The sequence below is a fragment of the Thermus sp. KWY1 genome, assembly GCF_057547025.1.
Genome location: NZ_BAAJPG010000023.1, coordinates 1 through 53,349, shown reverse-complemented (window position 1 = coordinate 53,349; position 53,349 = coordinate 1). Strand labels below are relative to the sequence as shown.

Here is a 53,349-nt window from a genome sequence, read left to right as displayed (position 1 = left end):
CGCGTTTCAAAGCGTTACCTTCCTTGCCCTCCATACTACCACATCCCTGGAAGTTCCCTAGGCTACGGGTCTTCTTCCTGTAACGCTTCCGTAACGCTCCTTCCCTTAGGGTGAGGGCGTCCTGAGAGGCCACCACCTCGAGGGGCAGATTCGGAGGGAAATATGCGCAAAGGCATTCTGGCAGCAGTATTGGTTTTGGCACCCCTGGCCCTGGCCCAGGCTCCCACCGTGGCCCCCACCAAGGGTAACGGCCCCGACGCCTACGCCAAGGGCGCCGATTCGGCCGCCGTGAACCAGACCATCGAACTCATCCTCCCCAAGGCCACGGCTTTGCACCTGGACGTGACCACCCTGACCTTTGACCTCACGGGGCTGGACGGAGCGAAGTGGCCCAACTCCAACCCGGACTTCGGCGGGCAGATGGTGTGCGTCTACGGGCTTGCGGACAAGGATGTGCAAACCAAGCTGGGGGACAACTTCTACAACCAGGTGCAGACCCTGCCCCTGGGCACCAGCTACAAACCCGCCACCTGGCCCAATATCGTCATCAATGGTGGCGGGGCGGTGACTGCCTATCCTCCCATTAAGCTGGATAAGGACGGGGAACTGGTGCCGGGGAGCAAGAACTACTTCGTCTGCTACCGCACCTTCGTTCTGCAGAAGTTCTCCAACGGGAAGCAGTGGCACCTGACCGTGAACCGCAACGACCCCGAAGGAACCCAGGGCATCCAGCACCTTTACATCCAGGATAACCCCTGCGACACCTTCGGCGCGGCCACGGGGCTTTACGAACTCCCCAACGGAGCCACCCTGGAACTGGTACCCCGCAATCTGCAGGCCGGCCCCACGGGAACCCGCTCCGGCAACAACCCCGAGCGGTGCGGCTACAAGAGCTGGCTGGATGACCTGGTGGTGGTGGCCGTCAAGGTCAACAGCGACCTCTGGGGCAAGAGCACCGCGAACCTCACCTACACCCTGGCCACGACTGCTTGGTAAGCGACCTTGAAGGCCTGGCCCTAGGGCCAGGCCTTCGCCCTTTCGGTGAACCATGAAACGAATCTTTCCCTTCCTCCTCACCCTGGCCCTCGGCGCCCTGGCCCAAAGCACCCTGGGTGTGGAACCCCCTGTACTCCTCAAGGAGGCCAAGCCGGGGGAAATCCTCACGCAAACCCTCACGGTCTACAACGTGGGCACCCGCCCGGTGCGGGTACGGGCCAGCCTGGGGGACTGGACCTACGATCCCATGGGAAAGATCCAGTTTCTCCCCACGGGCTCGCTAAGGGAAAGCGCAAGCCCCTGGGCCACCTTCTCCCCGGCGGAGTTCCTGCTTGAACCCAAGCAGAGCCGGCCCCTCACCTACACCCTCACCGTGCCCAAGGAAGCCACCCCCGGCACCCACTGGGGCATCCTCTTCCTGGAATCCGAGGATCCCAACCCACCTCCCGGGGTGCCCCTGGCCACCTTCCGGGTGCGCATGGCCCATGTCTTTTACGTGAACATCGCCCCCCTGAGCACCGCCGGGCGCATCACCGGGATCGTGCCCAGCCCCCCCAAGGCCTCCCAGGATCCCTACCGCTTCGCCATCCAGTACCAGAACACCGGCAACACCGCCCAGAAGCTTTCCGGCCGCTTTGAGGTGCGGGATGGCTCGGGGCGCAAGGTGGCGGAGGTGGAGGTGGAGGAGGTGGTGGTCCTGCCGGGCCAGGTGCGCATCCTGCCCATCACCCTGGTGGGTCCCTTGCCCGTGGGCAACTACACCGCCCTGGCCATCCTCAACTACGGCGACGCCACCAAGGACGTGGCCGCAGACCTTCCCTTTACCCTGCGCACCCCCTTGAGCGCCCCTCCTGCGCCCCCTGCGGACGAGGGGGAGAAAGGAAAGACCCCATGAGAAGTTGGCTAACCGCTTTCCTCTTGCTGGTTACCCCAGCCCTGGCCCAGGCCACCTGGATCGTCCAGACCTTGATCCCCGAAACCATCGCCCTCCGCACCCCCACCACCCAGATTGCCTTTGAACTTCAGGACTACCCCCCCAAGGCCTTCCCCGCCACCTACCCCGCCAGCAACCTGGAAGGGGGCATCCTGCCCGTCCAGGTCTTCTCCAACGCCCCCGGGGTGTGGAGCCTCCTCCTGCAGATTCCGGATCTCAAGGATCAAAACGGGGTTTTGCTTCTGCCTGCCAGGCAGGTCCTCTACCGGGTGAATGGGGGGCTTTGGCTTAGGGCCGACGGCACCCCGCAGATCATCTACACCCAGGCGGGCCCCACGGGGGACTGGCTGGAAATCCACCTGGAGTTTGCCCTCGAGCTTCTCGGCAACGAGCGCGCCGGTAGCTACGTGGTCCAGGCCCTGGTCACCGCCTTGAGGCAACCTTGAGATGAGGCGTTTCCTGGCTCTTTTCCCCCTTCTTTTGGGCCTGGCCTGGGCCCAGGTGCGCTTCCTCCCCACCCCTGGCCTCGCCGGGGTCCCGGGGGACTACCTCACCTTAAGCCTAAGGGTGGAGGGAACAGGGTCGGTGCGCTTCCGCCTCTTTCCCCCGGAGGGCTGGCAGGCTCTTTCCCAGGAAAGGCAGGCGGTGCTGGAGGGAAAGGAGGAAACCCTGAGCTTCACCCTAAGGGTGCCGCCTCTGGCTGCAGGCACCCAGGGGAAGGCCTTGGTGGTGGCCTACGAGGGGGAAAAGGAAGTGGCCAGGGCCGAGGTGGCGTTAAAGGTATTGCCCTTGATCCAGGTGGCCCTATCCGCTCCCGCCACCCTCGAGGCCAGCTTGGGAGGACCCTTTGAGTTTCCGGTCTACGTCAGCAACCGCTCCAACCAAAAGGAGGAGTTCCTTCTGCAGGCGGAGGCCGCCATGTTCCAGGTGTTTTTAAACCCGGCTGGCCTGAGCCTGGCTCCCGGGGAAACTGGGGTGGTGCGGGTGCTGGTGAACCCACAGGGGGAAATCTCCGCCGGATACCGCTTCTACATGAAGCTTCGGGTCACCCCCAGGACCCAGCCCGAGGCCCGCAAGGAAGCCGGGATCATCGTGCTTTTCAAGGACCCCTTGCTGGCAAGGGGCCAAAAGGGCCGGGACCCTGAGCTCACCCTGGGCCTAGGCGTGGCCTTGAGCCTGGGGGCTACCTTGGAACGAGGCCAGCTCCAGGGGCAGGTGGGCTACCTTCTGGCCCCGAGCCTCAGCGGAGCCCTCTCGGACTACGTGACCGCCACTGCCGCCCCAAGCCCCCTCACGGGGGATTTGCAGAATCCCTTGCGCCTGCCCCAAACCCTTGCCTTAAGCCTCAAGGGGGAGGGCTGGGAGGCCCGGGCCCAAGGGGGGCAGGGAAGCTTCGGCCTGGCCACCACCTTCCGCCTGGATCCCGTGCGGCTTAGCCTCGAGGGCACCTACCGCCCGGAGGCCCTGGCCCTTAGGGCCGGCGCGGTAAGCCTGGACAAGAACCTGGACCTTCAGGGGGCCCTCTCCACCCAGACTGCCCCCACGGGCCGCCAGGACAACCTTAGCCTGCGCTACCGGCTTCCCCTGGAGGGGGGCTTCAACCTGGGCCTCGGCACCGACCTCAGCGGCCAGACCGGGGAGGGCTACCGCCTTTCCCTGGGCTTGAGCCAAAGCCTCACCTGGCAGACCCAGGACCTGGAGCTGGTGCAAAGCTACGGCGGCATACCCCTGGCCGGCCTTCACACCCTGGGCCTGGCGGGAGGCACCCGAAACCTCTACCCCTTGGGCCTTCGTGGAAGCACCAGCTGGCAGCTTGGCCCCAGCCAGGGCCTTTGGCAAAACCAGCTCACCCTGTATGCCCAACCCGTGGCCGGAGCCTTCCTGAGCCTTGCGGGAAGCTACCGCCAGCAGGGGGAAAACCGGAGCTTCGGCCTGGCCCCAAGCCTTAGCACCACCTTTGGCGAACCCGGGGTGTACGCCGGAAGCCTCAGCCTGGGCTACGGCTTGAACCGCAGGCTTTCCGGGGAGGCCCCGGAGAACCAGAGCTACCAGGCCAGCCTCACCCTGGGTACCCGCAACCTCAGCCTCTCCGGCTACCTGCGCTACCTCCTCCAGGAGAACCCCTTGTGGGAAGGAAGTCTTTTGCTCCGGATGGCCCTGGAGGGAGGGAGCCTCGAGGGGCAGTACCTGATCAAGCGGGGAACGGAAAAGGACCTCACCCTCTACGGGGCTGCCTGGAACCAGCTTTGGCCCGGAAGCCTGCAAAGCCGCCTTTTCTACGAGTACCGCCTGGAGGAGGCCACCAGCCAGCGCCTGGGCCTTGCCCTAGCCCAGCGCAACTTCCTGGAAGCCGGCCTCTCCTTGGGAGCCTCCTATACCCTTCTCCTGCAGTCCGGGGAAGCCCGCCACGCCTTTGGCCTCAGCCTGGCCTACACCCAAACCTTTACCTTCACCACCCCGAAGGAGATGGTGGACCTCTTTGGCGGCCGCAAGGGTGGTGAGGTGGTGGGCCAGGCCTTCCGCGACGAAAACCTGAATGGACGCCTGGATCCCGGAGAGGCGCCTTTGGCGGACGTCCGGATCTGCCTGGGAAAGACCTGCGAGACCACGGACGCCCAGGGCCGCTACCGCCTCTTCGTGGCCCCAGGCGAAGGTGCCCTCGCCTTCCCCAACCTTCCCGCCACCCTGGCCCTTCTGGGGGAGGAACGGGTACAGGTCACCTTAAACGCCAGCCTGGAGAAGAACCTCCCCTTCGCCCCCGCCACCACCCTGGTCGTTCAGGTGCTGGACGGCGGAAACGAGCAGGGTCTGGCCTTCGCCGGCGTCTGCGCCGAAGGGCTGGTGAAGCGCTGCACCCGGGCGGATGCCAACGGCCGCGCCCTCATCGGGGGGCTTTTCCGGGGGGAGTACCGGGTCTACGCCGACCCCCGCTACCTGCCCGAGGGCTACCGGCAGGAAGGCGGGGTCCAGGCCCAGGTGGATCCCAGCGCACTCCCCAAGGCCATCCAGGTGGTGGCCCTCCCCCCCAAGCGGGAGGTGGAGGTGACCTATACTGCAGGCCGCCTCAGCCTGGTGGCCACCGCCGATCCCACCACCCCCATCGCCGGAGCGGAGGTGGAGGTCAAGGCTTTGGTCCAGGGAGAAGCAGAGGAGGTCTTTCTGGACCTACCTTCGGGACCGGTGCCCCTGAGCCGCCAGGAAGGAAACTACTACACCGCCCGGATCCGCCTGACCCTGCCCCCGGGGTTCCACACCCTTTCCGTCAAGGCCAGGGGTCAGGGGGAAGCGGAGGCTCCCCTCTTCCTTCAGGTGGTTTCCGGCTCCCTTTATAGCCCCAGTTCCCTGGAAGGACCCAAGGTGAAGATCGCCCTGCGCTTCCGGGCCACCCAGGTGGCCCTCACGGAAAAAGGCCAAAGCTTCGCCCTAAAGAGCGAAGACGGCTACACCTGGACCGGGGAGGTGCCCTTGAGCCCCGGTCGCTACACCCTTTTGGTGCTGGCCGACGGGGAAAGGCTAGGACAGCTGGACCTGGCCATCCCCTCGGAGAGCGCAAATCATTGAGGTAAAGGATTCAGGAAAGGAGAGGATGGGTATGCGGTATTGGTACGGGATTCTTTTAGCGGTGGGGCTCCTTGGAGCCTGCTCCCAGGCTCCCCAAGGCGTGAAGCCCCAGGTGGCGGTAGGCGCCTCGGTGACGGTGGAAAAGACGGCGGTGCCCAAGTTCAAGCGCACTTACCGCTGGACCATTGAGAAGAAGGTGACGGACCCGGCAAGCGGAACCCTTACCCTGGCCCCAGGGCAGTCCTACCTGGTCAAGTATGCGGTATACCTGGTGGGCACGCCCACGGATTCGGACTTCCAAGTGGAGGGCACGGTCACCATCAAGAACACAGGCGGCGTGGATGTCCTCCTGGAAGCTCCCAGCGATACCCTCTCCTCAGGGGAGACCGTGACCCTTAACTGTGGTGTAAGCTTCCCCTACACCCTGCCCGCAGGGCAAGCCCTTAGCTGCACCTACAGCCAAGCCCTGCCCAACGGGCAAAGCCGGACCAACACCGCCACGGTGAACTGGACCAGCAACGGGGAAAGCGGCACTGCCTCGGGCCAGGCCAGCTTCGCCTTCACCACGCCCACCCAGGTGGTGGACGGCAGCGTGCAGGTAAGCGACCCCTCGGCCACCCCGGTCAGCGCCATCAGCGGCATCACCCCCGAGGGCGTGATCTCCCAGACCTACTTCTTTGAGCGCTGGGTCAGCTTTGATAAATGCGGGGAGTACCAGGTGGACAACACCGCCACCTTCACCACCTCCACCACCCAGACCCAGGGTTCCGCCTCGGCCACGGTAAAGGTTTCCGTACCCTGTGCGGGTGGGTGCACCTTAACCCAGGGCTACTGGAAGACCCATTCCCGCTATGGCCCCGCTCCCTACGACGACACCTGGGCAAAGATAGGCGAGGATACTCCCTTCTTCATTTCTAGCCAGAGCTATCACCAGGTTCTCTGGACCTCACCCAGGGGGAATGCCTACTACATCCTGGCCCATCAGTACATCGCCGCCAAACTGAACACCCTGAACGGAGCCTCCACCACCCCTGAGGTGGATGCGGCCCTGGCCTGGGCGGAAGGCTTCTTCGGCACCTATAAGCCCACCGACTCCCTGAGCAAGACCTTGGCCAACCAGGCCAAGGGGTACGCCGCCACCTTGGACAGCTACAACAACGGCCTCATCGGCCCCGGTCATTGCTCAGAGTAAAACCCTGGAGGAAGCATGAAAAAGATCGGCTGGCTCTTGCTCCTCGCCCTTGCGGCCTGCTCGGCCCCTCAGGGCATCAAGACCACGGGGAAGCTGCGCATCCAAAGCGTCCAGCCCGATGTGGTCTCCGGGTGCACCGTGCGGGCCGGGGATTGGATGGCCCTTAAGGGCAACACCTTTGGCACGCAGGAGGAATGGGATGCCGGCATCAACCGCGCCCTGTTTCCCCCGGATCCAGGCCTGCCCGCGGAAAACCCCGAGATCACCCAGGCTGAGAATCCCGCCACCTTGATGTTCCGCGTGCCCATGGGAGCAGAAAGCGGCATTCTGAGGATCCACGTGGAAGGCGTGGGGGATGCGGAAATCCCCATTGCGGTGGAAGGCATCTCCCCTGAAATGGCGGTGCCGGGATGCGAACTGCCTGCACCCCCGCAAAACCCTGACTAGAAGCACCGGACCAAGCCCCCCTGCCTGAGCAGGGGGGTTCACTTTAGGTGGCTCAGGAACTCCTCCCGGGTCTTCTGGCTTTCCCGGAAGACTCCCAGCATGGCGCTGGTGGTGGTGCGGGAGTGCTGCTTCTCCACCCCCCGCATCATCATGCAGAGGTGGACCCCTTCCACCACCACCCCCACCCCCTGGGGCTCGAGGATCTCCTGGATGGCCTCGGCGATCTGCACCGCCAGGCGCTCCTGCACCTGAAGCCTTCTTGCAAACATGTCCACGATGCGGGCGAACTTGGAAAGGCCCAGGATCTTCTCGCCCGGGATATAGCCGATGTGCACCTGGCCGAAGAAGGGCAGGAGGTGGTGCTCGCACATGGAGTAGAACTCTATGCCCTTCACCACCACCATCTCGCTCCCCTCGGCGGGGAAGAGGGCCCCGTTGACGATGGCCTTCAGGTCCTGGCGGTAGCCCCGGGTGAGGAAGGCCCAAGCCTTGGCCACCCGCTCGGGGGTTTTCACGAGGCCTTCCCGGCTGGGATCCTCCCCGATGACCTCCAGCCACTCCGCCGCAAGGCGCTTCAGGCGCCCCAGGTCCACGTGGGTTTCAAAGGTAAGGCCCGTATCCTCGAGCTCCACCATCTTGCGCTCCATCTTGCCACCTCCGTTCCTCCCCCTGTGTGGCCTCGGGCTCACTCCGGGGCGAGGAAACCCTCCTCTACCAGGGGCAGGGCCTCTTCCAGGGCCAGGGGAAACCCCTGGGAAGCCCGCCTCAAGGCTTCCAGGGCTTCCTTCCGGGTGCGCTTCAGGTGGAGGTGAAGCTCGCTAAAGGGGTTTAGGGCATCCTGGCCTCGCAGGGTAAGGCGGTAGCGCCTGGGAAGGTCCATGGCCAAAAGCCCCTTTCGGTACCGCTCCGCCAGGGCCCGGTACCGGGGAGCATTGCCCGGGGGCTCGGCGGGACCCTTGACCCGGGCTGGAACCCCCAGGGCCAGGGCGCCCTCGGGGATCTCCATCCCCGGGGGAACCACCGCCCCTGCCCCCACCACCGCATTCCTGCCCACCCGGGCCCCGTTCAGCACCACCGCCCCCATGCCGATCAGGGCTCCTTCCTCCACCACCGCCCCGTGGACCACCGCCCGGTGCCCCACGGTAACCCCAGCACCCAAAAGGCAGGGAAAACCCGGGTCCGCGTGGAGAACGGCGCCATCCTGGACGTTGCTTCCCGGGCCGATCACCACCCGCTCCAGATCCCCCCGCACCACGGCGGCAAACCAGATGGAGGCTCCCTCCCCCACCTCCACCTCCCCCACCACGTAGGCCCCGGGGGCGATGAAGGCGCTGGGGTGCACCCTGGGAAGCTTGTCCTCAAAGCGGTAGACGCTCAAGGGCCACCTCCAGAAGGCGCAGGTCCTCGGGGAAGGAAAGGAGCAAGCGGGCCTCCTCCAGGCTGAACCACCCCAGGCCCGTCATCCCCTTTTCCAGGCGGGGCTCGCCGGTGCCCCGCATGAGGAACCAGTGCACCTCCCGCTCCACTCCCTTGGCGTTCACGTAGCGGGTGGGGAAAAGGGGAGCCAGGACCTCCGCCTTTACCCCGGTTTCCTCCAGGACCTCCCGCACCGCGGCCGCCTCGAGGGTCTCCCCCAGCTCCGGGTGCCCCTTGGGGAAAACCCAGAAGCCCATGCGATCGCGGAGGAGGAGCACCTCCCCCTTCTCGTTGAAGACCACACCTCCCGCCCCTAGCTCCATGGATACCTCCTCTTGAGGTAGCTCAGGGTGGCCTCGTCCACCTCCGGGCCTCCCTGGTAGCGCTCCTCCAGGTTCTCCATGCCGATCAGGGCAAGAAAAGCGCGCTCCGTGGCCTCGTCAAACTCCCCATGCACTTCCCCTGCGTAAAGCCCAAGGCTCCGGAGCACCCCCTGCAACCACCGCACCTCCTCCGGGGCCAAGGGGCGGCGCTCCTTGGGCCTTTCAAAGAGGAGGCGGTGGAGGGAAAGCAGGCGGAAAAGCTCCTCCACCGGCTCCGGGTGGTCGTCGGCCCGGAGGTCGATGTACCGGTCCCAAAGCCCTCCGTACCCCTTGCCCTCCCCCACCACCAGAAGCGCCGCGGACTGCTTGCCCCTTTTATCCCCTCCCGCTTCCTCCCCCGCCTTTAAGGCCAGAAGGAGCCTTTCGGGAAAAGGAACCCGTTCCTCCTGCAGGAAGGTTTCCACCATGGCCTCCACCACCTGGGGACCCGCCAGAAGGTTGCCCTGGGCGGCGAATCCCTTCCCCGCCCTCCCCCCGGCCCAGGGATGGCACTCCCCTCCGGTAAAGGTGAGGGCCTCGCCGCGGGCGCTCACCAGGCCGAACTGGCGCCTTTCCAACCCGGGATCGGTGCGCCGGAAGGCCTCTAGGACCCCTTCTGGGCTTGCCCCTTGCTCCAAAAGGGCAAGCCCCTGCGGCCCAAAGCGGGGGTTGGCGTAGGACTGGGTGGCGATCGCCCCCACCCCCGCCCGGGCAAAGGGTACCACCGAGCCCACCGCCAGAAACTTGCTGGCCACGGCCACGCCCAGGTCCCCGGTTTCCGGGTCCTGGGCCACCAGGGAAAAGGTGGCCACCACCATGCCCCTATCCTACGCGCCCCCACGTGGTAGAGTGGGAGGATTGGGTGCGCCCATGGAGATTAGAAACATTGCCATCATTGCCCACGTGGATCACGGGAAAACCACCCTGGTGGACGCCATGCTCCGCCAGGCCAAGGCCCTGGCCAAGGAAGAGGGGGAGCGGATCCTGGACTCGGGCGACCTGGAGAAGGAGCGGGGGATCACCATCCTGGCCAAGAACACCGCCGTGGTCTGGGGTGGGGTGAAGATCAACATCGTGGACACCCCCGGCCATGCGGACTTCGGTGGGGAGGTGGAGCGGGCCCTTTCCCTGGTGGACGGGGTGCTCCTTCTGGTGGATGCCGCCGAGGGCCCCATGCCCCAGACCCGGTTCGTTCTGCGGAAGGCCCTCCAGGCTGGGCTCAAGCCCATCGTGGTCCTCAACAAGGTGGACAAGAAGGAGGCCCGCCCCGACGAGGTGCTCAACCTCACCTTTGACCTCATGGTGGAGCTGGGGGCCACGGAGGAGCAGCTGGACTTCCCCTACCTCTACGCCATCGGCCGGGATGGCCGGGCCTGGCGGGAAGTACCCAAAGAAGATCTCTCAGAGCTTTTCCAAACCATCCTCGAGCACATCCCCTCACCCAGGTGGGAGGAAGGGCCGTTCCAGCTTCTGGTGGCCAACCTGGACCACTCCCCCTACCTGGGGCGGATCGCCATCGGCAAGGTGGCCCGGGGCCGGGTGCGCAAGGGGGAAAGCGTGGCCATCTTGAAGGAGAGCGAGGTCCTTTCCGCCAGGGTGGTAGCGGTCTACACCCACCAGGGCCTGGAGCGGGTGGAGGTGGAGGAAAGCCTCCCCGGGGACATCGTGGCCCTGGCGGGAGTGGAGGGCGTGGGAATCGGGGACACCCTGGCCGCCAGAGAAACCCCCGAGGCCCTTCCCCGCCTTAAGGTGGACGAGCCCACCGTGGCCCTCACCCTCACCGCCAACACCTCCCCCTTCGCCGGACGGGAGGGAGCGTACGTGACGGGTCAGAAGCTGAAGGAGCGCCTCCTTAAGGAGCTTCGCACCAACGTGGCCCTCCAGGTGGAGGAGGTGGGCCCCGAGGTCTTTGAGCTGAGGGGCCGGGGGGAGCTCCATCTGGCCATCCTCCTGGAAACCATGCGCCGGGAGGGCTACGAGTTCAGCGTGGGCCAGCCCCGGGTGCTCACCAAGGATGGCCTCGAGCCCTACGAGCTTCTGGTGGTGGAGGTGCCCCAGGACCGCTTCGGAAGCGTCATGGAGGCTTTGGGAGCCCGCCGGGCGGAGATGGTGCACATGGAGGTGGGGGAAAGGGTGCGGGCGGAGTTCGTGGTCCCGGCCCGGGCCCTTTTCGGCTTCCGTAGTCTTTTCCTTTCCCTTACGGGAGGAGAGGGGCTTCTAAGCCACACCTTCCACGGCTTCGGCCCCGAGGCCGGCCCCATCCCCACCCGCACCACGGGAAGCGCCGTGGCCATGGAGGCCGGGGTGGCCACCGCCTACAGCCTGAACCGCCTGCAGGAGCGGGTCCAGTTTTTCATCGAGCCGGGCACCGAGGTCTACGTGGGCATGATCGTGGGGGAGCACGTGCGGGAAAACGACCTGGATGTGAACGTCACCCTCGCCAAGAAGCTCACCAACATCCGGGCGGCGGGCTCCGATGAGAACATCCGCCTGGTACCCCCAAGGCGGCTTTCCCTGGAAGAGGCCCTGGAGTTCCTGGCCGAGGATGAGCTTCTGGAGGTAACCCCCAAAAGCCTTCGCCTGCGCAAGAAGGTGCTGGACCCTTCCCAGCGCAAACGCCTGGTGGGGAAGTAAACCCCCCTTGCCCCCGGGTCCAAGCGGTGTAGAATCGGCCCGTGAAGCGTTTCATGCTTTTCCTTTTGGCCCTCCTGGGCCTTGGCCTGGGTCTTGCCCAGGCCCCGGTAAAGGTGCGCATCGGCTTTAATCCCACCCAGAACTCCGACCAGCTCAAGGCGGCCGCCCAGGCCATCGCGGATTACATCGAGAAGGAGTTCAGGGGGACGGTGGAGGTGGAGATCTTCGTCCCCACCGAGTACCGCGGCCTCATCGAGGCCATGAGGGCGGGGAAGCTGGAGTTCGCCTTCTTCCCCCCCGACGGCTACGTGCTGGCCCACCGGGAAGCGGGGGCGGAGGTCCTCCTCAAGTCGGTGCGGAACGGCAGCCCCTACTACTGGTCGGCCATCATCGTGCGCAAGGACTCGGGGATCAAGAAGATCGAGGACCTCGAGGGCAAGACCATCGCCTGGGTAGACCCCCTCTCCGCCGCCGGCTACGTCTTCCCCCGGGCGGCCCTGGTGAGCCGGGGCATCAACCCCGACACCTTCTTCGCCAAGCAGGTCTTCGCCGGCAAGCACGACGCTGCCGTGCTGGCGGTCCTCAACAAGTCCGTGGACGCCGCCGCCACCTTCGCCAACGACGACAAGAACAAGTCCGGGGCCTGGACCCAGTTCCTAAAACCCGAGGAGGCACGGCAGATCACCGCCATCTTCTACTCCAAGCCCATCCCCGGCGACACCTTCTCCGTGGCCAAGGACTTCCTCAGCAAGTACCCCAACCTGGCCAAGGGAATCGCCGCCGCCATCCAGCGTTGCCAGGCGCCCAAATGCACCCTGCTCCAAAACCTCTACCGCATCGACTACATGGTCCCGGCCAAGGATAGCGATTACGACGTGGTGCGTGAGGCCCGGCGCATCTCCGGCCAGGATAAGTGAAGCCTTGACCCTCCGGGCCCCCAGGACCCCCTGGGGGCCTTTTTGGGGAAGCCGAGGAAACATGATCGCGGTCAAGAACCTGAGCAAGGTCTTTCCCGACGGGACCCGGGCGCTTTCGGAGGTGAACGTCTCCATACCCCAGGGCGACTTCGTGGCCATCATCGGCCTCTCGGGTGCGGGGAAGAGCACTTTTTTGCGCACCTTAAACCGCCTGGTAGAGCCCACCACCGGCGAGGTGTGGGTGGGAGGGGTGGAGGTGACCAGGCTTTCCCGCAAGGAGCTCCAGGCCTTCCGCCGGAAGGTGGGCTTCATCTTCCAGCAGTTCAACCTGGTGCAGCGCCTCACCGTCCTGGAAAACGTGCTTCACGGGCGCCTGGGCTACCTGCCCACGTGGAAGGGGCTTCTTGGGCTCTACCGGGAGGAGGATACCGCCATCGCCCTCGAGCAGATCCGTCGGGTGGGGCTTCAGGGAAAGGAGCAGGCCCGGGCCGACCAGCTTTCCGGGGGCCAGCAACAGCGGGTGGCCATCGCCCGCGCCTTGGCCCAGGAACCCCAGCTGATCCTGGCGGACGAACCCATGGCCAGCCTGGACCCCAGGCTTTCCGATGTGATCCTGGGCATTCTCAAGGAGTACAACCAGGAAAAAGGGGTGACGGTCCTGGTGAACATCCACGTGCTGGAACTGGCCCGGCGCTACGCCCGGCGCATTCTGGCCTTCAACCGGGGAAGGCTGGTCTTTGACGGTCCGGTGGAGGCCCTGACCCTCGAGGTGGAACGGATGGTCTACGCAGGCAACCTGGAGGCTCTATGAACGTGGCGGTTTTCCTGCTGGGTCTGGCACTGGCGGGTCTCCTCGGCCTGGGCCGGGGCTCCATGCGCCGCTACCTGGTGGCTGCGGCCTTGGGTCTCCTGGTGGCCACCCCCACCTTCCCGGTGGTGGAGGCTGTGGGGTACCTTTCCCGGGAAACCCTGGGGCCCACCCTCCTGGCCCTCCTCCCCATGGCCCCCCACCTGGCCCTGGTTCCCTTAGGAGCCCTTTTGGCCTTGCTCCTGGCCCACTTCGGCGGGCGGGCCGCAGGTGTCGGAGGCGTGCTGGGTGGGGGCTTGGCTCTTGCAAGCCTTCTGGTCTTCCTCCAGGGCCCTGCCCACCTGGTGCGGCTTAAACCCCTCCCGGGGCTTATGGAGGGAGTGGTGGCCCTAAGCCTCCTGGTTCCCTTCGTGCTCCTGGCCGTCTGGCGCAGGAAACAGGCTGGGCTTTGGCTACCCTTGGGGGTGGCCCTGGCCCTTTCCACCTTCGCCTGGCTCAACTCCCCCCAGGCCCACACCTACTTTCCCCGGATGGAGGGCTACTACAAGCTCATCCTTCCCGCCGAGCCCGGGACCGAAGAAAAGCTGGTGGCGGCATACAACCAGGGCCTGGAGGAGCTAAACCGGGTGCGGGAAGAAATCGGGCTTCCCCCCTTAAAGCCCATCCGGGACCTCACGGGCCTCAACGAGGGGCGCCTGCCCCAGGAGGTGGCCCAGGCAGGCTACCGGCTCCTGCAACCCCAGTCCACCGCCTACGGGAACGTGGCCCTTCTCCTCTTCCTGGGGGTGATGATGGGCTCGGGGATCTGGCTTCTTTTCCGACCTAAGCTGGCGCAACCCGATGACCTCCGCACGGGCCTGGTCCTGGCCCTGGTGGCCGCCAGCGTCTTTCCCGCCTTTGACGCCACCGAGTTTGACCTGGGCAAACTGGTCAAAGGCTGGCCCTTCCTGGTGAACTTCCTGGACCGGGCCTGGCCCCCCAATCTGGCCCAACCCCAAAGCGGCATCTACCCGCTCCAGAGCGTGGCCAGCGAGATGCTCCTGACCCTGGAAATCGCCCTGGTGGGCACCCTGCTGGCCGCCTTATTCGCACTGCCCACCAGCTTCCTCGCCGCCCGCAACCTCACCTTCCAGAACCCCCTGCTCCGCGTTCTCTTTTATCTGATGCGGGGCTTTTACAACGTGGACCGGGGGGTGGACACCTTGATCCTGGCCCTGATCCTGGTGGCGGCAGTGGGCCTGGGCCCCTTCGCCGGGGTGCTGGCCATGGCCATCCACTCCATCGCCGATCTGGGCAAGCTTTACTCCGAAGCCATAGAGAACGTGGATAAAGGACCCATCGAGGCTTTGGAGAGCGTGGGGGCCAGCGGGAGCAATGTGCTCCGCTGGGCTATTCTGCCCCAGGTGCTTCCCCTTTTCGTGTCCTATACCCTGTACCGCTTTGAGATCAACTTCCGGGTATCCATCGTCCTAGGCTTGGTGGGGGCTGGAGGGATTGGCTTTTTCATCAAGGGTGCCATGGATGCGGGCCACTACGACCAGATGGTGATCGGCATCATCGCCATCGTCATCGTGGTGAACCTGATCGACTTTGCCTCCAGCTGGCTGCGAAGCCGCCTGGTGTAGAAAAAACCGGGCCCCACGGGGCCCGGTTTGGGCTTTCTTCCCGTCTACTCCTCTTCCCGCTCCCCGTAGGTTTCCAGGGCTTCCTGCCACGCCTGGCTGATCTCCTTGGCCTGCTCCATCTTGACCTCCCTGAGCCTAAGGGTAAGGGGCGGGAGGGGCAGGCGCATCAAGGTAAAGAAAAAACCCGTACACCCTGGGGTCGGTGTAGCCTCTACTACCTACACCAAAACGCTCAGGACTGGAGAAGGGCCTCCGCCTCGAGGCGGGCCAGCACGCTTTCCAGGCTCCCCCCTTGCCAGCGCTCCACGGCGTAGGCGGAAAGGGGAAACCGCTCCTTAAGCCTTCGCACCAGTCCTGCCGCATCCTCAGGCCGGCTTCCCTGGAGGACCAGAAGATACCCTCCCGCCAGGCGGAAGGCCAAGTCCCCCCGGCGAAGCTCCGCCTGAAGCCGCTCGGGAGGGGCGGAGGTGGAAAGGTACACCAGCACCAGAGGGCGCCTAAGGGCCAGCCCCTCCAAGGCCCCGGCCAGGCGCAGGAGGTCCTCCCGGGTCCCCACCCCCTCGAGGGCCGGCAAAAGGGGAGCCTCCCTGCCAGTGCCCAGGAAGAAGGCCAGGCCCAAGGCCAAGGCCCCCAGAATCCCCCCAAGGGCCGTGTAACCCGAACCCGCCAACCCCGCGAAGGCCAGGGTGCTTTCCAAGGCCAGCTGGAACGCCAGGAGGCCAAGGCCCAGCACCAGGAAGAACTGCACGGAAAAGGCCACGGGGAACCGGGAGTACAGGCTTCCCGCCGCCGCCAGCAAAAGGGCGGCAAGGAGAAGGCCAAGCCCCCGCTCCACCTGGCCCAGGGGTTCGGCCAAGGCCAGGGGTGCAAGCCCCAAAAGGAAGAGGCCCCAGGGCAGGAGGAAAAGCCAGCGCATGTTCCTTCCAAGCCTACCATGCCTCCCCTTACCCTGGCCTTAGCATGAGGGGGATGGAGCCCCTAGCCGAGCGCCTCAGGCCCCGTTCCCTGGACGAGGTCCTGGGCCAGCCCCACCTCACGGGGCCCCAAGGGCTTTTAAGGCGGATGCTGGAGGCGAAAAGGCTTTCCTCCATGGTCCTCTTCGGCCCCCCGGGCACGGGCAAGACCACCCTGGCCCAGATCCTGGCGGAAGGGGTGGGCAAGCCCTTCCTAAGGCTTTCCGCGGTGGAGGCCGGGGTTAAGGAGGTAAGGGCGGTGGTGGAAAGAGCCCGGAGGGAAGGGGGCCTGGTCCTCTTCCTGGACGAGGTGCACCGCTTCAACCGCACCCAGCAGGACGCCCTCCTGCCCCACCTGGAGTCCGGCCTCCTCACCCTGATCGGGGCCACCGCGGAAAACCCCGCCTTTGAGCTCACCCCCGCCCTCCGCTCCCGCCTCCGCTTCTTTCCCCTAAGGCCCCTTTCCGAGGAGGACCTCCTCGCCCTCCTCAAGAAGGCCCTCACGGACCCCAGGGGCCTCCCGGGGACCCCTTTTGAGGAGGAAGCCCTCCGCCTCCTGGCCCAGGCTGCCGGAGGCGATGCCCGCTTTGCCCTCAACACCCTGGAACTGGCCGCCTCCTTGGGCCGGGTGGACGCCAGCAGCGTGAAGGAGGCCCTGGGAGCGGAACGCTTCGCCATGGACCGGGAAGGAGACCAGTTTTACGACCTGGTCTCCGCCCTTCACAAAAGCCTCAGGGGAAGCCACGTGGACGCAAGCCTCTACTATCTGGCCAGGCTTCTTAAGGCCGGGGCCGACCCCCTTTACCTGGCCCGGCGCCTCATCCGGGTGGCGGTGGAGGATGTGGGCCTCGCCGATCCCCTGGCCCTGCGCCTGGCGGTGGCGGCCAAGGAGGCCTACGAGGCCCTGGGAAGCCCCGAAGGAGAGCTGGCCCTGGTGGAGGCCACGGTCTACCTGGCCTTGGCCCCCAAGTCCAACAGCCTTTACACCGCCTGGAAGAAGGCGGAAGAGGCCGCAGGGGCCCACCCCCACGCCCCCGTCCCCCTGAACCTCAGGAACGCCCCCACCGGCCTGCAACGGGCCCTGGGCCACGGCAAGGGGTATGCCTACTACCACGAGGACAAGGAGGGCAGCTTCGCCCAACGATACCTGCCGGAGGGACTAGAAGACCTCCTCCTCTTTGAGGCCACGGGGGAAGGCTGGGAAGAACGGGTGCGGGAAAGGCTCAAAGCCCTTAGGGAGCGGTTCCGAAGGTGAGGCCCAAGGCCAGGTAGGGGCCTGGGTAGCCCGCCTCCAGGACCCAACCCTCTCCCCAGTAACCCAGGCTCACCTGGAAAGCCAGGTCGGAGCGATCCCCATACGCCAGCGCATGAAGGCGAGGGGAAACGTAGAAACGATCCACGCCCATAATCAAGCCCACGTCCAGATCGCGAAACGCTACAGACCCCCGAGATGTTAGCAGAAGGCTGAGGCCGCCATCCAGGCTAAGCCCCGGGGCCAGCTTAAGCTTTCCCCCCACCCTTGGGCTCCCTTGAACGGAGAGGTTATACTCCCAAAAGCCATTCCCTCCCGCATAGCCCAAGTACGGCACGGCCCAGACCGGGTACTGGCCCTGGGAGCTTGGGAAAACACTGCCTCCCACGGTGAAGACATGCCCCTGCACCGGCTCCGGCGAACGAAGCACAGCGATGGGCGCGCACCCTGCCAAAAGAAGGGCCAGAACCACCAGGGCCCGCATCCTTTAACCTCCTAGAAACGCGCTGCTGCGGAAACAACCAGCATCAACCCTCCTTGCTGGCCGCTGAAGAGGATGCTTCCCTCCCCTAAAAACCCCTCCCCGGCGTAGCCCAGGGTGGCCTGGTAGAGCAACCCCGCCACGCTGGTATTCTGGGACTGGAATCCTATCCAGTGTACCCGGGGAGAGAGGTAGACGTCCCCCAGGCCCACGAGGAGCCCGGCATCCAGGGCCAAGGGCACTCCACCCCCTCCCAGCAGGAGAGGCAGGGTCAGGCCCATATCCAGGGAGAACCCCGGAGCCAGGGCGTGCTTGATCCCCGCCCTGAAGCCCATCTGGACGGAAAAGTTGTACTCGGTCTGGCCATCCCCCTGGGCGTACGCGGCATAGGGGATGAACCCCACCCCTCCCTCCACCCCCACCGCGCTCAGGCCAAAGGCCAGGCTCCTCCCGGAAACAGGCTCCGGGGTGCGCAACACCGCCACCGGCAGACAACCGGCCAACACCAAGGCCATGGCCGCCAAGAAAACCCGCATGGCTTCACCCCCTTAGCCTTGAATATAACACTCGGGGGCCCCGTGCACAGATCTTTCAAGCCCCGCAGCGAAGCCCAGTCGGGACGGAAAAGAACCCGGCAGGAAGCCTTCCTCAGGGGAAGCCGGGAGGAGTTCTCCACCCCACCAGAGCCTTGCTCACCCCTTAAGCCCTTCCTCAAAGGTGGCCACCACCCGCCTCTCAAAGACAAGGTAGAGCAAGGCGATGGGAAGGACGGAGAAAAGGGCGGCGGCGGAAAGGAGGCCCCAGTCGGTGGGGTACTTGCGTTGCAGGTCCGTAAGCCAGGTCTGCAAGGTCCAGAACCTGGGGTCGGAAACCATCACCCTGGGGTAGAGCACCAGGTTCCAGTGGGCGGCGAAGGCCAGCACCCCAGCCGCCACCAGGGTGGGGCGCACCAAGGGGAAAAGGATGCCGAAAAGCAGCACCCGGTGCCCCGCTCCATCGAGTCTGGCGGCTTCCAAAAGCTCCTCCGGCACCGCCCGCATGGCCTGGTAGACCAGGTAGATGACGAAGGGGCTTGCGGCGAAGGGCAAGGCCAAGGCCAAGGCGGTATCCAGGAGGGAAAGCCCTTTGAGGATGCCGTACAGGGGCACCAGGAGGAGTTCTGCGGGTATGGCCATAAGCACCAGGTAAAAGGGTAGAAGCCCAAGCCCCGCCCTTAAGGCGTAGGCGGCCAAAAGGGCGGTGAAGAGCTGAAGGAGCACCACCCCCGAGGAAAGCCCCAGGGAGAAGAAGAGCCGGCCCCAAAACCCCTCCTTGGCCAGGCCCTGGACGTTTTCCAGGCTAAAGCCCACCTTGGAGAAGAGCTCCCCCGAGTACACCGCCTCCTTGGGCATGAAGGCGGCGTAGGCCATCCAGAGAAAGGGAAGGAGGACGAAAAACAAGGCCAAAAAGACCAGAAGATGCCCCAAAGCCCGGCCCACGTGCCCAATATACCCCACAGGGGCCTGGGCCTTAAGATGCTCCCATGCAACCTCTTTCCGGCATCCAGGTGCTGGACCTCTCCCGGGTGCTGGCGGGGCCCCTTTGCACCATGATCCTGGCCGACCTGGGGGCGGAGGTGATCAAGGTGGAGCCCCCTTGGGGGGATGAGACCCGGGGCTGGGGACCCCCTTTCGTGAAGGGGGAAAGCGCCTATTTCCTCTCCGTGAACCGGGGTAAGAAGAGCCTGGCCTTGGACCTCAAGACCCTCGAGGGCCAGGAGGTGGTGCGCAGGCTAGCCCAAAGGGCCGATGTCCTGGTGGAAAACTTCAAAACCGGGGACCTGAGGCGCTACGGCCTGGACTATGAAAGCCTGAGGGAGCTTAACCCCCGCCTGGTCTACCTCTCCATCACCGGCTTCGGCCACACGGGACCCAGGGCCCAGGAACCCGGGTACGATGCCGCCTTGCAGGGCTACACCGGCATCATGTCCGTCACCGGGGAGCCGGAAGGCCCTCCCATGAAGGTGGGGGTGGCCTGGATCGACGTGATGACGGGGATGATGGGGGCGGTGGCGGTGCTTTCCGCCCTCTACGAGCGGGAAAAAAGCGGCCTGGGCCAGCACATCGACCTTTCCCTCTTTGACGTGGGCCTCTTCGCCCTGGCCAACCTGGGGGAAAGCTACCTCCTCACGGGCAAACCCCCCAAACGCCTGGGCAACGCCCACGCCCAGATCGTGCCCTACGGGGCCTTTCCCGCGGCAGACGGCTGGCTGGTTTTGGCGGTAGGGAACGACGAGCAGTTCGCCAGGCTCTGCCAGGTCCTGGACCTGCCGGACCTCCTGGCGCGGTTTCCCACCAACGCAGAAAGGGTGGAGGCAAGAAAGGAGGTGGTGGAGGCGATTTCCCAGGTGCTCAAGACCCAACCCCGGGCCCACTGGTTGGAAAGGTTTCGGGAGAAGGGCATCCCTGCCGCCCCGGTGAACGACCTGGCCGAAGCCTTCCAAGACCCCCAGGCCCAGGCCCGGGGGGCCATCTGGACCCTTCCCCACCCCCTTTTGGAAGCCCTGCCTACCCTGGCGAACCCCTTGCGCTTCCTGTCCCGCACCCCGGCAAGCCCCTCCCTGCCCCCGCCCCTCCTCGGGGAGCATACGGAGGCGGTGCTGAGGGAAGCAGGCTATACGCCGGAGGAGGTGGCCCGGCTTGTGGAAAAGGGGGTGGTCCGCATCCAGGCCAAGGAAAGGCGGTGAGGAAAATCCCCGTTCCCAAGGCTCTTTTTGCCTCCGGGTCCGCTATTCATGGGTTCTTTTGGCCTGTGGATAACCTTGTGGATAACTGCCCCCGGCGCCCCAGCGGCACCCGACCCGTGGCGCTTAGGGCTGCTTCCTTCCGGACCTGACCCGGTTCACGCCCGGACCGTCGCGCTGGACCGGGGGCTTGGGTAGTATAGCACCCATGGAAGCCCTAAGGCTAGAGGGCCTGGGCAAGCGCTACGGGCGCAAACCCATCCTGGAGAAGATAAACCTCTCCGTGCACCCCGGGGAGGTCTACGCCCTGGCGGGACCCAACGGCTCGGGGAAGACCACCCTTATCCGCCTGGTCACCGGCCTGGCCTTTCCCAGCGAGGGAAGGGCCCTCCTCCTGGGGGAGGACGTGCACCAAAACCCCCAAGCCCGGCGCCACCTGGGGGCGGTGGTGGAGGCTCCGGCCGCCTTCTATCCCTACCTCACGGGCCGGGAGAACCTCAGGATGCGGGCCTACCTGGCTGGGGTGAAGGAGGAAGACCGAATCACGGAGGTGCTGGCTCGCTTAAGGCTCCTCGCCGTGGCCGACCAGAAGGTGGGAAGCTACTCCCTGGGGCAACGCCAGCGCCTGGGCCTGGCGGCAGCCATCCTGCACCGGCCCAGGGTCCTGGTCCTGGACGAACCCACCAGCGGACTGGACCCCGAGGGGGTGGAGCTGGTCCATAGCCTCTTGCAGGAGGTGGCTCGGGAGGGAGTGGCTGTGCTCCTTTCCACCCACCACCTCGAGGAGGTGAGCCAGTACGCCCACAAGGTGGGCATCCTGGGAGGAGGGAGGCTTCTGGACGAGGTGGTCCTCGAGGGGCGGAAGGCCTACCGCCTCGAGGCCGAGCCCCTGGAAGGCGCCCTGGCCCTCCTCAAGACCCTGCCCCAGGTGGCCTCGGCCAGGATCCAAGGGCAGGCCATCCTCTTTGAGGGCGAGGCGGAGGCGGCCTTAGGAGCCCTCCTCAGGGAAGGGTACCGGGTGAAGGCCCTCCATCCCCAAGGCTTTGATCTGAGGCTCTACTACCAGGAAAGGGTGAAGCATGCTTAGGCTTCTGGTCTTTGAGCTTTACAAGCTCTTCCGCCTGCGCTCGGTGCAGCTTGGGCTTCTGGCCGCCTTCCTTCTTCCCTTCCTGTGGGCCTTGGCCCCGGGGCTTAAGGAAGTGTACGGCCTGGTCCTGGCCTCGGGCTGGCAGGTGGTTTCCCTAAGCCTCATGGCGGGGATGGAGTTCCTCTTTCCCTTTCTGGTGGTCATGGCGGCCAGCGAGTCCCTGGGAAGCGAGGTGGCCCAAGGCACCTTGAAAAGCCTCCTCCTCCACCCCCTCCCCCGGACCCGGCTGATCCTGGCCAAGCTCCTCTCTGCCCTCCTCTATCCCTTTGTCCTTTTGGGGGCGAGCTTCCTGGGAAGCCTCCTGGCGGGCCTGCCCCACGGGCTAGGAGGGTTCTACGGGGGCACGGGGCTTGGGGCAGGCGGGTTCGCCGGGGTAGGTTTCCTGAGCGCCCAAGAAGCCCTTGGCCAGCTCCTTTCCGCCCACCTCCTGGCGGGGATCGTCCTCTTACCCCTCGCCGCCTTGGCCCTCCTCTACGCCACGGTCTTCCTCTCCACCACGGCAAGCGCCCTGGCGGCGGTGGCCACCCTGCTTCTCATGCGCCTTCTGGTGGCCTTCCCCGCCCTTACCCCCTTCCTCCTCACCACCTACCTGGACCTCCACTTAAGGCCCAGCGCGGCGGGGCTTGGCCTGCCCCTCCTCCTCATCTACACCCTGGGCTTCACCTTCCTGGCGGCCTTGGTTTTTGAACGCAAAGACCTCTAGAAGGGATGGGGTTCAGAAACGCCCACGAAGCGCCCTTGCTCCACCAGGGGTTCGCCGTCCAAAAGAAGGCTTCCTTCCCTTAGGGAAAGCACCAGGTCCCAGTGCAGGGCGCTTGGGTTCTTCCCGCCGGTTTCCGGGTAGCTCCGGCCTAGGGCCAGGTGCACGGTGCCCCCCATCTTCTCGTCCAGGAGGATGAGGCCGGTGGGCCGGGTGAGGCCAAAGTTGGTGCCGATCCCCACCTCGCCAAGCCGCCTGGCTCCCTCATCCGTGGCCAAGGCCGCAAGCAGGTACTCCTCCCCCACCTCCGCCCGGGCCTCCACCACCTCGCCCCCTTTAAAGCGCAGGTAAACCCCCTCCACCCGCCTGCCCCCCACGAAGGCGGGAAGGTTGAAGCGCACCTCCCCCTCGGCGGAATCCTCGAGGGGCCCGGTGAACACCTCCCCCGAGGGCATGTTGCGCCGGCCGTCGGAGTTGATCCACCTCCTCCCCGCCACAGAAAGCCTGAGGTCCGTGCCCGGGGCCTGGATGCGAAGCTCCCTGCCCTGGGAAAGCCTCCCGATCAGGGCCTCCTGGAAGCGGGAAAGGGCCCGCCAGGCGCCCACCGGGTCCTCCCGGTCCAGGAATAACGCCCCCTTAAGGTACTCCCGGAACTCCTCCGTCCCCATCCCCGCCCCCACCGCATACCCCACCGTGGGGTAGAGGGTGAGGGTCCAGCGCTTTTTCAAGCGGAGCTCGGCCAGGGGCCGCCAGGCCCGCTGGTGCTTTAGGGAAAGGCCGGGGTCCAGGGAGGCTCCCTCCAGGGGGTTTTCCGCGGAAAGGATGCGCAGGAACTTGTCCGCTTTCTCGTAAAGGGCGCGCTCCACCTCCGGTATCCTCTCCAGCCAAGCCCCCCCGTAGAGGAGGAAGTCCCGCCCCTCCCCGGGGTAGCCTATGCGGAAAACAGGGTAGGCCCCCCGTTTCAGGAAGGCCCTTTTCAAGTGGGGCAGGAGGGGCAAAGCCGGGGCCTCCGCCTCCACCAAAATGGTCTCCCCTTCCTGGGCCTCGAGGCAGTACTCCACCAGGAGTTGAGCGAAAGCGGCTTCCACTTTGTTATCATAGGGCCAAGATGGCCGAACCCAAGATCACGCCCTTGGCCCGGCGTCTTGCCGAGGAAAACGGCATAGACTGGCGCAGGCTCCAGGGCACCGGCCCCGATGGCACCATCGTGGAGCGGGACATCCTCGCCTTCCTGGCCAAGGTGATGGCCGGGGAGGTGGACCTGCCCCCCATGCCCGAGGAAGCCCCACCCCTTCCCCCGGAAGAGGAACTGAAACGGGTACAGGAGGTCCTGAGCCGGGAGGGCGTGGATCTGGAAGACGTCCTCCCCGAAACCCCCAAGGCCCCCACCCTGGCGGTGGAAGAGGTGGCGGAAGAGGAGCTGGACCTCGAGCCCGCCCTCCTGGAGGACCTGGACCTAGACCTGGAAGAGGACCTCCTCCTGGCCGAGGAACCGACCCGGGAAGACCAAGCCCCTTCCCTCCCCGGGCTGGAGGAAGAGGAAACCCTCCTCCCCGAGCCCGTGGAGGAGGAACTTGAGGAGCTCCTCCTCCCCGCCGAGGAGGAAACGCTTTCCCCCGAACCGGAGGAGCTGGAGCTGGAGGAAGACCTTCTCCTCGGCGAAACCCAGGAAGCTCCTTCTCCCGAACCTCTAGAGGCCCTGGAGGAAGCGCTCCCTGCCCCAGAACCTCCGGCCCCGGCTACCCCCGTCCCTCCGCCCAGCCCGGCCCCGGGCCTCACCACCGCCCCAGCTCCTGCTCCTTTCCTCTTGCGGGTGCAGCGCCTGCGGTTTGACCCCGGGAGGCTGGAAGCAGCCCTGGAAGCCTTCCACCGGGTCCACGGGGTGCCCCATAACCCCCTTCCCTTCTTGCTGAAGGCGGCGGAGAAGGCCCTGGCGGAGCTGGAGCTTCCCCTAAGGCCCCTCCTGGGCCAGGTGGCAGGGGAGGAGGTGCGGGGCGTAAGGCCCATGGGCGGCTTCCTCGCCCTCTTCCGCCAGCAGGAGGGGGAGGAAGGGGAGGGGCTTCTTTGCTTCGCGGGGGAGGAGGAAGTGCACTCCGGCCGCCCGAGCCTTTTCCTCTCCCAGGAGGGGGTGCTTGCCGCCTCGGGCCTCGAGGCTCCCATCGCCCAAAAGCTCTTAAAACGGGTGGCCCTTTACCTGGAAAACCCCGTGCTGCTTCTGGCCTAGCGCCGCCTGCGCCGCTTCCGGCCTCCCGGCAGGGTTTCCGGGGGCGTGAGGCCTTGCAGGCGGGCCTCGAGGGCCCGTAGCTCATCCCTTAGCCTCGCCGCCCGCTCGAAGTCCAAAGCCTCCGCCGCCTGCCACATGGCTAGCTCCAGCTCGGCGATCCGCTCCTTCAGGTCCTCCCCCTCCCAGGCTTCCCCAGGAACCTCCTCCCCGTACTCCTCGGGGCGGATGATGGCCCTAACCTCCTTGCGCACGGTCTCTGGGACGATGCCGTGCTCCCGGTTGTAGGCTTCCTGGAGGGCCCTTCTCCGGTTAGTCTCCCGGATGGCCCTCTCCATGGCCTCGGAGATGGTATCGGCGTAAAGCCACACCTCCCCCTTGGCGTTCCTGGCCGCCCGGCCAATGGTCTGGATGAGGCTTCGCTCGCTTCTCAGGAAGCCCGTCTTGTCGGCGTCCAGGATGGCCACCAGGGAAACCTCGGGGATGTCCAGGCCCTCCCTCAGGAGGTTGATCCCCACCAAAGCGTCAAAGTGCCCGAGGCGCAGGTCCCGGATCAGGGCCTGGCGCTCAAAGGCATCCAGCTCGTGGTGCATGTAGCGGGCCCGTATCCCGTGCTCCTGCAAGAAGGCGGTAAGCTCCTCCGCCATGCGCACGGTTAAGACGGTGACCAGGGTCCTTTCCCCCCTATTCGCCCGCTCCCGGATCCCCTCCATGAGGTCCAGGATCTGGTTCTCCGTGGGCTTCACCACCACCAGGGGATCCAGAAGCCCCGTGGGGCGGATGATCTGCTCCACGATGCGCCCCGAGTGCTGAAGCTCAAAGGGCCCCGGGGTGGCGGAAACGAAGACCACCTGGGACACCCTCTCCAAGAACTCCTCAAAGCGAAGGGGGCGGTTGTCCAAGGCGCTCGGCAGGCGGAAGCCATAGTCCACCAGGGTCTTCTTGCGCACATAGTCCCCCCGGTACATCCCCTGAAGCTGGGGCACGGTCACGTGGGACTCATCCAGGAAGACCAGGAAGTCCTCGGGGAAGTAGTCGAGAAGGGTATAGGGAGGCTCCCCCGGGGCCTTGCCGGTGAAGTAGCGGGCGTAGTTCTCCACCCCCGGGCAGGTGCCCATGACCCGGAGCATCTCCAGGTCGTAGAGGGTGCGCTCCTTAAGGCGCTGGGCGTAGAGGACCTCCCCCCTTTCCTCAAAGTAGCGGACCCTTTCCCACAGCTCCTTCTCAATCTCCTTCAGAATCTCCTCCAGCCCTTCTGGGGAAAGGTAGTGGGTGGCGGGAAAGAGCACGAAGCCGGGGAGCTCCCTAAGCCTCTCCCCGGTGATGGGGTGCACCTGGAGGATCCGCTCCACCTCGTCCCCGAAGAGCTCCACCCGGAGAGGCTCGGTCTCGTAGGCGGGGAAGATCTCCAGCACCTCCCCCCTGGCCCGGAACCGGCCCGGGGAGAGGTCGATGTCGTTCCGCTGGTACCCAAGCTCCAGAAGCCTTTCCAAAAGGGCTTCCCGTGGGTAGACCGCCCCCCGCTCCACCACCAGGTTCCGCTCCCTATACTCCCAGGGGTCGCCGAGGCCGTAGATGGCGGAGACCGAGGCCACCACCACCACGTCCCTGCGGGTGAGGAGGCTGCGGGTGGTGGAGTGCCTCAGGCGCTCGATCTCGGGGTTGATGCTGGCGTCCTTCTCGATGTAGAGGTCCTTCCCCGGCACATAGGCCTCGGGCTGGTAGTAGTCGTAGTAGCTGATGAAGTACTCCACGGCGTTTTCCGGGAAGAGCTCCCGGAACTCCGCCGCCAGCTGGGCGGCCAGGATCTTGTTGGGGGCCAGGACCAAAGCAGGCCGCCCCAGGGCCTCTATCACCTTGGCCATGGTCACCGTCTTCCCCGTGCCCGTGGCCCCCAGGAGGGTGACGAACCTTTCCCCATCCCCAAGGGCCTCCACCAGCTCCCCTATGGCCTTGGGCTGGTCCCCTTTGGGGCTTGGGCCTTGGTAACGGAAGGGCATACCTCCACCATAGCAAAGGCCCCCGCCCGAAGGGCGGGGGCCCAGGAAGACCAGTCCGGTTAGAAGTCCACGCTGTAAGAGATCTTGAAGCCGCGGCCGTAGTCGGTGAAGGAACCGAGAGGGCCAAGAGCAAACTCACCGTAAGCCACGGTCAGGTTGTAGTACTTGGCCTCCACGTAGAAGCCCTCCAGCTGTCCAGACTGGGTGCCCGGCGTAGCCAGCCACGGAGCCCCAATGGGGTCAGGGCTCCGGTAAACCCGGTCACGGTTGAAGCTGAAGGCCTGGTTGCCGCTACCCACCACGGGAAGTCCAGTGCCAGCCAGCTTATCCCCTTCGTAGTGGGCGTAGGCCACGCTGAAGTTGAGCTTGGGCGCCAGGAAGTCGTTGATCTTCACCCCAGCCCGCCAGTAGAGCTCCTTGGCCTGGGTGGGAGTGTTAACCACAGACCCGTTACCCACGTAGTCGGTCTGACGGTACGAGGCAGCTCCCTCCAGGGCCAGACCAAAGAGGAGGGGATCGGTGCTGACCTGGATGCCTCCCTTCAAGGTGGTGTAATCACCCGTATTGGCTGCCGCACCGCCGGTAAAGCTGTGGTAGCGGAAGCCTGGGTTCAGGCTGAGGAAGGCCAGCTTGAAGGGCTGGCTCAGGTTGGCGTAGACCTGGATATCGCTGTAGCCGGAAACATAGAAGTTGGCGTACTGGGCGGTGAGGTTGAGAGAGGGAATGAGGGCATCCTTGGCCTTGCCATCGTGGCTTACCCGCACGCCCCAGCTGGAGGAGTACTTGTTGTTCTCAATGGTGTAGTAGTAGTTGACACCGGGGTTAATGGCATCGCTTGCGGTGGTAAAGCTCAGGTAGCCCGTGCCGCCGGTATACGCAGCGTTGTAGAAGCCCGTGAGGCTGAAGCCCCGGAAGCTCCCGAGGGTGGCGGCCAGACCCCAGGCATCGTAGACACTCCCGGAGGCCAAGGCGTAGTCACCCTCGGACTCGATGTACCCCTTGAGGGCTACAGGCCCCAGGCTGGCCGAAGCCCCAATCCCGAAACCCCGGGTATCAGCGCCATACGGCGCTCCGGCCTTGACCCCACCGTAGTAGTCGGTGTCCTCGTTCTCCGACATCCCGGCCTGACCATCGCTGTACGCGGGATCCACCGCATGGTAGTTGGCGGAAAGGCTCACCGGCCCAAGCTTGCCCTCTCCCTGGACATAGTACGCCCAGTTGGAAAGGGTGTTGTCAAAAAAGTTGGCCACCGGTGCACCAGGGGCCTGGGAGGAAACCCACAGGGCAGAAAGATTCACCGGACCCAACGCAAGCCCACCATCCACGCCAATGGCGGACCTATTGCCCAGGTTGGTGGCGTAGTTTAGGGCCAGGTTAAGCCCGGAGACAGGCTCCAAGGCCGTGCGCACGCCGAAGTAGTTGCCTGCCAGGGCCGGGGAACTATCACCGCCCGACGAACCTGCAACCCCAGTCACGATGGTGACCTCCGGCGCCAGGGGGAACTTGCTGGCGCTGAAGGTGGCCACCATGCCCTGGCGGGGGTTAACGGCCTCGGTGTCGTTATCGTTGGCGAAGAGGTAGTCGTTGAACTTGAAGGTGCTGTTTTTGCGGCTATAGGCCACGCTAAAGGGTTGCCCATCCACGCTGCCCTTCACGCTGGCGGCGTTGAAGTAGATGGTGGGGGTACCAGAGAAGGAAGAGGTAAACGCGTCAATCCCAAAGCTGGCGCTGGCCTCGGAAACCGCCAGGCCCTGGGCGCTGGGAGCAGTGTTCTTGATGCCAAAGGAAAGGCTGGCTCCACCGTAGGAAATGTTGCCCTGCTGGCTATCCCCCTTCTGCACGTTGGAAGTGGCAGAACCGAACACCCCGGTAGAGAAGGCGTTGGGGAAGAGACGGTCGATGTCAAAGTTGGTCCCGGTGTTGGTCACCACCGTGCCGTAGGTGGCCGATAGGGAGCCCTTGATGGAGTACTGCACCTTGGAGAGCTCCGCCACCTGGCCCTCCAGCTTGCTCACCTTCTCGGAGAGGCCCACCAGGTCGGAGCGCAAAGCGGCGGCGAACTCCTGGACGGCGGCCACGTCCTCCTTGGTGGCGAACTGCTCAAAGTCCACCCCCTGGAGGTCGGCGAGGCCCTTCTCTAGGGCGGTCACCCGGTCCTGGAGGGAGAGGACGTCCTGGTTGAGGAGGACGGCCAGCTCGTTCAGGGCCTGGATGGCTTGGGCGTTAGCCTCCACCTGGGTCTGGAGGGAAGCCAGGTCGCCCTTCACCCCTTCCACATCCTGGGCCAAGGCATCCAGCTGCTCGGCCAGCTGCTGGGCTTGGGCCAGGGCGGTGTCGGCGGCGATGGAGGCAGCCTCCACCCGGTCAGCCAAGTCCTGAAGGGCTGCCTGGTCCATGCCGGGCTCAGGGGCAGGCTGGGCCTTGAGCTCCTGGATCATGGCCTCGAGGCGGGCGATGTCCTCCTTGGTGGCAGCGCTGTCCTCGAGGGCCGATACCCGCACGCCCAGGGCAGCCAGCTCAGCGGCCAGCTCCTGGACGGCGTTCTTCAGGGCCTCGATGTCCTCGGAGGACATGGCCTCCATGGTGGGGGACTCACCCTTGGCCTTCATCTCCTCCTCGATCTGCTGCAGGAGGCGGTAGATGAGGAGGGCCGCCTGGTAGCGGGTGAGGGTCTCGTTGCCCCGGTAGGTGCCGTCGGGGAAGCCTACAATAATTCCCTTAGCCGCCAGGGCCTCCACCGCCTCCTTGGCCCAGTGCCCTGCGGGCACGTCGGAGAACTGGGCCAGACCGAAGCCCATGGAGAGCACGGTCAAAAGCCCCGCCAGTAGCATGACTAGCCTTTTCTTCATACTTCCTTACACCCCCTTTAGGGTTTCGGAAGCTCCGCTTTGGGCGAGTTGCCGCGTTTCCTCCCCAAAGGGTGCCTTCCGGGACGCAAGACCTGGCTTCCAAGAAAGAACTTTCGCCTTGCGTCCGCTGGTATCATAAAAGCCTCACCCGAGCCTTGTCAAGCCTTTTGGCCTTAAGGTTTTGCTATACTCCGCCGAAGGAGGGGGGTGGGAGGAAGCAGAAAACCGGCAAGCCAAAGGCAGGAGGAAGGCGGGAAGCGCAGGGGGCCGAAAAGGCCTGACGAGGTGGCGGACCCCGAGAATGGGGATAACCGGCCAAGGCCGGGAAAGGTCGAGGAATCCGCGGATGCCGCCCGGGGTGTGCCCGCCCCGCCCGCCTGAGAAAAGCCCCAAGGGAAAGCCCTCTTTAGGGACAACCGCGGGGCAGGGCGAAAGGATGGGAGGTTCTGGGTGGCCAAAGGCCTGGCCACCCCCAAGGACGGTATATGTGTGGGATCGTAGGCTATATCGGTTTTCGGAACGCCACGGATGTGCTCATAGATGGCCTTAGGAGGCTGGAGTACCGGGGATACGACTCCGCCGGGGTGGCGGTGAGGACGCCGGAAGGGCTTAGGGTGGTGAAGCGCTCGGGGAAGCTTTCCGCCCTGGAAAGCGCCCTGAAGGAGGAGCACTTGGAGGGGCCTTTGGGCATCGGCCATACCCGCTGGGCCACCCATGGAGCCCCCACCGACCCCAACGCCCATCCCCACACCACGGAGGACGGCAGGATCGCCGTCATCCACAACGGGATCATCGAGAACTACCTGGAGCTTAAAGAGGCCCTAAGGGCGCGGGGGCACCGCTTCGCCTCGGAAACCGACAGCGAGGTCCTGGCGCACCTCATAGAGGAGAAGTACCAGGGGGACCTTTTCCAGGCCCTGAGGGAAGCCTTGAAGGAGGTGCGGGGAGCCTATGCGGTGGTGGTGGCGCACGAGGACCACCAGGAGATTGTGGCCGCCCGCACGGTAAGCCCTCTGGTGATCGGCCTGGGGGAGGGGGAGAACTTTCTGGCCTCGGACGTGCCCGCCCTCCTTCCCTACACCCGCCGGGTCATCTTCCTGCACGACGGGGACCTGGCCCGCATCACCCGGGAGGAGGTGGTGGTCACGGACCTCGAGGGCCACCCCCTGCCCCGGGAGGTGGTGGAGATTGACTGGACCCTCGAGGCCGCCGAGAAGGGGGGCTTCCCCCACTACATGCTCAAGGAGATCTACGAGCAACCCTGGGTACTGGAAAACACCCTGGGGGGACGGCTTAAGGAGGAGGAAGGGGATGTGGAGCTCGGCCTTGGCCTGGACCCTCTGGCCATAGACCGCATCCACGTGATCGCCTGCGGCACCGCCGCCTACGCTGGCTGGTACGGCAAGTACCTCCTGGAAGCCCTGGCCCGCATCCCCACGGAGTGGGATGTGGCCAGCGAGTACCGCTACCGGGACCCCGTGGTGGACGAAAGGACCCTGGCCATCGCCATCAGCCAGTCGGGGGAAACCATAGATACCCTGGAGGGCATCCGGGAGGCCAAGGCCAAGGGGGCTAGGACCCTGGGGGTCATCAACGCCAAGGGCTCCAGCATCACCCGGGAGGTGGAGGACGTGCTCTACATCCATGCGGGCCCCGAGATCGGGGTGGCCTCCACCAAGGCCTACATCGCCATGCTTTCCGCCATGGCCATGCTGGCCATCCACTTTGGCCGAAGGAGGAGAATCCTCGGCAAGGAAGAAGCCCAGGGCCTTCTAAAGGAGATGCGCAAGCTTCCCCGGTTGGTGGAGGAAGTCCTGGAAAAACGCCCCCTCATCGCCCACCTGGCGGAGAAGTACCACCAGGCCCAGGACTTCCTCTTCCTGGGCCGGCACGTGCAGGCCCCCACCGCCTATGAGGGAGCCTTAAAGCTCAAGGAGATCAGCTACATCCACGCGGAGGCCTACCCCGCCGGGGAGATGAAGCACGGGCCCATCGCCCTGATCGACGAGCACCTGCCGGTGGTGGTCCTGGCCACCCGGGGGCCCCTTTACGAGAAGACCCTGTCCAACATCCAGGAGGTGCGGGCCCGGGGCGGCAAGGTGATCGCCATCGCCACCGAGGGGGATGGGGAGATCGGGAAACTGGCCCAGGATGTGTTCCCCGTGCCGGAGGTCCACCCCCTTCTGGCCCCCATCGTGAGCGTGGTACCCCTGCAGCTTCTGGCCTACGAGATCGCCGTCCTCCTGGGGCGGGACGTGGACCAGCCCCGGAACCTGGCCAAGAGCGTCACCGTGGAGTAACCTAGCGGACCAGCTCCAAAAACACCGCCACCAGCTTGGGGTCCAGGCTCCTTCCAGCCTGGGCTCCAAGTTCCTTCTGGGCTTCCTCGGGGGTCCAGGACCGCTTGTAGGGCCGCTCGGAAAGGAGGGCGTCGTACACATCCGCCACCGCGAAGATGCGGGCCTCGAGAGGGATTTCCTCCCCCTTTAGCCCCTTCGGGTATCCCGAACCGTCCCAGTGCTCATGGTGGTAGAGGACCACGTTTAAGGCAGTTTTTGAGAGAAACGGCAGGTTCTTGAGGATGTCCAGGCCCACCTCGGGATGGGTCCTCACCACCCGCCACTCCTCGGCCTGCAAGATTGCGGGCTTGCGGAGGATCCTGTCGGGCAGGGCCAGCTTGCCCAGATCGTGGAAGTAGGCCCCCAAGCGAAGGCCCTCGAGGTCGGGAAACCCCACGGCCCTTCCCAGCCGCAAGGAGAGTTCCGCCACCCGCTCCGTGTGCCCCTTGGTTTCCAGGTCCCGGTACTCGAGGGCCCGGGCCAAGGCCCTTAGGGCAGCTTCCCGGGTCCGGCTCAGGGTGTCCAGGTGGGAAAGGCGCTCTAAGGCTTCCTCCAGCCTGCCCGCCACCATCCGCAACACCCCCTCGTCCTCAAGGCGGTAGGGAACCGGCTTCCCAAAGGAACCCAGGGCCAAAACCCCATACCGCCTGCCCTCGGGCTTAAGGGGCACCAGGAGGGCGGAGCGAAGCCCGCTTTCCGCATAGGGCCTCAGGGCCTTGGGAAAGCGGGCGTAGTCCTCCACATACACTGGCCCCTCCCACAACCTGGGGTGGCCTAGAAGCCCCTCGCCAAAATGAATGGGATGCTCCTGGTAAAGCCGGGGAAAGCCCTCAGGGTACCGCCCCGCTATCACCGCAGGCCGCACCGTTCCCTCCTGGAACAGGTAAAGGGCCCCCGCGTGGTAAGGGGTGAGGCGAAGAAGGGTTTCCAGGGCTTCCTTGGCCATGGCCAGGGGATCGCGGGCTGCCTCCAGGGCCAACGAAAGCTCAAGAAGCGCCTGGGCCCGGGAGGCCTCGGCCTTAGCCCGCTCCAAGGCCTCTATGCGGCCCAAGACCAAACCCGCCGCCTCCGCCAGGGCCTGGATCCAGAACTCCTCCTCGGGGAGGATCTCCCCGGCTCCCCCGGCGGTGTCCATGGAGAGCACGCCAAACGGCTCTCCCGCAGCATTCCGCAAGGGTACGCCCAAATAGACCCCGGGCTGGGGCCTGCCGGAAAGAAAGATGACCCGAGGATCCTGGGTCACATCCGCCAGGTAGAGGGGCTCCCCCTTCTCCAGCACCACCCAAGAGACGCCCTTTCCCCGGGGAAGCCTGAGGCCCACCTTGTCCTGGCTTAGGCCGGCGGCCGCCACCAGCTCGAGGGCATCCTCCTTTGGGCGATGGAGGAAGAGGAGAACGGAAACCGCCCGGGTAGCCCTCTTGGCGGTTTCCACCACGGTCCGGTACACCTCCTCCGGCCGCTCCAGGGGAGCCAAAAGACGCCAGGCCTCAGCCAAGGCCTGGAGGCGCCTTAGCTCCCGCACCTGGAGGCTTGCGCCATCGAGCCCTTCGGGCTGGCCAGGGGTCATAACACCCCTTCACTCTACCAGGTGGGCCCGGCCCTACCCCCAAACCCAAGGGAAAGGGCAACCAAACCCAAACGGGGCTCGGCCTCAAAGGACCGATCCCAGGGGAAGCGCAGGCCCTCGAGGTCCACCCGGTACCCTTCCAGCTCCAGGTACGGCCAAAGGGCCGCCACCTCCTGGGCCTCCACGGGCAAGGGCTCGGGGAAACGGGCCCGCACCCAAGGGCGGCCCACCTCCCCCCACCAGTAGGCGAAGTAGGCCTCGGCCAGGCGCCTAAGCCGCCCCTCCTGGTCCCTCAGGAAGAGCCCTCCCCGGGCTAGGGCGCTTCCCAGGTTGTTGGCCGGGGTACCCCAGGAGGCGTAGGAGGCAAGGCGAGGGTAAAGCCCGAGGCCCACCAGGTAGGCCATGAGGCCAGGATCCCCCCGGTTCACCCGGGAAAGATCCGCCAGGGCCACGGGGAAGCGGGGCATAAGGCCAAGGAGGTGGCGGACAACCCTCCTGGGATTCCCACCCCCGTAGACGTAAAGGACCAGGTCCGGCCTCCCTGCCAGGGAAACCTCCGTGGCCAGAGCACTCTGCAACATCCCCCTCACCGTGTCCCGCAGGGGAACCCCCTCATAAGGGGTGATGCGCTCCGCCAGGGCCTCCTCCTCGTAGACCACGGTCACCTTCAAACCTGGCCTGAAGGCCCTTAGGAGAAGCACCTGCCCTGCCTCGTCCGCCCCGGGCCGGCTGGGATAGGTTAGGGTCCGGGCCTCTCTGGGGGCGGGGGAGTTGCGCAGGGCATCGTCCCAAACTGCCTCCAGATAAACCCCGGAAAGCCCCGGCCAGGAGGCCAAGGCCTCGAGGACCGCCAGGTTTCTCTGCCGCTGGGTGGCGTCCCAACGGGGCACCACCCCGAAAAGGAGAAGCTCCCCCCCGTAACGAACCTTCCAGGCCAGCAGGGGTGCAAACCGGGCCAGGGCATCCTCCGCCGGCAGGGCCAGGTGACGGCTTTGGAGAAGCCCGCCGTAGGCCAGGGCATCCAGGCTGGCCACCAGCTTTTCCCCTGGGCTCGCCAAAAGCCAGGCCCTTAAGGCGGCAAGATCGGCCCCCTCAGGCCCCCGGTAGACCTCCCGGGGAGGGCAGGCCACCCGCTCCCAGGCGCATGGGCCCCAGTTGGGAGGGCGGTCGTCCAGGGGCAGGTAAAGGATGGGGGCCTGGGCCAGGCCCAAACCCCAAAGAAAAAGCCCCAAAAGCCCCAGGCCCCGCACCCCAAGCCCTAACTCACCTTCTCGTGGGCCTCCGCCAGGTAGCGCTCCGCCATCATGGCCGCCCGGGTACCTGCCCCCACGCTGGTGGTGAGCTGGCGGTAGATGGGGTCGGCCACATCCCCGGCGGCGAAGATGCCGGGCACCGAGGTGAACACCTCATCCCGCACCGCCACGTAGCCATCGGGCCTGAGCTCCACAACCCCCTTGAGGAAGGCGGTGTTGGGCTCGTGGCCGATGAAGACGAAGACCCCATCCGTGGGGTAGACGTATTCCTCCCCCGTCTTCAGGTTCTTAAGCCGCACCCCCGTGACCTGGTCCTCCCCCAGGACCTCGGTGACGATATGGGAGAAGAGGAAGTGCATCTTGGGGTTCTGGAAGGCCCGGGCCTGGGCCACCTTGTTGGCCCTCAGCTCGTCCCGGCGGTGGACAAGGGTTACCTTGCGGGCGAACTTGGTGAGGAAAAGCCCTTCCTCCACCGCCGCATCCCCACCCCCCACCACCACCACCTCCTTGTCGCGGTAGAAGAAGCCGTCGCAGGTGGCGCAGGTGGATACCCCCCGGCCATAGAACCTCTCCTCCCCGGGCACCCCGAGTTTCCTGGGATTGGCCCCGGTGGCGATGATGACCGCGCGCCCGAAGTAGGAGCGCTCAAACCCCCGCACCAGGAAACCCCCGTCCTGGGCCTCGAGGCCCAGCACCTCGTCCATGACGATCCTGGCCCCGAACTTCTCCGCCTGCTGGACCATGCGGCTGGCCAGCTCCGGCCCGGAGATGCCCTCGGGGAAACCCGGGTAGTTCTCCACCTCGTCGGTCTGGGCGATCTGCCCTCCGGGCAGGCCCTTTTCCAGGATGACGGTCTTCAGCTGGGCCCGTCCGGCGTAAATCCCCGCGGTGAGGCCCGCAGGCCCGCCGCCGATGATGACCACATCGTACCGCTCCTCCTTTTCCCCGCTTCCCGCAAGCCCCGTGAGGGTGAACTCCATGGATCCCTCCTCCTTCGTCCAGGTTACACCCCTCACATACCTAGTGGGGGTATAGCCCACCCAGTTTCCCCCAGGCCCGGGGCATCCGTCAAGGGAAATCTGGACCGGGCATAAAGGCAATCCGAGCCGCATCTGGTGACCCCAGGGGGATTCGAACCCCCGTCTCGGCCTTGAGAGGGCCGTGTCCTAGGCCTCTAGACGATGGGGCCGCGCGCGGCTCGGACTGCTTCTGGTGACCCCAGGGGGACTCGAACCCCCGCCGCCGCCTTGAAAGGGCGGTGACCTAACCACTAGTCGATGGGGCCAGGTTTTGGCTGGGGTGCGTGGACTCGAACCACGACCGGCGGATCCAGAGTCCGCTGTCCTGCCGTTAGACGACACCCCAGCGGCTTTTGCCCGATCCCTCGGGCAGAGGTTATGGTACACTCTGAAGGGCAGATTGGCAAGCCCCAGGGTGCCCTCTATGGCGGTGAACGAGGAAAGCCTTTTGGAAGTTCTGAGCCGGTATGTTTCCCCCCGGGCTGCGGAAAACCTGCTGAGGCGGGCCTTGGCCCAGAGGAGGCCCACCTCGCCAGGGGAGTGGGCGCACCTTCTAGAGGAAACCCTCTGGCCTGAGCTCCGCCGCCTCCTGCCCTTCCGGGAAATGCCCCCCGAGCTTAAGGCCCTGGCCCGGGAATGGAGGGAGCTCGCCGCTTCCCAGGTGGCGGAAGCCGAGGCCACCGAAACCGGGGAAGAAGAGCTACCCGTGGAGGCCGTGGACCTCGAGGATCCCTTGGCCCGCCAGCACCTGGCCAAAAGGCTTGCCCGCCTGGAGGGGGTGACGGGGGTGGTGGTGGCGGGTAAAAACGGCAAGGAGGAGCTTTTTTCCGGGGAGCCCGTCCCCTTGGACCTGGCCTACCCCCTTCTCAGGCGCCAGGGATATGGGGTCTTCTACGCCATTTTGGAGAGGGAAATCGTGGCCTTAAGACCCCTGGCCCAGGGATACATCGGCCTTCTCGCCAGAAAGGAAGCCAACATCGGCCGCCTCCTTCACGCCTTGAGGCGGCTCATATCCCTAGCGGAGGTCAGCGGATGAAACGATGGTTAGCCCTAGCCTGGTTCCTCAGCCTTCTGGCCTTGGCCGCCCCCCTGCCCCAGGTTTACGACCGCCTGGAGGAAGCCCTAAGGCAGGTGCGTCTGGAGAGCCCCACCCAGGCTCTTGCCGCCCTGGACCGGGCGCAAAGCCTTCTGCGCCAGGAAAGCGAGGGGCTTCCCCCCGTGTTGCGCGACGCCACCCTCTTGCACCTGCAGGATGCCCGGCAGGCGGTGCTTAGGCAAAGCCGGGTGGACCTCGAGGCTCGCCTCCTCCTGGTGCGCCACCTGCTGGGTAAGGCCCTTTACGATGGTTTCTTCCAGGCTCCCGCTGGCCAAAAAGCCCCTTACCTCACCCGCCTGGTCCGGGCCACCGGTTTATCCCAGTCCCTGGCCCAGGGAGCGGAAAACCTGGCGCCCGAAGAAGCCCGGCGCAGGCTGGAAGCCAGCTACCTGCAACTCCTGACCGAGGACCTGGGCCAGGCTCTTTCCGCCGGCTCCCGACCCCAGGCCTACCTGGCCTTGGCCCGGGCCTACGCCCGCTTTTTGGTGATCCAGGATAGCCCCCAAAGCACCCTTAAAGCCCAGGACTTCATCCAGGCGCTGGGCAAGGTCTCCAGCGGGGAGGACTTCCGACCCTCGGTAAGGGATTTGCAGGAAAAGACCCTGGCCTGGCGGAAGCATCTGCAAACCCTGGTGGCGCCTTCCCCTATGGCTACGTCCGCACCTCCACCCGCACCAGCCCAATCCCCCACGGGTTCCCCTGCAGGGAAACCCTCCACCACGCCTCCAGCGGCTTCCTCCCCCTCTCCCCCTGCCCCTTCGCCTTCCGCTCCCACTTCCCCCGCCCCCCAGGCCTCCCCTGCACCTTCCTCCTCTCCGGATGCGGTGGCCACGGTGGAAACCTTCCGCACGCCCCCTTGGATGGACCCCGAAACCGCCAGACGGTTCCGCCAGCAAGCCCACAACCTGGGATACAACTACAACTTTGAGCTCCTGGACGCCGTAGACCAGGTCTTGTTGGAGGTGGGGCTTGCCGCCAACGCCCTGGGTAGGGCCAATCCCGACCTGGCCAGGGAGCACTTGCAAAGGACGCTCTGGCGGTTTCAGGTGCAGCTGGAACCCCTGTTCTCCTTGATCAATCCCGAGCTCACCCAGCAGGTAAGCTCCAGCCTAATCCACCTCTCCACGGCAACGGGCCTTCGCACCCTGGATGTGTTCGCCGTATACGAAGGCCTCGAGGAACTAAAGAGGCAGTTCGCCCAAGGTCCCGCCTCCACCCCCTGGCTTTCCTTCAAGCTCTGGCTCACCCTTAGCGCAGGTATCCCCCGGGCTGTCCTCTTTCTCCTGGCCGCGGCTTTAAGCTTGTTTCCCCTCTACCTGATCCGCCTCACCTTCGGGGGGCGAAACGTCTACTGGAACCTGCTGGCCCTGGCCTTTCTCTTCCTCTTCCTGCCCATCGTGGTGGAGGGGCTCTCCTACTTCGGCGCCATCATGGCCGACTACGGGGGTGCGCCCTTCCTGGCCTTCCTGAGCAACCTCTCCATCGGCCAGGGCCTGGTGCCTTACCTGGCCTGGGGGAACGCCATCTTCCTGGTGGTGGCCTTCAGCGCGGCCGGCCTCAGGGGCATCGCCGCCCAGTTCGGGCTTCTTAAGGAGCGGGGGCGGGAGGTAATCGCCACCCAAGACCAAAGGCCATCCGCCACCACCCTCACCAGCGAAACCATCGTGGAGTGGGACGAGGAGTTTTAAGGCCCCAACCCGGCTAAACCAGGTTGGGGAGTTCCCTCATTCCAAGCGGGTACCCGGCCCCACCCCATACCCCCGCGCCCAGTCAGCGGCGGGCATGGGGCGTTTTCCCTCGGGCTGGACCTCCAAAAGCCGGATGGCTCCCTCCCCGGTACCCACCAAGACCCCTTCCCGGTCCACTCCCAGCACCACCCCAGGCTCCCCCACCCCCAGCTCGGGGCGCATCCTCAGGACCTTCACCCGCTTGCCCCCGTGGAAGAAGTAGCTTCCCGGCCAGGGCTGCACCCCCCGGTGGCGGTTGTAGATGGCCTGGGCGCTATCCGCAAAGCGGATACGCCCTTCCTCCTTGGTGAGGAGGGGGGCATAGGAAGCCTCGCCCTCCTGGGGCGTGGGGGTGAGGTGGGGAAGGTTTTCCAAAACCCAAAGGAGAAGCTCAATGCCCTTGTCCCTGAGGCGCTCGGAAAGGGCCACCGCATCCTCCTCCGGGCCTATCTCCGTGCGCCAGAGGGCGTAAAGAGGGCCGGTGTCCAGGCCCTCCTCGGTCTTCATGATGGCCACCCCGGTTTCCCTTTCCCCACGGATGAGGGCCCAGGGCACCGGGGCCGGGCCGCGGTATTTGGGAAGAAGGGAGGGATGGAGGTTCAAAAATCCCAAGGGGGGAACCTCGAGGACCTCCTTGGGAAGGATCTTGCCATAAGCGGCGGTGACCGCCACCTCCGGGGCCACGGCCTTAAAGGCCTCCAGAAACTCCCGATTCCCCTTAAGGCGTTCGGGCTTCAAAAGGGGAAGCCCGTGGGCCAAGGCGTACTCCGCCACCGGACTGGGAGCGGGCTTGAGGCCCCGGCCCTTGGGCTTATCCGGCTGGGTAACCACCAGGACCACCTGGTGGTGGCGGTTTAGGGCATCCAAAACCGGCACCGCCCAGGCAGGCGTGCCGAAGAAGGCTACCCTCATCCCTGGGAAAGCTCCTTCAAAAGCGCCCTGGCCTCCTTCTGCATCCGGGCCAGCTCCGCCCGGTTTTCCTCCAGGAAGGCCTCCCGCTTGGCCTTGGGCAGGCGTTCGAAGAAGAGGATACCGTCCAGGTGGTCAATCTCGTGCTGGAAGACCCTGGCCATATACCCCTCCAGCTCCAGGGCGCGGGGCCTTCCCTCCTCGTCCTGGTATTCCACCCGGATGCGCTCCGCCCGGGGTACCTCCTCGGCGTAGAGGCCAGGGAGGGAGAGGCACCCTTCCAGCCCCTCCACCTCCCCCTCCCGGTGGGTGATCACCGGGTTGGCCACCACGTAAATCCGGCGCGCCAGGTCGCGGAGGGGCCTCTCCTCCCCCTCGGGCTCATCGGCGTACTCCACCGCCACAAAGAAGCGCTGGGAAAGCCCAATCTGGGGTGCGGCCAGGCCCACTCCCCGGGCCTCAAACATGGTCTCCAGCATATCCTCGGCAAGCTTCTTGAGGCCCTGAAAATCCTGGACGGGCCGGGCTTTTTTGCGCAACACCGGGTCCCCGTAAAGGCGGATGGGGTAGATCATCCCACCTATTCTAGCGCAAGCCGCACCCTACCCAAAACCTCCCCCAAGACCCTCACCCCCGGAGGCAGGTTAAGGATCAAGGGGGCCGAAACCTCTCCCGGGCGGAAGCCTCCTTCCAGCCTCGCCTCCACCTGGGTCAAGCCGGCCAAAGCCTCCTTGGGTCCCACCACCTCCACGGCCCTGGGAGCATAGTCCACCACCTTTAAACCTGCCGGGGGCTTCAGAACCAGGGGAACCTGCTTGCGAAAAAGGGGGGCCTCCCGGGCCACCACCTGCACCTGGGCGGGAAGAAGCTCCACCCCGGGAAGGGGCCCCTGGGGGCCAAAGGCGGTAAGGGCCACCGTATCCCCTCCAAGGTCCAGGCCCAAGGCCACCACCGCCTCCTCCACCCGGCTTCTCGGCCCCTTGGCCTCCACAAAGGCGGGCTGGGTTTCCACCCATGCCCCCTGGGAAAGGACCTCCACCGGCAGGGTGCGGGTGAGGAGGGCCTCCACCCGGCCCTCCACCCGGGCGGGGCGGATCTCCAAAACCTCCACCCCCTGGGGCACGGCCACCCGCACCTCCCGGGAAAAGGCCCCCTCGGCCCCGGAGAGGTCCAGGTAGGCGGACACGGGAAGCCTGGCCCCCTCCACCAGGGGAGCTGGCCCCCTCAGGCGTAGCATGACCTCCTTGGGCACTCCCTCCGCCGTGCGCTCCCTCCCCAGGCCCACCACCTGGAGGGGCACGCTCACCGCCCGCTCCACCACCGGGGCCCTTTCCCTTAAGGAGTACCAGACGGCAAAAGCCGCCAAAAGGGCGATGAGGAAGCTCCCCCAGTCACGCACGGAGCACCTCCTTCAGCTTCTCCCGCAGGGCCTCGAGGCTCATGGGCGGGGAAAGCCTTCCCCCCTCCGCCAGCCTTATGGCCCCTGTTTCCTCGCTCACCACGATCACCAGGGCATCGGAAACCTCGGAAAGCCCCAAGGCCGCCCGGTGCCGGGTGCCCAGGCCCATGCGGGCCTCGGAGAGGGGAAAGACGCACCCCGCGGCGAAAAGCCGATCCCCCCTCAGGATGGCCCCGCCGTCGTGCAAGGGCGTGCCGGGGTAGAACACCGTCTGGAGTAGCCGGGCGGAAAGCCTGGCCTCGAGGATCTCCCCCGTGGCCGCATACTCCCCCAGGGGGGTGCGCCTTTCCAGGGCCAGGATGGCCCCGTAGCGCCTCTCGGAAAGCCGGGCTAGGCCCAAGAGGAGCTCCTCCAGGGCCAAAGAAGGAGCCCTCGGCCCCTGAGGTCGGCCGATGCGCTCCAAAAGCCCCCTGAGTTCCGGCTGGAAGACCACGATCAGGGCGAAGGCCCCTAGGGTGGCGGCGTTCCCCAAAAGCCAGGAAAGGGTGGAAAGCCCAAGAAGGCTGGCCAGAAACCAGACCGCCAGGTAGACCAAGACCCCCCGCACCAGGTTCAGGGCCCGGGTTCCCGCCATGAGGCGCCAGAGGTAGTAAAAGAGGATGCCGACGAGAAGGATATCCAGGACGTCGCGCCAGGTGAGGGGCATGGCCTACACCAAGCTTTTCCCAGGGCCCTCCCAGGTGAGGCCAAACAGCCTGGCCCAGGTGGCCCCCAGATCCGCAAAGCTCTCCCGGGTACCCAGGTCCCCCTTCACCCCCGGGCCCACCCAGAGGAGCATCCCGTACTCCCGGGTGTGGTCGGTGCCGAAGAAGGTGGGGTCGTTGCCGTGATCGGAGACCAGAAAGAGATGGTCCTCCGGGCCCAGGGCCTCCATAAGCCTGGGAAGGAAATCGTCCACCTCCTTAAGGGCCCGGGCGTACCCTTCCGGGTTCCTCCGGTGCCCGTACTTGGCGTCAAAGTCCACCAGGTTGGCGAAGAGGAGGCCGGAAAAAGGCTCTTGCATGAGGGCCAGGGTCTTCTCCAGGCCGTCGGCATTGTCCTTGGTCTTCACCTCCCGGGTGAAGCCCCTATGGGCGTAGATGTCGGGGATCTTCCCCACCCCCACCACCTCGAGGCCCCCCTCCTTCAGGAGGTCCAGAACGTTCCTGGGAGGCTCTAAGGCGAAGTCCTTCCGCAAATCCTCCCGCCGGTAGAAGTTCCCGGGTTCCCCGGCGAAGGGCCGGGCGATGACCCGGGCCACCTGGTGCTCGCCCACCAGCATCTCCCGGGCCACCTGGCAATAGCGGTAAAGCTCCTCCAGGGGCACCACCTCCAGGTGGGCGGCCACCTGGAAGACGCTATCCGCGGAGGTATAGACGATGGGGAAACCCGTCTTCAGGTGGGCCTCGCCGTAGTCCCGTATGGCCTCGGTGCCCGAATAGGGCCGGTTCAAAAGCCATCCCTTCACCCCGATGGCCTCGGCCCAGGCCCTAAGGAGTTCCTCGGGGAAGCCCTCCGGGTAGGTGCGGAAGGGCTTTTCCAGGTACACCCCCACGAACTCCCAGTGCCCGGTGGTGGTGTCCTTGCCGGGGTTCACCTCCCGCATGCGGCCAAAGGCCCCTTGGGGCTCAGGCCGGGGAAGGGTGTGGACCCCGGGAACCCACCCCAGGCCCAAGGCGGCCAGGTGGGGAAGCTCCACCCCGGTCTTCAGCACCGTGTGGTCCAGGGTGTCCGCCCCCTCGTCCCCGAACAAGGGGGCATCCGGCAGATACCCCAGGCCCACCGAGTCCAGGACGATGGCCGTGACCTTCATTAAGACCTCAAGCCCCCTTCTTCTTCCTCCTCTTCCTCCTCGGCCAGGGCCATGAGCTCCTCTGGGGTCATCTCGGAAAGGGCCCGGACCGCCTGGAACTCCTCCACCAGGCCCTGGATCTCCTCCATGGCCTCTTCCAGGGAGAGTTCCCCGTCCTGGTAATCGTCCAAGACCTCCTCTATGGCCTCGAGGATCCCCACCGCGGCGCTGGCCTGGGATAGGGCCTGGGCCAGTTCTGAAAGCCTTTCTGCCAGCTCCATGCCCCCATGCTACCCCAAAAGCTCCGCCAACCGGGAAAGGGCCCGGCCGTACTTCTTGGCAAAGGCCCCGTGCCGGTAGATCTCGGGAAACACCTCCTTGAGGGGTACCCCGGAGGCCCGGAGGTCCACCCCCAGGTTGTACACCTGGTCCACGAAGTGCACGAAGCGGAGGGCGTCGTTCTGGTCGGGGATGGCCTCGAGGCCCTTAAGGTAGACGGCCTCCACCCCATCCAGCAGGTAGCGGTAGCGGATGGGGTGTAAGGCGCGCAGGTGGGCGAGAACCTCAAGAAAGGCGTCCAGGGTCTTCCGGCGGGGGTCCTCCCGGTAGAGGGCAAGGAGCCTGCAATCGGAAAGGGGTTCGGGAAACCGGTCCGGGTCGCGGTGGCGGAAATCCTCCCCCTCGATGCGTTCCACGGCGAAGCGCCGGGCGAGGCTTTGGATCTGGTGCTTGAACTGCTCGGCGTTAAACCGCCCTTCCCCCAAGGCCCCGGGCGGGGTGTTGGAGGTGGTGGCCACCCGCAGGCCCCTATCCATGGTGAGGGCCAGGAAGTGGGTGATCATCTGGGCGTTGCCGGGGTCGTCCAGCTCAAACTCGTCCAGGAAAAGGTAGCGCAAGGCGGCAAAGCGCCTAGCCCCTTCCCTTAGCCCCATGAGGCCCAGGGTGTAGGTGAGCTCCTCAAAGGTGAGGAAGGCCTTAGGGCCCGGAGCCTCCCAGTAGGCAGCCACCAGGAGGTGGGTCTTCCCCACGCCAAAGCCCCCGTCCAGGTAGAGCCCTTGGGGGCCGGGAAGCCGGGGCCGGAGGAAGCCCCGGGGGCGGTCCTTGATCCATCGTCGCAGGCGCTCCTTGGCCAGGGTCTGGGAAGGATAGCGGGGATCGGGCCGATAGGTGGCGAAGGTGGCGGATCGGAAGCGGGGTGGGGGCACAAAGCTTTGCAGAAGTCTTTCCAGATCCACCTCGGGGTGGCGGTCCACCAGGCGCATGGCCTACATTCTAGCCGGCTAGCGCACCACCTCCACGGCCACCCCCAGGGAAAGGGCACCCCAGGAAGCGTCGGCGGTAAGGGCCGGCAGGCTCAGGCGCTGGGCCAAGGCCAAGCAGGCCCTATCCCCCAGGGAAAGCCCCAAGGAGCGGGTGAGGGGGCGAAGGCGGGCCACCCCAAGGGCATCCTCCTCGGTAAAAGGGAAGACCACCAGGACCTCGCCCAGAATCCCTTCCCGCTTCAACCGATCCCGAACCCCCTTGGGATCCCCTCCCCGTTCGGCAAGTTTGAAAAGCGCCTCCGCCAGGTTGACAGCGCTTATCGCCGCTCCCTCGGCTAGGGCCTCCTCCACCCGCTGGGCTCCAGGTTCATCCAAAAGCAGGGCCAACAAGGCCGAGGCGTCCAGCACCGCCCTCACTCCAGGTCCTCCTTCCGGGCCTCCTCCCGCCGGTCCCGGATGAGTTCGTCCACCAGGCTCACCCCTGGCGCCAGGCCTTTGAGAAGGCCCCTGGCCCGATGGGCCACCTCGCGGAAGCTCACCAGCTCGAGGGTGCCCTCCTCCCGCCAGCGCAAGAGGAGGCGATCCCCCTCCCTAAGCCCCAGGGCTTCCCGCACCTCCGCCGGGAGGACCACTCGACCCTTAGATCCCACCTGCACCACATAGTGGGTCTTATCCGAAACCTCCCCCATGCTTTTATTGTACCTCCCTGGAAGGAGCCCTTGTGGTACCATGGTGGGGTATGGTGCGGCTTTACGGCATCCCCGGCTGCGGTCCTTGCGAGATCGTGAAGATGTTCCTGGCGCAAAAGGGCGTGCCCTTTGAGTTCGTCAACGCCCGGCAGGACCCGGAAGCGGCCAGGAAGATCAGCGAGCTGGTGGGAAGCCCCACCGCCGGGGTGGTCCTGGAGTGGAACGGCAAGGTGGAGGCCATCCGCGGGGTTTCCCCGGCCACCCTCAACGCTTGGCTGGCCAGGTACCAGGCCGAGCAAACCCCGGCCTCCAGTTGAAACCGGGGCCGTCGGCCTATCCCAAAATTGCCGAGCTCCAGCCTTCGGTTTACCGAAAGTAAGGAAACCAAATTTCAGGGAAATCGGGTAAGCTAAAGGCATGGAGCTCGCCAAGCTCAGCCGCAAGGGACAGGTTTCCATTCCCAAGCGCCTCCTCAAGGCCTTGGGCCTCGAGGGGGAAGCCTACTTCCTGGTGGAGCTTTCCCCTGAGGGAGCCATCGTGCTTCGGCCCGCCGGGGTCTATCCCGTGGAGATCTATTCCCAGGCCCGCATCCGAGAGTTTCTGGAGGAGGACCAGCTTACTCAGGAGGAAAGGGAACGCTTGGCCAAAGTCCTGGGCGAGCGCTGATGCGCCTCTTTTTGGATGCCAATGTCCTCTTCGCCGCAGCCTGGCAGGAGGGAAGGGCCAGAAGCCTCTTCCTCCTGGCGCAAAGGGCAGGAGTCCATCTCCTAACCTCCTCACACGCCCTGGAGGAAGCCCGAAGAAACCTAAGCCTAAAGCGGCCGGAAACCCTCAAGGCCCTTGAGGAACTATCCCTCAGGGTAGAACGGGTTCCCGAGGCACCCATCCGCCTGGTACGCCAGGCCCTGAAGGAGGGGTTGCCCCCGAAGGACGCTCCCATTCTGGCGGCCGCCTGGGCAGCCAAGGCGGACCTTCTCGTCACCGGTGACCGCAAGCATTTCGGTTCCCTCATGGGGCGGAAGATACGGGGGGTATGGGTCCTGTCCCTGAAGGAAGCCTGGTCTCTTCTTCTGGAAAACGTGGAACAACAAAGCTCCCCTTCACCCTAAGCAGGGTCCCTTAACCCTTGGGTATAATCCCCCCATGCTCACCCTGGACCTTTCCGGCAAAAAAGCCCTCATCATGGGCGTCACCAACCAGCGGAGCCTGGGTTACGCCATCGCCGAGAAGCTCCACCAGGCAGGGGCGGAGCTGGCCTTTAGCTACCAGGGGGAAAGGCTCAAGGAGGAGGTGGAGAAGCTGGCCGCTCCCCTTAAGGCCCTCACCTTCCAGGCGGACGTCACCAAGGACGAGGAGCTGGACCGGCTTTTCGCCGGGATCAAGGAGGCCTGGGGGGAGCTGGACTACCTGGTCCACGCCATCGCCTTCGCCCCCCGGGAGGCCATGGAGGGGCGGTACCTGGACACGAAACGCCAGGACTGGCTTCTGGCCCTCGAGGTCTCCGCCTACTCCCTGGTGGCCGTGGCCCAGCGGGCAGAACCCCTCCTCCGGGAAGGGGGAAGCCTCGTCACCCTCACCTACTACGCCAGCGAGAAGGTGGTGCCAAGGTACAACGTGATGGCCATCGCCAAGGCGGCCCTCGAGGCCAGCGTCCGCTATCTGGCCTACGAGCTTGGCCCCAGGGGGGTGCGGGTGAACGCCATCTCCGCAGGCCCCGTGCGCACCGTGGCCGCCAGGAGCATCCCGGGCTTCATGAAGATGTACGACCAGGTGGCCCAGGTGGCCCCCCTCAAGCGCAACATCACCCAGGAGGAGGTGGGGAACCTGGGGCTTTTCCTCCTCTCACCCCTGGCCAGCGGCATCACCGGGGAAGTGGTCTACGTGGACGCCGGGTACCACATCATGGGGATGGAGCTGGAATGAAGCCCCCGTCGCCAGGGCTTAGCCCGTAGGCTTCCCTTCCGCTACCATAGGAAGGATGAGGCGACCTACCCCTACGGTCTGGGTGGGACGCGTTCCCTTAGGGGGCGCCCACCCCGTGGCCGTGCAGTCCATGACCAACACTCCCACCCAGGATGTGGAGGCCACCACGGCGCAGATCCTGGCCCTCTACCGGGCGGGAAGCGAGATCGTGCGCCTCACGGTGAACGACGAGGAGGCGGCCCGGGCCGTCCCGGAGATCAGGAAAAGGCTCCTCGTGGAGGGGGTGGAGGTGCCCCTGGTGGGGGATTTCCACTTCAACGGCCACCTGCTCCTCAGGAAGTACCCTAAAATGGCCGAGGCCCTGGACAAGTTCCGCATCAACCCGGGCACCTTGGGCCGGGGGCGGCATAAGGACGAGAACTTCGCCGAGATGGTAAAGATCGCCCTGGACCTGGGCAAGCCCGTGCGCATCGGGGCCAACTGGGGAAGCCTGGACCCTGCCCTCCTCACCGAGCTCATGGAGGCAAACGCCCGCCGCCCTGAGCCCAAAAGCTCCCACGAGGTCCTCCTGGAAGCCCTGGTGGAAAGCGCCGTGCGGGCCTATGAGGCTGCCCGGGAGCTGGGTCTAGGGGAGGATAAGATCGTCCTTTCCGCCAAGGTGTCCAAGGCCCCGGACCTGGTATGGGTCTACCGGGAGCTGGCCCGCCGCACCCCAGCCCCCCTTCACCTGGGCCTTACCGAGGCGGGAATGGGGGTGAAGGGGATCGTGGCCAGCACCGCAGCCCTTGCTCCCCTGCTTCTGGAAGGCATCGGGGACACCATCCGCATCTCCCTCACCCCGGCCCCCGGGGAGCCCCGCACCAAGGAGGTGGAGGTGGCCCAGGAGATCCTCCAGGCCCTGGGCCTTAGAAGCTTCGCCCCGGAGGTCACCAGCTGCCCGGGGTGCGGCCGCACCACCAGCACCTTCTTCCAGGAACTGGCGGAAACCGTAAACGCCCACCTGAGGGCCAGGCTCCCCGAATGGCGGGCGAAGTACCCGGGGGTGGAGGAGCTCAAGGTGGCGGTGATGGGGTGCGTGGTGAACGGCCCCGGGGAGAGCCGCCACGCCCATATCGGCATCTCCTTGCCGGGAAGCGGGGAAGAGCCCAAGGCCCCGGTTTACGCGGATGGGAAGCTCCTCACCATCCTCAAGGGGGAGAACCTGGCCCAGGACTTCCTGGCCCTTTTGGAAGACTACGTGGAGCGGCGCTTTTCCAAAGCCTGATGGATCCCTTTTGCTTCGCCATCCAAGCCCGCTCTGGCCGGGCCCGGGTAGGCCTTCTCACCACCCCCCACGGAAGGGTGGAAACCCCTCTTTTCATGCCCGTGGGCACCCAGGGCTCGGTGAAGGGGCTTTTGCCCAAGGACCTGAAGGCCATCGGCAGCCAGGTGCTCCTGGCCAACACCTACCACCTCCTCCTCCGTCCGGGGCCCGAGCGGGTGAGGGCCCTGGGAGGACTGCACCGCTTTGCCGGCTGGGATGGCCCTTGGCTTACGGACTCCGGGGGGTTCCAGGTGATGAGCCTGGGGCACCTGCGGCGCATTGACGAGGAAGGGGTGGTCTTCCAAAGCCACCTGGATGGAAGCCTGATCCGTCTCACCCCGGAACGAAGCATCGCTATCCAGGAAGCCCTGGGGGCAGACTTCATCATGGCCTTTGACGAGTGTCCTCCTTACCCGTCCTCCCCCGAATACCTGAAGGCTTCCCTAGAGCGCACCCTGCGCTGGCTGGAGCGGAGCCTGAAGGCCAAAACCCGGCCCGACCAGGCCCTCTTCGGCATCGCCCAGGGAGGGACGGATGCCGGGCTTAGGGCCCTTGCCACCCGGGAAACCCTGCGCTTTGATCTTCCCGGCTACGCCATCGGGGGCCTAGCCGTGGGGGAGACCAAGGAGGAGATGTTCCCTATGGTGGCCCTCTCCACGGAGATCCTTCCCGAGGCAAAGCCCCGCTACCTCATGGGGGTGGGGCACCCCGAGGACCTGGTGGCGGCCATGGGCCTAGGGGTAGACCTCTTTGACAGCGTCTACCCCACCCGCACGGGCCGCTTCGGCTCGGCCTTGGTCCCGGAAGGGCGAATAAACCTGAAAAACGCCCAGTACCTGGAGGACAAACGGCCTCTGGAAGAGGGCTGCGATTGCTACGCCTGCCAAACCTTCAGCCGGGCCTACATCGCCCACCTGGTGCGCGCCGGGGAGATGCTTGGAGGCATCCTCCTTTCCCTGCACAACCTCCGCTTCCTGCACCGCCTCACGGAAAGGGCCCGGGAGGCCATCCGCCAAGGAAGCTACGGGGCCTTTGCCCGGGAGTTTGCCGAAAGGCGTTTTGGCAAGGAGATACCCCCCTGGTTCCGGGAGGCCATGGCGGCGGGGGGGCACTGGTAAAGCCACCCCGCCCTGGCTTGCGCCAGGGCGGGGACCCCGGTGAGGCCACCCCACCTTGGCTTCGCCAAGGCGGGGACCCCGGCTATAACCTAGCCCTCCCGGTAGAACCGGCTTTTCTTGTAGTACTCCTCCAAAAGCACCTTGAGGAAGGCAGCCGTAGGGACCCCTAAAAGCGCTCCCCAGAGGCCAAAAAGGGTGGCCCCCACCAAGATGGCGGCGATGGCGGTCACCGGATGAAGCCGGGTGGAGCGGCCCACGATGAAAGGCCCGAGGAGGTTCCCCTCCAGCTGGTTGGCCAGCCAGAGGACCAAAAGGGCCAAAAGCACCTTGCCCCACCCCCCGGTGGCCGCCAGGAGCAGGGCGGGCACCCCGGAGACAATCACCCCCACGAAGGGGATCAGGTTAAAGACCCCGGCCAGAAAACCCAGGCTGGCGGCCAGGGGAACCCCCACCAGCCATAGCCCCACCCCCACAAGAAGCCCCACCAGAAAGGCCACCAAAAGCTGCCCCCGCACATACCCCCCCACGCTTTGGTCCAGCTTATGGGCCAGCTCGGCCACCAGGGGCTGGTAGGGTTCCGGGAACACCTTCAGGGCGGCCTGGGCCAGGCGCGGCAGGTCGTAGAGGAAGTAGATGGAAAGGGTGAGGGCGGTGAGGAGCTGGAAGATGCCGCCCAGCAAGGAGGTGAAAAAGCCCAGGAGGTTGCCCCCCTGGGAGAGAAGCCCCTGAAGCCAGCGAACCAGGGTTTCCAAAAATCCCTGCAAAAGGCCCTGGAGGTTACGGCTGGCCTCGGCCAGCACGGGCCTTAGGGTTTCGGGAATGGGTATGGTCCGAACGCGATTGGGCAGGTCCAGCAGCCACGAAAGGAAGGGATCCAGGAGCGCAGGAAGCTCCTGAGCCAGGCGGGAGAGCTCCAGCACCGTCTGGGCGGTGAGGAAGGAGGCGAGGCCCAGGAAAAGGCCCAGGCCCAGGTAGACCAGGACCACCCCCAGAAGCCGGGGAAGCCTTTTGGCTTCAAAGAAGCGCACCACGGGATGGGTGAGGTAGGCGATGGCAAAGGCGGTGAGGAGGATGGAAAGGGCAGGCCAGGCCCGGAGGAGAAAGCGGTAGAGGAGGAAGAAGAAAAGGAGGTAAACGAGAACCCGCACATACGGGTTCTCCCATACCCGGGCGAAAGCCTCGCGCATGGGGCTATTCTAAGCGGAAAAAGGCCTTGGCCTCCTCGAGGAGCTCCTCCCGGGACAGGCCCTGAAAGAGGAACCTTCCCCGGTCGGGCTCCCCTTCCCAGATCTCAAAAAGAAGCCTGGGAGCCCCGCCCATAAGCCCGGTGCTGCCCACATAGCCGACGGGATCCCCCCGGTACACCCTCTGCCCCACCTTGAGGCCAGGGTAGGGCCCCTCGAGGTGGGCGTAGACGCTGGTGCGGCCATCCGGGTGGCGGATCCAGACCTCGAGGCCCCGCAAGAGGTCCATCTGCTCCGGGGAAGCCCCGTTTCGCACCGCCTCCAGAAGCCTCTGGTACTCCTCAGCAGAAGGCTCCTTGTAATCCCCTTCCACCCTCACCACCTCTCCCCCAAAAGCGGCCACCACCCCCATCCCCCGCACCACGGGCACGCAGGCATCCCCTTGGATGAACACGAAGCCCGCGCTTATCCCCTTGCGGTAGGGACGGGGCGCACCCGGGAGGTTTTCGGGCCTGGTGGGCAGGCAGGCCCCAGGTAGGGGAAGAACATACCCCTCGGGCGCCAGGGCCGCCTTCTGGCTTAGAATCCCCACCTCCTGGCGCAGACTGGCAAGCTGCCTTCCCCTTAGGGAAAACCCCAGGGTGACCACCAGGCTGTAGAGGGCCAGGGCCAGAAGGAGATAATGCCCCGGCTTCCAGACCATGAACCCATGCTACAAAAAAAGCCCCCCAAGGGGGGCTTTTCCAAGGGAGGAAGGCCTTAGAGTAGCTTCAAGAGCCTTTCCTTGATCTCCTTGGCGGAAAGGCCCTCCAGTTTAAGCCCCTTGGCCCGGTCCAGAAGCTCGTAAACCTTGGGAATATGGCTCGCCGCCACCCGGAAGGTGATCTCCTGGCCGGCCACCTGGACGCGGATCTTCTGCAGGTTGGGGTACTGCCGACGCTTGGAAATGCCGGTGGTCTTCTTACCCACGCCCCCTTCCCGCTTCGCCTTACCCCGCCTTTGGATGCTATTGGCCACGATGGGCCTCTTTCCGCTAATCTCGCACACCTTGGACATAAGACCCTCCCGTGCCCGAAGGCAAACCCTATGGAGTATAGCACAAAGGGGGGCATTGGGTAGACTCTAGGGGATGCCCACGATCCTGGTGCCCCTCCTCCTCGCCTTTGACCAGATCCTTAAGCTCTGGGCCCTGGAAAACCTCTCCCCGGTGCCGAGGCCCTTTCTGGGAGACCTCCTCTACCTCACCCTGGTCAAGAACACGGGGGCGGGCTTTGGCCTTTTCGAGGGCCGGGCCTTCCTCCTGGGGTGGCTCAGCCTGGGGGTGGGAACCCTCCTCCTTTACCTTCTGGCCCGAAGGCGCTATGTCTTCTGGCAAACCCTGGCCCTTTCCCTCATCACCGTGGGGGCTCTGGGTAACGGGATAGACCGCCTGGGCCGCGGCTGGGTGGTGGACTATCTGGACCTGGGAACCTCCATCCCTCTTATCGCCACCTTCCCCGTCTTCAACCTGGCGGATGTGTGCGTGACGGTGGGGGCGGCCCTGCTCCTCCTGGCTCCCAGGCGGAAGCGCCGCTTTTAGAGCCCATGGAAGCCCGGGACAAACCCATTCGCTTTACCCAACACGCCAGGCTACGTCTGGCCCGGGGAACCACGGTGGAAGAAGTGATTACCTGCATCCGGGTAGCTCCCTGGAAGCCCACCACCAGGGGACGATGGGAATGTCTTTTGGAGGTCTCCTTTGAGGGCTTTTGGAACGGAAGGCGCTACAATAGAAAACAGGTGCGCCCCATATTCGTTGAGGAAGCGGACGCCATCGTGGTCATCACGGTGTACGTTTACTTCCTGCCCAAGGGGGGACTGAAGGAGGAAAACCATGCGCATCACCTATGACCCCGAGGCCGATGCCCTGTACATCGCCTTCGGCGAGGGGCCGGCCACCGTGGAAGAGGTGGGAGAAGGCATTGCCCTGGACTGGGATGCCGAGGGAAAACTCTTGGGCATCGAAATCCTGGATGCCAGCAAGCGGCTTTCCGACCCCAAGGCCCTAAGGCGCTTCTCCCTGGAGGCCCTCCCGGTCTGGGATGGAACCTAAGGGCCTAGACTCTTTGCAAAACCCGCGCAAAGCGCTCCAGGGCTTTCCTCAGGTTTTCCTCGCTGGTGGCGTAAGAGAGGCGCACGTGCCCAAAGGCGGCGAAGTCCGTGCCCGGCACCACCGCCACCCCCCCTTCAAGGAGCCTTTCCGCTGCTTTCACCTCGTCCTCGGCGAAGGGGGAGGTGTCCAGGAGGACGTAGAAGGCCCCGCTCGGGCGCACCGCCTTCAGCCCGATCTCGGAAAGCCCCTTAAGGAGAAGGTCCCGCCGCCTCCTGTAGGCTTCCCGGGCCATCTCGATAAAGGCCCTCGAGGCCTCCTGGTTGGTGAGGGCCTCGAGGGTGGCCCACTGGGCGATGGTGTCGGGGCTGGTGGTGGACTGGCTGGAAACGTCCGCCATGGCCTTGATGACCGCCTTGGGGCCACAGGCGTAGCCGATGCGCCAGCCGGTCATGGCGAAGGCCTTGGCCGCCCCGTTCACGGTGATGGTGTGCTCAGGCGCCAGCTGCCCCGGGGAGAAGTGCTCCCCCTCGTAGATGAGGTGCTCGTAGATCTCGTCGGAAACCAGGTAGAAGTCGTGCTCCAGGGCAAGCCGGGCCAGGGCCTCGAGGACCTCCCGAGGATAGACCGCCCCCGTGGGGTTGTTGGGGGAGTTCACCACCAAGGCCTTGGTGCGGGCCGTGATGGCCCTTTTTACGCGCTCGGGGTCGGGCACGAAGCCCTCCTCGGGAAGGGTTTCCACCTCCACCGGCACCCCGCCGGCAAAGCGCACCATCTCCGGGTAGCTCACCCAGTAAGGAGCCAGGACGATCACCTCATCCCCGGGGTCCAGGATGGCCTGGAAGAGGTTAAACAGAGCCTGCTTCCCCCCCACGGTGACGATGGTCTGGTCCGGGGTGATGGCAAGGCCATTCTCCCTTCGGAACTTCTCCGCCAGGGCCTCCCGAAGCTCGGGAATCCCTGCCGGGGGCGCATACTTGGTCTTCCCCTGGGCCAGGGCGCGCCGGGCTGCTTCCTTCACGTGCTCGGGGGTGTCAAAATCCGGTTCCCCCGCCGTCAAGGCCACCAGGTCCACCCCCTGGCGCCTAAGCTCCAGGGCCCGGGCGTTCACCGCCACCGTGGCCGAGGGTTTCATGGCCCTAACCCTTTGCGAAAGGCCGCGCATGGCCTAAGTATACGGGCTACAATGCGTGGGTGGGGGAAGGAGCCCGCGAGGCAGACTTGACCGCTATGCCGCATAGAGCCCCAGGAAGCGCAGGGCGGAGAGGGGGTTGAAGGAGAAGGCCTCCAAGGCCGCCTTCTTCTCCCTGACCCCTTGGCGGTGAAGCATGGAGACCAGAAAGGCCCGGAGGGCCGCCAAGACCTGTGCCCCCACCCCCCGCACCTGGCAGGCATCCTCGTGGAGGAGAACGTCCCGTACCCAA

Annotated in this window: 56 protein-coding genes, 3 tRNA genes, 1 other RNA gene and 1 pseudogene (1 of these 61 only partly in view); 27 read left to right on the top strand and 34 right to left on the bottom strand. The window is 65.5% G+C overall.

The genetic code is table 11. From position 1 onward, the window contains the following. A protein-coding gene (locus tag AC27GT_RS06910) for a hypothetical protein (protein WP_487223783.1) crosses the window boundary here: on the bottom strand, positions 1–10 show its start. 1,712 nt of this gene lie to the left of the window's left edge; 10 of the gene's 1,722 nt are visible here — the first part of the coding sequence; its start codon is at positions 8–10; its stop codon lies beyond the left edge, outside the window. A 152-nt stretch (positions 11–162) separates the two neighbouring features. Here AC27GT_RS06910 and AC27GT_RS06905 point away from each other — a divergent pair, with 152 nt between their 5' ends. From AC27GT_RS06905 to AC27GT_RS06880, 6 genes are read left to right on the top strand one after another with little or no spacing between them, the layout of a single operon-like run. Then, positions 163–996: a hypothetical protein gene (locus AC27GT_RS06905; RefSeq protein WP_267261768.1), complete on the top strand. Its 834-nt coding sequence runs from the start codon at positions 163–165 to the stop codon at positions 994–996. Between the two features lie 52 nt (positions 997–1,048). Beyond that, positions 1,049–1,891 (top strand): hypothetical protein, encoded by an 843-nt coding sequence (locus AC27GT_RS06900; protein WP_054391552.1) that lies wholly within the window; start codon positions 1,049–1,051, stop codon positions 1,889–1,891. Continuing rightward, complete coding sequence (locus AC27GT_RS06895; RefSeq protein WP_054391550.1) at positions 1,888–2,376, top strand: hypothetical protein; 489 nt, start codon at positions 1,888–1,890, stop codon at positions 2,374–2,376. Before AC27GT_RS06900 ends, AC27GT_RS06895 begins: the two co-directional genes overlap by 4 nt. Position 2,377: 1 nt before the next feature. Further along, on the top strand, positions 2,378–5,491 hold the full coding sequence (locus tag AC27GT_RS06890) for a hypothetical protein (RefSeq protein WP_054391549.1): 3,114 nt from the start codon (positions 2,378–2,380) through the stop codon (positions 5,489–5,491). 31 nt (positions 5,492–5,522) lie between these two features. Next, a complete protein-coding gene (locus tag AC27GT_RS06885; RefSeq protein ID WP_267261771.1) occupies positions 5,523–6,683 on the top strand; it encodes a hypothetical protein in 1,161 nt (386 codons plus the stop codon). Between the two features lie 15 nt (positions 6,684–6,698). Further along, complete coding sequence (locus tag AC27GT_RS06880) at positions 6,699–7,130, top strand: hypothetical protein (protein WP_054391547.1); 432 nt, start codon at positions 6,699–6,701, stop codon at positions 7,128–7,130. Between the two features lie 38 nt (positions 7,131–7,168). Here AC27GT_RS06880 and folE read toward each other — a convergent pair whose 3' ends face one another. The 4 genes from folE to AC27GT_RS06860 are packed head-to-tail and all read right to left on the bottom strand — an operon-like array spanning position 7,169 to position 9,726. Beyond that, positions 7,169–7,777: a GTP cyclohydrolase I FolE gene (gene folE / locus AC27GT_RS06875; protein ID WP_028493750.1), complete on the bottom strand. Its 609-nt coding sequence runs from the start codon at positions 7,775–7,777 to the stop codon at positions 7,169–7,171. Positions 7,778–7,815: 38 nt separating this feature from the next. Then, positions 7,816–8,508 carry a gamma carbonic anhydrase family protein gene (locus AC27GT_RS06870; protein WP_015718262.1) on the bottom strand — a complete coding sequence of 231 codons (693 nt, stop codon included), beginning with the start codon at positions 8,506–8,508 and terminating at the stop codon, positions 7,816–7,818. Next, positions 8,489–8,869 (bottom strand): NUDIX hydrolase, encoded by a 381-nt coding sequence (locus AC27GT_RS06865; protein WP_015718263.1) that lies wholly within the window; start codon positions 8,867–8,869, stop codon positions 8,489–8,491. Before AC27GT_RS06865 ends, AC27GT_RS06870 begins: the two co-directional genes overlap by 20 nt. After that, positions 8,860–9,726, bottom strand: coding sequence for a DUF1028 domain-containing protein (locus AC27GT_RS06860; protein ID WP_019550382.1), 867 nt, complete (start codon positions 9,724–9,726; stop codon positions 8,860–8,862). Before AC27GT_RS06860 ends, AC27GT_RS06865 begins: the two co-directional genes overlap by 10 nt. 52 nt (positions 9,727–9,778) lie before the next feature. Here AC27GT_RS06860 and typA point away from each other — a divergent pair, with 52 nt between their 5' ends. The 4 genes from typA to phnE all read left to right on the top strand — a co-directional run bounded on the left by typA (position 9,779) and on the right by phnE (position 14,892). After that, positions 9,779–11,542: a translational GTPase TypA gene (typA, locus tag AC27GT_RS06855; protein ID WP_126201014.1), complete on the top strand. Its 1,764-nt coding sequence runs from the start codon at positions 9,779–9,781 to the stop codon at positions 11,540–11,542. A 53-nt stretch (positions 11,543–11,595) separates the two neighbouring features. Next, entirely contained in the window at positions 11,596–12,459 is an 864-nt protein-coding gene (locus tag AC27GT_RS06850) for a phosphate/phosphite/phosphonate ABC transporter substrate-binding protein (protein ID WP_015718266.1), read from the top strand. A gap of 61 nt (positions 12,460–12,520) precedes the next feature. Continuing rightward, positions 12,521–13,270: a phosphonate ABC transporter ATP-binding protein gene (gene phnC, locus AC27GT_RS06845; RefSeq protein WP_028493745.1), complete on the top strand. Its 750-nt coding sequence runs from the start codon at positions 12,521–12,523 to the stop codon at positions 13,268–13,270. Then, on the top strand, positions 13,267–14,892 hold the full coding sequence (phnE, locus tag AC27GT_RS06840) for a phosphonate ABC transporter, permease protein PhnE (protein ID WP_015718268.1): 1,626 nt from the start codon (positions 13,267–13,269) through the stop codon (positions 14,890–14,892). The genes phnC and phnE overlap by 4 nt, the downstream gene beginning before the upstream one ends. A gap of 44 nt (positions 14,893–14,936) precedes the next feature. Here phnE and AC27GT_RS06835 read toward each other — a convergent pair whose 3' ends face one another. Then, positions 14,937–15,059, bottom strand: a complete 123-nt coding sequence (locus AC27GT_RS06835) for a hypothetical protein (RefSeq protein WP_256378171.1) — start codon at positions 15,057–15,059, stop codon at positions 14,937–14,939. Positions 15,060–15,124: 65 nt separating this feature from the next. Continuing rightward, positions 15,125–15,808 (bottom strand): nucleotidyl cyclase domain-containing protein, encoded by a 684-nt coding sequence (locus tag AC27GT_RS06830; RefSeq protein WP_054391545.1) that lies wholly within the window; start codon positions 15,806–15,808, stop codon positions 15,125–15,127. A gap of 44 nt (positions 15,809–15,852) precedes the next feature. Here AC27GT_RS06830 and AC27GT_RS06825 point away from each other — a divergent pair, with 44 nt between their 5' ends. After that, positions 15,853–17,100 carry a replication-associated recombination protein A gene (locus AC27GT_RS06825; RefSeq protein ID WP_038029886.1) on the top strand — a complete coding sequence of 416 codons (1,248 nt, stop codon included), beginning with the start codon at positions 15,853–15,855 and terminating at the stop codon, positions 17,098–17,100. On the opposite strand, the gene AC27GT_RS06820 is transcribed toward AC27GT_RS06825, so the two are convergent. The 3 genes from AC27GT_RS06820 to AC27GT_RS06810 form a co-directional block, all read right to left on the bottom strand. Continuing rightward, entirely contained in the window at positions 17,078–17,581 is a 504-nt protein-coding gene (locus AC27GT_RS06820; protein WP_038029889.1) for a hypothetical protein, read from the bottom strand. The genes AC27GT_RS06825 and AC27GT_RS06820 overlap by 23 nt on opposite strands. Before the next feature lie 11 nt (positions 17,582–17,592). Next, positions 17,593–18,114, bottom strand: a complete 522-nt coding sequence (locus AC27GT_RS06815; protein WP_038029892.1) for a hypothetical protein — start codon at positions 18,112–18,114, stop codon at positions 17,593–17,595. Between the two features lie 156 nt (positions 18,115–18,270). Beyond that, entirely contained in the window at positions 18,271–19,056 is a 786-nt protein-coding gene (locus tag AC27GT_RS06810) for a carbohydrate ABC transporter permease (RefSeq protein ID WP_041438791.1), read from the bottom strand. Positions 19,057–19,100: 44 nt separating this feature from the next. On the opposite strand from AC27GT_RS06810, the gene AC27GT_RS06805 reads away from it, so the two are divergent. Further along, on the top strand, positions 19,101–20,303 hold the full coding sequence (locus AC27GT_RS06805; RefSeq protein WP_487223782.1) for a CaiB/BaiF CoA transferase family protein: 1,203 nt from the start codon (positions 19,101–19,103) through the stop codon (positions 20,301–20,303). 85 nt (positions 20,304–20,388) lie between these two features. Here the strand turns inward: AC27GT_RS06805 and ffs are convergent. Then, positions 20,389–20,489: signal recognition particle sRNA small type (ffs, locus tag AC27GT_RS06800), an RNA gene on the bottom strand. 19 nt (positions 20,490–20,508) lie between these two features. On the opposite strand from ffs, the gene AC27GT_RS06795 reads away from it, so the two are divergent. Continuing rightward, complete coding sequence (locus tag AC27GT_RS06795) at positions 20,509–21,387, top strand: ABC transporter ATP-binding protein (protein WP_487223781.1); 879 nt, start codon at positions 20,509–20,511, stop codon at positions 21,385–21,387. Continuing rightward, positions 21,380–22,150, top strand: a complete 771-nt coding sequence (locus AC27GT_RS06790) for an ABC transporter permease (protein ID WP_015718277.1) — start codon at positions 21,380–21,382, stop codon at positions 22,148–22,150. The genes AC27GT_RS06795 and AC27GT_RS06790 overlap by 8 nt, the downstream gene beginning before the upstream one ends. On the opposite strand, the gene AC27GT_RS06785 is transcribed toward AC27GT_RS06790, so the two are convergent. Continuing rightward, the gene (locus AC27GT_RS06785; protein ID WP_054391541.1) at positions 22,147–23,235 is read right to left on the bottom strand and encodes an aminopeptidase; all 1,089 of its coding nucleotides are present in this window, start codon (positions 23,233–23,235) and stop codon (positions 22,147–22,149) included. The two genes, AC27GT_RS06790 and AC27GT_RS06785, sit on opposite strands and share 4 nt — an antisense overlap. A 20-nt stretch (positions 23,236–23,255) precedes the next feature. Between AC27GT_RS06785 and AC27GT_RS06780 the strand changes: the two genes are divergently transcribed. Beyond that, entirely contained in the window at positions 23,256–24,371 is a 1,116-nt protein-coding gene (locus AC27GT_RS06780) for an E3 binding domain-containing protein (protein WP_487223780.1), read from the top strand. On the opposite strand, the gene uvrB is transcribed toward AC27GT_RS06780, so the two are convergent. Together uvrB and AC27GT_RS06770 are read right to left on the bottom strand one after the other, a co-directional pair. Continuing rightward, on the bottom strand, positions 24,368–26,368 hold the full coding sequence (gene uvrB / locus AC27GT_RS06775) for an excinuclease ABC subunit UvrB (RefSeq protein ID WP_487223779.1): 2,001 nt from the start codon (positions 26,366–26,368) through the stop codon (positions 24,368–24,370). The genes AC27GT_RS06780 and uvrB overlap by 4 nt on opposite strands. A 59-nt stretch (positions 26,369–26,427) precedes the next feature. After that, the gene (locus AC27GT_RS06770; protein ID WP_487223778.1) at positions 26,428–29,217 is read right to left on the bottom strand and encodes an S-layer homology domain-containing protein; all 2,790 of its coding nucleotides are present in this window, start codon (positions 29,215–29,217) and stop codon (positions 26,428–26,430) included. A 485-nt stretch (positions 29,218–29,702) separates the two neighbouring features. Here AC27GT_RS06770 and glmS point away from each other — a divergent pair, with 485 nt between their 5' ends. Continuing rightward, positions 29,703–31,517 (top strand): glutamine--fructose-6-phosphate transaminase (isomerizing), encoded by a 1,815-nt coding sequence (gene glmS / locus AC27GT_RS06765; protein ID WP_219758852.1) that lies wholly within the window; start codon positions 29,703–29,705, stop codon positions 31,515–31,517. 1 nt (position 31,518) lies between these two features. Here glmS and AC27GT_RS06760 read toward each other — a convergent pair whose 3' ends face one another. From AC27GT_RS06760 to AC27GT_RS06735, 6 genes are all read right to left on the bottom strand, one after another. Then, positions 31,519–33,123 (bottom strand): HD domain-containing phosphohydrolase, encoded by a 1,605-nt coding sequence (locus AC27GT_RS06760; RefSeq protein ID WP_219758853.1) that lies wholly within the window; start codon positions 33,121–33,123, stop codon positions 31,519–31,521. Between the two features lie 14 nt (positions 33,124–33,137). Next, positions 33,138–34,373, bottom strand: a complete 1,236-nt coding sequence (locus AC27GT_RS06755) for a DUF4127 family protein (RefSeq protein ID WP_487223777.1) — start codon at positions 34,371–34,373, stop codon at positions 33,138–33,140. An 8-nt stretch (positions 34,374–34,381) separates the two neighbouring features. After that, positions 34,382–35,356 carry a thioredoxin-disulfide reductase gene (gene trxB / locus AC27GT_RS06750; protein ID WP_487223776.1) on the bottom strand — a complete coding sequence of 325 codons (975 nt, stop codon included), beginning with the start codon at positions 35,354–35,356 and terminating at the stop codon, positions 34,382–34,384. Positions 35,357–35,489: 133 nt separating this feature from the next. Next, a tRNA-Glu gene (locus AC27GT_RS06745) sits at positions 35,490–35,565 on the bottom strand. Positions 35,566–35,586: 21 nt separating this feature from the next. Then, positions 35,587–35,661 (bottom strand) — tRNA-Glu (locus AC27GT_RS06740). Positions 35,662–35,667: 6 nt separating this feature from the next. Beyond that, positions 35,668–35,741: transfer RNA gene (locus tag AC27GT_RS06735), tRNA-Gln, on the bottom strand. 78 nt (positions 35,742–35,819) lie between these two features. Between AC27GT_RS06735 and AC27GT_RS06730 the strand changes: the two genes are divergently transcribed. Together AC27GT_RS06730 and AC27GT_RS06725 are read left to right on the top strand one after the other, a co-directional pair. Beyond that, positions 35,820–36,431, top strand: a complete 612-nt coding sequence (locus AC27GT_RS06730; protein WP_253269368.1) for a hypothetical protein — start codon at positions 35,820–35,822, stop codon at positions 36,429–36,431. Next, complete coding sequence (locus tag AC27GT_RS06725) at positions 36,428–38,179, top strand: hypothetical protein (RefSeq protein WP_487223775.1); 1,752 nt, start codon at positions 36,428–36,430, stop codon at positions 38,177–38,179. The genes AC27GT_RS06730 and AC27GT_RS06725 overlap by 4 nt, the downstream gene beginning before the upstream one ends. Before the next feature lie 36 nt (positions 38,180–38,215). Here the strand turns inward: AC27GT_RS06725 and fmt are convergent, their stop codons facing one another. The 9 genes from fmt to AC27GT_RS06680 are packed head-to-tail and all read right to left on the bottom strand — an operon-like array spanning position 38,216 to position 44,308. Beyond that, entirely contained in the window at positions 38,216–39,130 is a 915-nt protein-coding gene (fmt, locus tag AC27GT_RS06720) for a methionyl-tRNA formyltransferase (RefSeq protein WP_487223774.1), read from the bottom strand. Then, positions 39,127–39,702 (bottom strand): peptide deformylase, encoded by a 576-nt coding sequence (gene def, locus AC27GT_RS06715; protein WP_015718290.1) that lies wholly within the window; start codon positions 39,700–39,702, stop codon positions 39,127–39,129. Before def ends, fmt begins: the two co-directional genes overlap by 4 nt. Positions 39,703–39,707: 5 nt before the next feature. After that, complete coding sequence (locus tag AC27GT_RS06710) at positions 39,708–40,526, bottom strand: CdaR family protein (RefSeq protein ID WP_487223773.1); 819 nt, start codon at positions 40,524–40,526, stop codon at positions 39,708–39,710. Continuing rightward, complete coding sequence (gene cdaA / locus AC27GT_RS06705) at positions 40,519–41,232, bottom strand: diadenylate cyclase CdaA (RefSeq protein WP_038070685.1); 714 nt, start codon at positions 41,230–41,232, stop codon at positions 40,519–40,521. Before cdaA ends, AC27GT_RS06710 begins: the two co-directional genes overlap by 8 nt. A 3-nt stretch (positions 41,233–41,235) precedes the next feature. Then, complete coding sequence (locus tag AC27GT_RS06700; RefSeq protein ID WP_487223772.1) at positions 41,236–42,378, bottom strand: phosphopentomutase; 1,143 nt, start codon at positions 42,376–42,378, stop codon at positions 41,236–41,238. Beyond that, positions 42,378–42,638, bottom strand: a complete 261-nt coding sequence (locus AC27GT_RS06695; RefSeq protein WP_038029936.1) for a hypothetical protein — start codon at positions 42,636–42,638, stop codon at positions 42,378–42,380. The genes AC27GT_RS06700 and AC27GT_RS06695 overlap by 1 nt, the downstream gene beginning before the upstream one ends. Positions 42,639–42,647: 9 nt before the next feature. Further along, positions 42,648–43,619 (bottom strand): cell division protein ZapE, encoded by a 972-nt coding sequence (gene zapE, locus AC27GT_RS06690; protein WP_487223771.1) that lies wholly within the window; start codon positions 43,617–43,619, stop codon positions 42,648–42,650. Positions 43,620–43,637: 18 nt separating this feature from the next. Continuing rightward, a complete protein-coding gene (locus AC27GT_RS06685; protein ID WP_487223770.1) occupies positions 43,638–44,036 on the bottom strand; it encodes a type II toxin-antitoxin system VapC family toxin in 399 nt (132 codons plus the stop codon). After that, entirely contained in the window at positions 44,033–44,308 is a 276-nt protein-coding gene (locus AC27GT_RS06680; protein ID WP_219758864.1) for an AbrB/MazE/SpoVT family DNA-binding domain-containing protein, read from the bottom strand. Before AC27GT_RS06680 ends, AC27GT_RS06685 begins: the two co-directional genes overlap by 4 nt. A 50-nt stretch (positions 44,309–44,358) precedes the next feature. On the opposite strand from AC27GT_RS06680, the gene AC27GT_RS06675 reads away from it, so the two are divergent. The 6 genes from AC27GT_RS06675 (at position 44,359) to tgt (ending at position 48,652) form a co-directional block, all read left to right on the top strand. Further along, entirely contained in the window at positions 44,359–44,625 is a 267-nt protein-coding gene (locus AC27GT_RS06675) for a glutaredoxin family protein (protein WP_015718298.1), read from the top strand. A 100-nt stretch (positions 44,626–44,725) separates the two neighbouring features. Continuing rightward, positions 44,726–44,974, top strand: coding sequence for an AbrB/MazE/SpoVT family DNA-binding domain-containing protein (locus AC27GT_RS06670; protein WP_487223769.1), 249 nt, complete (start codon positions 44,726–44,728; stop codon positions 44,972–44,974). Next, complete coding sequence (locus AC27GT_RS06665; protein ID WP_487223768.1) at positions 44,974–45,417, top strand: PIN domain-containing protein; 444 nt, start codon at positions 44,974–44,976, stop codon at positions 45,415–45,417. The genes AC27GT_RS06670 and AC27GT_RS06665 overlap by 1 nt, the downstream gene beginning before the upstream one ends. Before the next feature lie 34 nt (positions 45,418–45,451). Continuing rightward, positions 45,452–46,231, top strand: a complete 780-nt coding sequence (locus AC27GT_RS06660) for an enoyl-ACP reductase FabI (protein WP_487223767.1) — start codon at positions 45,452–45,454, stop codon at positions 46,229–46,231. A 55-nt stretch (positions 46,232–46,286) separates the two neighbouring features. Beyond that, positions 46,287–47,495, top strand: coding sequence for a flavodoxin-dependent (E)-4-hydroxy-3-methylbut-2-enyl-diphosphate synthase (ispG, locus tag AC27GT_RS06655; protein ID WP_487223766.1), 1,209 nt, complete (start codon positions 46,287–46,289; stop codon positions 47,493–47,495). Continuing rightward, the gene (tgt, locus tag AC27GT_RS06650) at positions 47,495–48,652 is read left to right on the top strand and encodes a tRNA guanosine(34) transglycosylase Tgt (protein ID WP_038029944.1); all 1,158 of its coding nucleotides are present in this window, start codon (positions 47,495–47,497) and stop codon (positions 48,650–48,652) included. Before ispG ends, tgt begins: the two co-directional genes overlap by 1 nt. Positions 48,653–48,741: 89 nt before the next feature. Here tgt and AC27GT_RS06645 read toward each other — a convergent pair whose 3' ends face one another. From AC27GT_RS06645 to rpmB, 3 genes are read right to left on the bottom strand one after another with little or no spacing between them, the layout of a single operon-like run. Then, on the bottom strand, positions 48,742–49,839 hold the full coding sequence (locus AC27GT_RS06645; protein WP_015718304.1) for an AI-2E family transporter: 1,098 nt from the start codon (positions 49,837–49,839) through the stop codon (positions 48,742–48,744). Positions 49,840–49,843: 4 nt separating this feature from the next. Continuing rightward, a complete protein-coding gene (locus AC27GT_RS06640; protein ID WP_015718305.1) occupies positions 49,844–50,539 on the bottom strand; it encodes a M23 family metallopeptidase in 696 nt (231 codons plus the stop codon). A gap of 56 nt (positions 50,540–50,595) precedes the next feature. After that, positions 50,596–50,892, bottom strand: coding sequence for a 50S ribosomal protein L28 (gene rpmB, locus AC27GT_RS06635; protein WP_015718306.1), 297 nt, complete (start codon positions 50,890–50,892; stop codon positions 50,596–50,598). A gap of 73 nt (positions 50,893–50,965) precedes the next feature. On the opposite strand from rpmB, the gene lspA reads away from it, so the two are divergent. Genes lspA through AC27GT_RS06620 form a run of 3 tightly spaced genes read left to right on the top strand, consistent with a single transcriptional unit; the run spans position 50,966 to position 51,928 of the window. Beyond that, positions 50,966–51,415: a signal peptidase II gene (gene lspA / locus AC27GT_RS06630; RefSeq protein ID WP_015718307.1), complete on the top strand. Its 450-nt coding sequence runs from the start codon at positions 50,966–50,968 to the stop codon at positions 51,413–51,415. A gap of 5 nt (positions 51,416–51,420) precedes the next feature. Continuing rightward, positions 51,421–51,726, top strand: a complete 306-nt coding sequence (locus AC27GT_RS06625; protein WP_054391531.1) for a DUF4258 domain-containing protein — start codon at positions 51,421–51,423, stop codon at positions 51,724–51,726. Then, positions 51,710–51,928 carry a DUF2283 domain-containing protein gene (locus tag AC27GT_RS06620; RefSeq protein WP_015718308.1) on the top strand — a complete coding sequence of 73 codons (219 nt, stop codon included), beginning with the start codon at positions 51,710–51,712 and terminating at the stop codon, positions 51,926–51,928. Before AC27GT_RS06625 ends, AC27GT_RS06620 begins: the two co-directional genes overlap by 17 nt. Before the next feature lie 4 nt (positions 51,929–51,932). Here the strand turns inward: AC27GT_RS06620 and aspC are convergent, their stop codons facing one another. Beyond that, positions 51,933–53,090 (bottom strand): aspartate/prephenate aminotransferase, encoded by a 1,158-nt coding sequence (gene aspC / locus AC27GT_RS06615; protein WP_287930752.1) that lies wholly within the window; start codon positions 53,088–53,090, stop codon positions 51,933–51,935. 63 nt (positions 53,091–53,153) lie between these two features. Then, positions 53,154–53,349: pseudogene (locus AC27GT_RS06610) on the bottom strand (transposase); the annotation flags it as partial.

Coding starts and splice junctions, on each gene's coding strand:
- AC27GT_RS06905 (WP_267261768.1), top strand. CDS start 163: ATGCGCAAAGGCATTCTGGCAGCAGTATTGGTTTTGGCACCCCTGGCC.
- AC27GT_RS06900 (WP_054391552.1), top strand. CDS start 1,049: ATGAAACGAATCTTTCCCTTCCTCCTCACCCTGGCCCTCGGCGCCCTG.
- AC27GT_RS06895 (WP_054391550.1), top strand. CDS start 1,888: ATGAGAAGTTGGCTAACCGCTTTCCTCTTGCTGGTTACCCCAGCCCTG.
- AC27GT_RS06890 (WP_054391549.1), top strand. CDS start 2,378: ATGAGGCGTTTCCTGGCTCTTTTCCCCCTTCTTTTGGGCCTGGCCTGG.
- AC27GT_RS06885 (WP_267261771.1), top strand. CDS start 5,523: ATGCGGTATTGGTACGGGATTCTTTTAGCGGTGGGGCTCCTTGGAGCC.
- AC27GT_RS06880 (WP_054391547.1), top strand. CDS start 6,699: ATGAAAAAGATCGGCTGGCTCTTGCTCCTCGCCCTTGCGGCCTGCTCG.
- folE (WP_028493750.1), bottom strand. CDS start 7,777: ATGGAGCGCAAGATGGTGGAGCTCGAGGATACGGGCCTTACCTTTGAA.
- AC27GT_RS06865 (WP_015718263.1), bottom strand. CDS start 8,869: ATGGAGCTAGGGGCGGGAGGTGTGGTCTTCAACGAGAAGGGGGAGGTG.
- AC27GT_RS06860 (WP_019550382.1), bottom strand. CDS start 9,726: ATGGTGGTGGCCACCTTTTCCCTGGTGGCCCAGGACCCGGAAACCGGG.
- typA (WP_126201014.1), top strand. CDS start 9,779: ATGGAGATTAGAAACATTGCCATCATTGCCCACGTGGATCACGGGAAA.
- AC27GT_RS06850 (WP_015718266.1), top strand. CDS start 11,596: ATGCTTTTCCTTTTGGCCCTCCTGGGCCTTGGCCTGGGTCTTGCCCAG.
- phnC (WP_028493745.1), top strand. CDS start 12,521: ATGATCGCGGTCAAGAACCTGAGCAAGGTCTTTCCCGACGGGACCCGG.
- phnE (WP_015718268.1), top strand. CDS start 13,267: ATGAACGTGGCGGTTTTCCTGCTGGGTCTGGCACTGGCGGGTCTCCTC.
- AC27GT_RS06835 (WP_256378171.1), bottom strand. CDS start 15,059: ATGCGCCTGCCCCTCCCGCCCCTTACCCTTAGGCTCAGGGAGGTCAAG.
- AC27GT_RS06830 (WP_054391545.1), bottom strand. CDS start 15,808: ATGCGCTGGCTTTTCCTCCTGCCCTGGGGCCTCTTCCTTTTGGGGCTT.
- AC27GT_RS06825 (WP_038029886.1), top strand. CDS start 15,853: ATGAGGGGGATGGAGCCCCTAGCCGAGCGCCTCAGGCCCCGTTCCCTG.
- AC27GT_RS06820 (WP_038029889.1), bottom strand. CDS start 17,581: ATGCGGGCCCTGGTGGTTCTGGCCCTTCTTTTGGCAGGGTGCGCGCCC.
- AC27GT_RS06815 (WP_038029892.1), bottom strand. CDS start 18,114: ATGCGGGTTTTCTTGGCGGCCATGGCCTTGGTGTTGGCCGGTTGTCTG.
- AC27GT_RS06805 (WP_487223782.1), top strand. CDS start 19,101: ATGCAACCTCTTTCCGGCATCCAGGTGCTGGACCTCTCCCGGGTGCTG.
- AC27GT_RS06795 (WP_487223781.1), top strand. CDS start 20,509: ATGGAAGCCCTAAGGCTAGAGGGCCTGGGCAAGCGCTACGGGCGCAAA.
- AC27GT_RS06790 (WP_015718277.1), top strand. CDS start 21,380: ATGCTTAGGCTTCTGGTCTTTGAGCTTTACAAGCTCTTCCGCCTGCGC.
- AC27GT_RS06780 (WP_487223780.1), top strand. CDS start 23,256: ATGGCCGAACCCAAGATCACGCCCTTGGCCCGGCGTCTTGCCGAGGAA.
- uvrB (WP_487223779.1), bottom strand. CDS start 26,368: ATGCCCTTCCGTTACCAAGGCCCAAGCCCCAAAGGGGACCAGCCCAAG.
- AC27GT_RS06770 (WP_487223778.1), bottom strand. CDS start 29,217: ATGAAGAAAAGGCTAGTCATGCTACTGGCGGGGCTTTTGACCGTGCTC.
- glmS (WP_219758852.1), top strand. CDS start 29,703: ATGTGTGGGATCGTAGGCTATATCGGTTTTCGGAACGCCACGGATGTG.
- AC27GT_RS06760 (WP_219758853.1), bottom strand. CDS start 33,123: ATGACCCCTGGCCAGCCCGAAGGGCTCGATGGCGCAAGCCTCCAGGTG.
- trxB (WP_487223776.1), bottom strand. CDS start 35,356: ATGGAGTTCACCCTCACGGGGCTTGCGGGAAGCGGGGAAAAGGAGGAG.
- AC27GT_RS06730 (WP_253269368.1), top strand. CDS start 35,820: ATGGCGGTGAACGAGGAAAGCCTTTTGGAAGTTCTGAGCCGGTATGTT.
- AC27GT_RS06725 (WP_487223775.1), top strand. CDS start 36,428: ATGAAACGATGGTTAGCCCTAGCCTGGTTCCTCAGCCTTCTGGCCTTG.
- fmt (WP_487223774.1), bottom strand. CDS start 39,130: ATGAGGGTAGCCTTCTTCGGCACGCCTGCCTGGGCGGTGCCGGTTTTG.
- def (WP_015718290.1), bottom strand. CDS start 39,702: ATGATCTACCCCATCCGCCTTTACGGGGACCCGGTGTTGCGCAAAAAA.
- cdaA (WP_038070685.1), bottom strand. CDS start 41,232: ATGCCCCTCACCTGGCGCGACGTCCTGGATATCCTTCTCGTCGGCATC.
- AC27GT_RS06700 (WP_487223772.1), bottom strand. CDS start 42,378: ATGAAGGTCACGGCCATCGTCCTGGACTCGGTGGGCCTGGGGTATCTG.
- AC27GT_RS06695 (WP_038029936.1), bottom strand. CDS start 42,638: ATGGAGCTGGCAGAAAGGCTTTCAGAACTGGCCCAGGCCCTATCCCAG.
- zapE (WP_487223771.1), bottom strand. CDS start 43,619: ATGCGCCTGGTGGACCGCCACCCCGAGGTGGATCTGGAAAGACTTCTG.
- AC27GT_RS06680 (WP_219758864.1), bottom strand. CDS start 44,308: ATGGGGGAGGTTTCGGATAAGACCCACTATGTGGTGCAGGTGGGATCT.
- AC27GT_RS06675 (WP_015718298.1), top strand. CDS start 44,359: ATGGTGCGGCTTTACGGCATCCCCGGCTGCGGTCCTTGCGAGATCGTG.
- AC27GT_RS06670 (WP_487223769.1), top strand. CDS start 44,726: ATGGAGCTCGCCAAGCTCAGCCGCAAGGGACAGGTTTCCATTCCCAAG.
- AC27GT_RS06665 (WP_487223768.1), top strand. CDS start 44,974: ATGCGCCTCTTTTTGGATGCCAATGTCCTCTTCGCCGCAGCCTGGCAG.
- AC27GT_RS06660 (WP_487223767.1), top strand. CDS start 45,452: ATGCTCACCCTGGACCTTTCCGGCAAAAAAGCCCTCATCATGGGCGTC.
- ispG (WP_487223766.1), top strand. CDS start 46,287: ATGAGGCGACCTACCCCTACGGTCTGGGTGGGACGCGTTCCCTTAGGG.
- tgt (WP_038029944.1), top strand. CDS start 47,495: ATGGATCCCTTTTGCTTCGCCATCCAAGCCCGCTCTGGCCGGGCCCGG.
- AC27GT_RS06645 (WP_015718304.1), bottom strand. CDS start 49,839: ATGCGCGAGGCTTTCGCCCGGGTATGGGAGAACCCGTATGTGCGGGTT.
- AC27GT_RS06640 (WP_015718305.1), bottom strand. CDS start 50,539: ATGGTCTGGAAGCCGGGGCATTATCTCCTTCTGGCCCTGGCCCTCTAC.
- rpmB (WP_015718306.1), bottom strand. CDS start 50,892: ATGTCCAAGGTGTGCGAGATTAGCGGAAAGAGGCCCATCGTGGCCAAT.
- lspA (WP_015718307.1), top strand. CDS start 50,966: ATGCCCACGATCCTGGTGCCCCTCCTCCTCGCCTTTGACCAGATCCTT.
- AC27GT_RS06625 (WP_054391531.1), top strand. CDS start 51,421: ATGGAAGCCCGGGACAAACCCATTCGCTTTACCCAACACGCCAGGCTA.
- AC27GT_RS06620 (WP_015718308.1), top strand. CDS start 51,710: ATGCGCATCACCTATGACCCCGAGGCCGATGCCCTGTACATCGCCTTC.
- aspC (WP_287930752.1), bottom strand. CDS start 53,090: ATGCGCGGCCTTTCGCAAAGGGTTAGGGCCATGAAACCCTCGGCCACG.